The sequence below is a fragment of the Vampirovibrio sp. genome (assembly GCF_041737375.1).
GTDB lineage: Bacteria > Cyanobacteriota > Vampirovibrionia > Vampirovibrionales > Vampirovibrionaceae > Vampirovibrio.
Genome location: NZ_JBGSRV010000004.1, coordinates 1 through 57,671, shown reverse-complemented (window position 1 = coordinate 57,671; position 57,671 = coordinate 1). Strand labels below are relative to the sequence as shown.

Annotated in this window: 49 protein-coding genes (1 of these 49 running past the window's edge); 35 read left to right on the top strand and 14 right to left on the bottom strand. The window is 50.9% G+C overall.

From position 1 onward, the window contains the following. The 4 genes from ppdK to ACEW81_RS01980 all read left to right on the top strand — a co-directional run. Nucleotides 1-1,466, top strand: the 3' portion of a protein-coding gene (ppdK, locus tag ACEW81_RS01995; RefSeq protein ID WP_373531290.1) for a pyruvate, phosphate dikinase. Its footprint begins 1,249 nt before the window's first position; 1,466 of the gene's 2,715 nt are visible here — the last part of the coding sequence; its start codon lies beyond the left edge, outside the window; the stop codon is at nucleotides 1,464-1,466. A 235-nt stretch (nucleotides 1,467-1,701) separates the two neighbouring features. Next, the gene (locus ACEW81_RS01990; protein ID WP_373531289.1) at nucleotides 1,702-1,845 is read left to right on the top strand and encodes a lmo0937 family membrane protein; all 144 of its coding nucleotides are present in this window, start codon (nucleotides 1,702-1,704) and stop codon (nucleotides 1,843-1,845) included. Between the two features lie 255 nt (nucleotides 1,846-2,100). After that, nucleotides 2,101-2,508, top strand: a complete 408-nt coding sequence (locus ACEW81_RS01985) for a PaaI family thioesterase (protein ID WP_373531288.1) — start codon at nucleotides 2,101-2,103, stop codon at nucleotides 2,506-2,508. A 114-nt stretch (nucleotides 2,509-2,622) separates the two neighbouring features. Continuing rightward, the gene (locus ACEW81_RS01980) at nucleotides 2,623-3,822 is read left to right on the top strand and encodes a hypothetical protein (protein ID WP_373531287.1); all 1,200 of its coding nucleotides are present in this window, start codon (nucleotides 2,623-2,625) and stop codon (nucleotides 3,820-3,822) included. Nucleotides 3,823-3,924: 102 nt separating this feature from the next. Here ACEW81_RS01980 and ACEW81_RS01975 read toward each other — a convergent pair whose 3' ends face one another. Both ACEW81_RS01975 and ACEW81_RS01970 read right to left on the bottom strand, forming a co-directional pair. Continuing rightward, nucleotides 3,925-5,517: a right-handed parallel beta-helix repeat-containing protein gene (locus ACEW81_RS01975; protein ID WP_373531286.1), complete on the bottom strand. Its 1,593-nt coding sequence runs from the start codon at nucleotides 5,515-5,517 to the stop codon at nucleotides 3,925-3,927. Nucleotides 5,518-5,908: 391 nt separating this feature from the next. After that, nucleotides 5,909-6,247 carry a hypothetical protein gene (locus tag ACEW81_RS01970; RefSeq protein ID WP_373531285.1) on the bottom strand — a complete coding sequence of 113 codons (339 nt, stop codon included), beginning with the start codon at nucleotides 6,245-6,247 and terminating at the stop codon, nucleotides 5,909-5,911. A gap of 718 nt (nucleotides 6,248-6,965) precedes the next feature. On the opposite strand from ACEW81_RS01970, the gene ACEW81_RS01965 reads away from it, so the two are divergent. Then, on the top strand, nucleotides 6,966-7,802 hold the full coding sequence (locus ACEW81_RS01965; protein ID WP_373531284.1) for a DUF2145 domain-containing protein: 837 nt from the start codon (nucleotides 6,966-6,968) through the stop codon (nucleotides 7,800-7,802). 51 nt (nucleotides 7,803-7,853) lie between these two features. Here the strand turns inward: ACEW81_RS01965 and ACEW81_RS01960 are convergent, their stop codons facing one another. The 3 genes from ACEW81_RS01960 to ACEW81_RS01950 all read right to left on the bottom strand — a co-directional run bounded on the left by ACEW81_RS01960 (nucleotide 7,854) and on the right by ACEW81_RS01950 (nucleotide 9,319). Further along, nucleotides 7,854-8,159, bottom strand: coding sequence for a hypothetical protein (locus tag ACEW81_RS01960; RefSeq protein WP_373531283.1), 306 nt, complete (start codon nucleotides 8,157-8,159; stop codon nucleotides 7,854-7,856). Nucleotides 8,160-8,286: 127 nt separating this feature from the next. Then, nucleotides 8,287-8,451: a hypothetical protein gene (locus tag ACEW81_RS01955; RefSeq protein WP_373531282.1), complete on the bottom strand. Its 165-nt coding sequence runs from the start codon at nucleotides 8,449-8,451 to the stop codon at nucleotides 8,287-8,289. Between the two features lie 7 nt (nucleotides 8,452-8,458). Next, nucleotides 8,459-9,319 (bottom strand): hypothetical protein, encoded by an 861-nt coding sequence (locus tag ACEW81_RS01950; RefSeq protein WP_373531281.1) that lies wholly within the window; start codon nucleotides 9,317-9,319, stop codon nucleotides 8,459-8,461. Nucleotides 9,320-9,693: 374 nt separating this feature from the next. On the opposite strand from ACEW81_RS01950, the gene ACEW81_RS01945 reads away from it, so the two are divergent. The 7 genes from ACEW81_RS01945 (at nucleotide 9,694) to ACEW81_RS01915 (ending at nucleotide 20,054) form a co-directional block, all read left to right on the top strand. Continuing rightward, complete coding sequence (locus ACEW81_RS01945; RefSeq protein ID WP_373531280.1) at nucleotides 9,694-11,124, top strand: efflux transporter outer membrane subunit; 1,431 nt, start codon at nucleotides 9,694-9,696, stop codon at nucleotides 11,122-11,124. A 78-nt stretch (nucleotides 11,125-11,202) separates the two neighbouring features. Further along, a complete protein-coding gene (locus tag ACEW81_RS01940) occupies nucleotides 11,203-12,495 on the top strand; it encodes an HlyD family secretion protein (RefSeq protein ID WP_373531279.1) in 1,293 nt (430 codons plus the stop codon). Continuing rightward, the gene (locus ACEW81_RS01935; RefSeq protein ID WP_373531278.1) at nucleotides 12,495-13,133 is read left to right on the top strand and encodes a TetR/AcrR family transcriptional regulator; all 639 of its coding nucleotides are present in this window, start codon (nucleotides 12,495-12,497) and stop codon (nucleotides 13,131-13,133) included. Before ACEW81_RS01940 ends, ACEW81_RS01935 begins: the two co-directional genes overlap by 1 nt. Before the next feature lie 11 nt (nucleotides 13,134-13,144). Further along, a complete protein-coding gene (locus tag ACEW81_RS01930) occupies nucleotides 13,145-14,737 on the top strand; it encodes a DHA2 family efflux MFS transporter permease subunit (RefSeq protein ID WP_373531277.1) in 1,593 nt (530 codons plus the stop codon). A 221-nt stretch (nucleotides 14,738-14,958) separates the two neighbouring features. Next, nucleotides 14,959-15,570: a TetR/AcrR family transcriptional regulator gene (locus ACEW81_RS01925; RefSeq protein WP_373531276.1), complete on the top strand. Its 612-nt coding sequence runs from the start codon at nucleotides 14,959-14,961 to the stop codon at nucleotides 15,568-15,570. Continuing rightward, entirely contained in the window at nucleotides 15,567-16,949 is a 1,383-nt protein-coding gene (locus tag ACEW81_RS01920; RefSeq protein WP_373531275.1) for an efflux RND transporter periplasmic adaptor subunit, read from the top strand. Before ACEW81_RS01925 ends, ACEW81_RS01920 begins: the two co-directional genes overlap by 4 nt. Before the next feature lie 6 nt (nucleotides 16,950-16,955). After that, complete coding sequence (locus ACEW81_RS01915) at nucleotides 16,956-20,054, top strand: efflux RND transporter permease subunit (RefSeq protein WP_373531274.1); 3,099 nt, start codon at nucleotides 16,956-16,958, stop codon at nucleotides 20,052-20,054. Nucleotides 20,055-20,390: 336 nt separating this feature from the next. Here the strand turns inward: ACEW81_RS01915 and ACEW81_RS01910 are convergent, their stop codons facing one another. Continuing rightward, the gene (locus ACEW81_RS01910) at nucleotides 20,391-21,305 is read right to left on the bottom strand and encodes a 4Fe-4S binding protein (RefSeq protein WP_373531273.1); all 915 of its coding nucleotides are present in this window, start codon (nucleotides 21,303-21,305) and stop codon (nucleotides 20,391-20,393) included. 362 nt (nucleotides 21,306-21,667) lie between these two features. On the opposite strand from ACEW81_RS01910, the gene ACEW81_RS01905 reads away from it, so the two are divergent. The 3 genes from ACEW81_RS01905 (at nucleotide 21,668) to ACEW81_RS01895 (ending at nucleotide 26,026) form a co-directional block, all read left to right on the top strand. After that, nucleotides 21,668-22,984, top strand: a complete 1,317-nt coding sequence (locus tag ACEW81_RS01905; protein ID WP_373531272.1) for a glycosyltransferase family 4 protein — start codon at nucleotides 21,668-21,670, stop codon at nucleotides 22,982-22,984. Between the two features lie 96 nt (nucleotides 22,985-23,080). Beyond that, on the top strand, nucleotides 23,081-25,273 hold the full coding sequence (locus tag ACEW81_RS01900; RefSeq protein ID WP_373531271.1) for an amylo-alpha-1,6-glucosidase: 2,193 nt from the start codon (nucleotides 23,081-23,083) through the stop codon (nucleotides 25,271-25,273). Nucleotides 25,274-25,747: 474 nt separating this feature from the next. Further along, nucleotides 25,748-26,026, top strand: coding sequence for a CsbD family protein (locus tag ACEW81_RS01895; RefSeq protein WP_373531270.1), 279 nt, complete (start codon nucleotides 25,748-25,750; stop codon nucleotides 26,024-26,026). An 84-nt stretch (nucleotides 26,027-26,110) separates the two neighbouring features. On the opposite strand, the gene ACEW81_RS01890 is transcribed toward ACEW81_RS01895, so the two are convergent. Then, complete coding sequence (locus tag ACEW81_RS01890; protein WP_373531269.1) at nucleotides 26,111-27,025, bottom strand: cation diffusion facilitator family transporter; 915 nt, start codon at nucleotides 27,023-27,025, stop codon at nucleotides 26,111-26,113. 213 nt (nucleotides 27,026-27,238) lie between these two features. On the opposite strand from ACEW81_RS01890, the gene mgtE reads away from it, so the two are divergent. The 4 genes from mgtE (at nucleotide 27,239) to ACEW81_RS01870 (ending at nucleotide 30,446) form a co-directional block, all read left to right on the top strand. Next, a complete protein-coding gene (mgtE, locus tag ACEW81_RS01885; protein WP_373531268.1) occupies nucleotides 27,239-28,618 on the top strand; it encodes a magnesium transporter in 1,380 nt (459 codons plus the stop codon). Nucleotides 28,619-28,676: 58 nt separating this feature from the next. Then, entirely contained in the window at nucleotides 28,677-29,018 is a 342-nt protein-coding gene (locus ACEW81_RS01880) for a rhodanese-like domain-containing protein (protein WP_373531267.1), read from the top strand. 87 nt (nucleotides 29,019-29,105) lie between these two features. After that, nucleotides 29,106-30,218 (top strand): Mrp/NBP35 family ATP-binding protein, encoded by a 1,113-nt coding sequence (locus tag ACEW81_RS01875; RefSeq protein WP_373531266.1) that lies wholly within the window; start codon nucleotides 29,106-29,108, stop codon nucleotides 30,216-30,218. A 48-nt stretch (nucleotides 30,219-30,266) separates the two neighbouring features. After that, nucleotides 30,267-30,446 (top strand): ferredoxin, encoded by a 180-nt coding sequence (locus tag ACEW81_RS01870; RefSeq protein ID WP_373531265.1) that lies wholly within the window; start codon nucleotides 30,267-30,269, stop codon nucleotides 30,444-30,446. Between the two features lie 171 nt (nucleotides 30,447-30,617). Here the strand turns inward: ACEW81_RS01870 and ACEW81_RS01865 are convergent, their stop codons facing one another. After that, nucleotides 30,618-31,370: a hypothetical protein gene (locus ACEW81_RS01865; protein WP_373531264.1), complete on the bottom strand. Its 753-nt coding sequence runs from the start codon at nucleotides 31,368-31,370 to the stop codon at nucleotides 30,618-30,620. Nucleotides 31,371-31,587: 217 nt separating this feature from the next. Continuing rightward, nucleotides 31,588-33,225 carry a sensor histidine kinase gene (locus tag ACEW81_RS01860; RefSeq protein WP_373531263.1) on the bottom strand — a complete coding sequence of 546 codons (1,638 nt, stop codon included), beginning with the start codon at nucleotides 33,223-33,225 and terminating at the stop codon, nucleotides 31,588-31,590. A gap of 112 nt (nucleotides 33,226-33,337) precedes the next feature. On the opposite strand from ACEW81_RS01860, the gene gmk reads away from it, so the two are divergent. Next, on the top strand, nucleotides 33,338-33,967 hold the full coding sequence (gene gmk, locus ACEW81_RS01855) for a guanylate kinase (RefSeq protein ID WP_373531262.1): 630 nt from the start codon (nucleotides 33,338-33,340) through the stop codon (nucleotides 33,965-33,967). 322 nt (nucleotides 33,968-34,289) lie between these two features. Further along, the gene (locus ACEW81_RS01850; RefSeq protein ID WP_373531261.1) at nucleotides 34,290-35,630 is read left to right on the top strand and encodes a radical SAM/SPASM domain-containing protein; all 1,341 of its coding nucleotides are present in this window, start codon (nucleotides 34,290-34,292) and stop codon (nucleotides 35,628-35,630) included. 61 nt (nucleotides 35,631-35,691) lie between these two features. On the opposite strand, the gene ACEW81_RS01845 is transcribed toward ACEW81_RS01850, so the two are convergent. Both ACEW81_RS01845 and smpB read right to left on the bottom strand, forming a co-directional pair. Beyond that, nucleotides 35,692-36,831, bottom strand: a complete 1,140-nt coding sequence (locus ACEW81_RS01845) for a hypothetical protein (protein WP_373531260.1) — start codon at nucleotides 36,829-36,831, stop codon at nucleotides 35,692-35,694. Nucleotides 36,832-37,061: 230 nt separating this feature from the next. Beyond that, nucleotides 37,062-37,544, bottom strand: a complete 483-nt coding sequence (smpB, locus tag ACEW81_RS01840; protein WP_373531259.1) for an SsrA-binding protein SmpB — start codon at nucleotides 37,542-37,544, stop codon at nucleotides 37,062-37,064. A 91-nt stretch (nucleotides 37,545-37,635) separates the two neighbouring features. Between smpB and ACEW81_RS01835 the strand changes: the two genes are divergently transcribed. The 5 genes from ACEW81_RS01835 to ACEW81_RS01815 all read left to right on the top strand — a co-directional run bounded on the left by ACEW81_RS01835 (nucleotide 37,636) and on the right by ACEW81_RS01815 (nucleotide 41,825). Next, on the top strand, nucleotides 37,636-38,679 hold the full coding sequence (locus tag ACEW81_RS01835) for a GNAT family N-acetyltransferase (protein WP_373531258.1): 1,044 nt from the start codon (nucleotides 37,636-37,638) through the stop codon (nucleotides 38,677-38,679). A gap of 330 nt (nucleotides 38,680-39,009) precedes the next feature. Beyond that, nucleotides 39,010-40,194 (top strand): MGDG synthase family glycosyltransferase, encoded by a 1,185-nt coding sequence (locus tag ACEW81_RS01830; RefSeq protein WP_373531257.1) that lies wholly within the window; start codon nucleotides 39,010-39,012, stop codon nucleotides 40,192-40,194. A 76-nt stretch (nucleotides 40,195-40,270) separates the two neighbouring features. After that, nucleotides 40,271-41,020: an SDR family NAD(P)-dependent oxidoreductase gene (locus ACEW81_RS01825; RefSeq protein ID WP_373531256.1), complete on the top strand. Its 750-nt coding sequence runs from the start codon at nucleotides 40,271-40,273 to the stop codon at nucleotides 41,018-41,020. Nucleotides 41,021-41,108: 88 nt separating this feature from the next. Further along, nucleotides 41,109-41,468, top strand: coding sequence for a HesB/IscA family protein (locus tag ACEW81_RS01820; protein ID WP_373531255.1), 360 nt, complete (start codon nucleotides 41,109-41,111; stop codon nucleotides 41,466-41,468). A 132-nt stretch (nucleotides 41,469-41,600) separates the two neighbouring features. Beyond that, nucleotides 41,601-41,825 (top strand): NifU family protein, encoded by a 225-nt coding sequence (locus ACEW81_RS01815; protein WP_373531362.1) that lies wholly within the window; start codon nucleotides 41,601-41,603, stop codon nucleotides 41,823-41,825. 133 nt (nucleotides 41,826-41,958) lie between these two features. On the opposite strand, the gene ACEW81_RS01810 is transcribed toward ACEW81_RS01815, so the two are convergent. Further along, nucleotides 41,959-42,525: a type II secretion system protein gene (locus ACEW81_RS01810; RefSeq protein ID WP_373531254.1), complete on the bottom strand. Its 567-nt coding sequence runs from the start codon at nucleotides 42,523-42,525 to the stop codon at nucleotides 41,959-41,961. Nucleotides 42,526-42,672: 147 nt separating this feature from the next. Here ACEW81_RS01810 and bioF point away from each other — a divergent pair, with 147 nt between their 5' ends. Beyond that, a complete protein-coding gene (gene bioF, locus ACEW81_RS01805) occupies nucleotides 42,673-43,854 on the top strand; it encodes an 8-amino-7-oxononanoate synthase (protein ID WP_373531253.1) in 1,182 nt (393 codons plus the stop codon). Nucleotides 43,855-43,875: 21 nt separating this feature from the next. Here the strand turns inward: bioF and ACEW81_RS01800 are convergent, their stop codons facing one another. Beyond that, complete coding sequence (locus ACEW81_RS01800; protein WP_373531252.1) at nucleotides 43,876-45,570, bottom strand: hypothetical protein; 1,695 nt, start codon at nucleotides 45,568-45,570, stop codon at nucleotides 43,876-43,878. Nucleotides 45,571-45,876: 306 nt separating this feature from the next. Next, nucleotides 45,877-46,917, bottom strand: a complete 1,041-nt coding sequence (locus tag ACEW81_RS01795) for a hypothetical protein (protein ID WP_373531251.1) — start codon at nucleotides 46,915-46,917, stop codon at nucleotides 45,877-45,879. A gap of 511 nt (nucleotides 46,918-47,428) precedes the next feature. On the opposite strand from ACEW81_RS01795, the gene ACEW81_RS01790 reads away from it, so the two are divergent. The 8 genes from ACEW81_RS01790 (at nucleotide 47,429) to ACEW81_RS01755 (ending at nucleotide 57,584) form a co-directional block, all read left to right on the top strand. Then, nucleotides 47,429-48,286 (top strand): flagellin N-terminal helical domain-containing protein, encoded by an 858-nt coding sequence (locus tag ACEW81_RS01790; protein WP_373531250.1) that lies wholly within the window; start codon nucleotides 47,429-47,431, stop codon nucleotides 48,284-48,286. Nucleotides 48,287-48,704: 418 nt separating this feature from the next. Then, on the top strand, nucleotides 48,705-50,195 hold the full coding sequence (locus ACEW81_RS01785; RefSeq protein ID WP_373531249.1) for a hypothetical protein: 1,491 nt from the start codon (nucleotides 48,705-48,707) through the stop codon (nucleotides 50,193-50,195). A 562-nt stretch (nucleotides 50,196-50,757) separates the two neighbouring features. Beyond that, nucleotides 50,758-51,585 carry a flagellin N-terminal helical domain-containing protein gene (locus ACEW81_RS01780; protein WP_373531248.1) on the top strand — a complete coding sequence of 276 codons (828 nt, stop codon included), beginning with the start codon at nucleotides 50,758-50,760 and terminating at the stop codon, nucleotides 51,583-51,585. A 155-nt stretch (nucleotides 51,586-51,740) separates the two neighbouring features. Continuing rightward, the gene (locus ACEW81_RS01775) at nucleotides 51,741-52,577 is read left to right on the top strand and encodes a flagellin N-terminal helical domain-containing protein (RefSeq protein WP_373531247.1); all 837 of its coding nucleotides are present in this window, start codon (nucleotides 51,741-51,743) and stop codon (nucleotides 52,575-52,577) included. Between the two features lie 156 nt (nucleotides 52,578-52,733). Beyond that, the gene (locus ACEW81_RS01770) at nucleotides 52,734-53,570 is read left to right on the top strand and encodes a flagellin N-terminal helical domain-containing protein (protein WP_373531246.1); all 837 of its coding nucleotides are present in this window, start codon (nucleotides 52,734-52,736) and stop codon (nucleotides 53,568-53,570) included. A gap of 491 nt (nucleotides 53,571-54,061) precedes the next feature. Then, nucleotides 54,062-54,901 (top strand): flagellin N-terminal helical domain-containing protein, encoded by an 840-nt coding sequence (locus ACEW81_RS01765; protein ID WP_373531245.1) that lies wholly within the window; start codon nucleotides 54,062-54,064, stop codon nucleotides 54,899-54,901. A 512-nt stretch (nucleotides 54,902-55,413) separates the two neighbouring features. Then, nucleotides 55,414-56,253, top strand: coding sequence for a flagellin N-terminal helical domain-containing protein (locus tag ACEW81_RS01760; protein ID WP_373531244.1), 840 nt, complete (start codon nucleotides 55,414-55,416; stop codon nucleotides 56,251-56,253). A 503-nt stretch (nucleotides 56,254-56,756) separates the two neighbouring features. Continuing rightward, nucleotides 56,757-57,584 carry a flagellin N-terminal helical domain-containing protein gene (locus ACEW81_RS01755; RefSeq protein ID WP_373531243.1) on the top strand — a complete coding sequence of 276 codons (828 nt, stop codon included), beginning with the start codon at nucleotides 56,757-56,759 and terminating at the stop codon, nucleotides 57,582-57,584. Nucleotides 57,585-57,671 lie beyond the last annotated feature (87 nt).

Genomic DNA, 57,671 nt, shown 5'->3' with positions numbered 1-57,671 from the left:
ATCCCGGTGAGGCCAAAACTTTGGCGGAAGCGGGTGAAAAAATTATTTTAACCCGTTTGGAAACCTGCCCGGATGATGTGCATGGCATGCTGGCCGCTCAAGGTGTTTTAACGGCTCGGGGCGGCAATACCAGCCATGCGGCGGTGGTGGCCCGAGGGATTGGGAAGCCTTGTGTGGCGGGTTGCGAAGCGTGCAAGGTGGATTTAAAGCGTGAAACACTGACAGTGCGTGGCAAAGTGCTGACCAAAGGCAGTATTGTTTCAATTGATGGGGGCACCGGAGAGGTATTTGAAGGGACCATCGCCACCCAGCCTCCTCAAATTACGGAGGAGCTGGAGCATTTGCTGAACTGGGCCGATGAAACCCGCAGGCTCGGCGTTCGGGCCAATGCCGACACCCCTGCCGATGCCCGAAAAGCGGTAGAAATGGGAGCCAAGGGCATTGGGCTTTGTCGGACGGAGCATATGTTTATGGCCGAGGAACGCTTGCCGGTGGTACGAGAGATGATTCTGGCCAATACGTCAGAGGAGCGTCGCAAGGCACTGGCGCAGCTATTGCCTATGCAACATGCCGACTTTAAAGGGATTTTTCAGGCCATGAACGGCTACCCGGTGACTATTCGTTTACTGGATCCACCGCTGCATGAGTTTTTGCCCAACCGGGATGAAGCTTATGCCGAGTTACTTCGTCTGGAAAAGGCAGACCCTTATCAGGATGCGGTGAAATTCAAACACGCCGTATTGGCTAAAATTGATGAGTTGCGAGAAGTGAATCCCATGATGGGGTTTCGGGGGTGCCGCTTAGGGCTGGTTTATCCAGAAATTTATGAAGTTCAGGTGCGGGCCATTTTTGAGGCCGCTTGCGATATTCTGGAGGAAGGGGGTGCTGTTCAGCCGGAAATTATGATCCCGTTAGTGGGTTATGCCAAAGAGCTGGAAACCATCAAAGTGCAACTGGACGCCGTGGCTCATGAGGTCATGAGCCGTCGGGGACGATGGCCCACTTATTTGTTTGGCACCATGATTGAGGTGCCTCGGGCCGCTTTGGTGGCGGATCAGATTGCCAAACATTCCCAGTTTTTTAGTTTTGGCACCAATGATTTAACCCAACTGGCCCTTGGTTTCAGTCGGGATGACTCAGAGGGTCGTTTTCTGGCCCGTTATCTGGAGAAAAATATAATCCCCGAAAACCCGTTTGAGACACTGGATCAGGGAGGGGTTGGCCTGTTAATGGAAATGGCTCGAGACAAGGGGCGGCAAACCCAGCCGGATCTCAAGCTGGGGCTATGCGGCGAGCATGGGGGAGAGGCTAAAAGCGTTCAATTCTGCCATCGCATTGGACTTAATTATGTGAGCTGTTCCCCGTTTCGGATTCCGGTGGCTCGTTTGGCTGCGGCACAGGCGGTGATTTTTTCTCGTCAAGCGCTACTGCCAGAACTGGGACAGCCTTTTTCACAGGTTCTTTAAACCCATTTTTAAAATCATGATGGTTCAGATGACCGGGAGCTTGGCCCGGTCATCTGGTTTTATTCGGGTTTTATTAGGAAAATAGAGGCCAAGGGTGTTACATTACTCAATACAAATAGCCCGGTAGTGCTAGACGCCCGGTTAATTGTAGCGCTTGATCCTCTCTTGCTATACTCATTTCAATCACACCTGTAAAAAATAATGAAATTTAAAGAAAGGTAATAAGGCGCTTTTTATGTACACCATTGCTGTTATACTTGTGATTGCTTGGTTGCTGGGATTCTTGGGCGGCTATCAATTGAATGGACTGATTCACCTGTTGTTGGTGTTGGCGGTCATCTCGGTTTTAATCCGCGTTATTCAAGGGCGCTCTCTGTAATTGCTTCAATGAATTGTTCCCTCCGGTTTTCAGCGCATCGTCGCTCGCCTCTCTAACCCGAGATAAATAACCGGATATAAATACCCGCGAATAAATAATGACCTGTCTCAAATAACCTGTTAAGGTTTATGAGGCAGGTTTTTTATGGTTTGTGTCACGTTTACCGCCCATTGGGGCATTGTTTTTCTGAATTTTTAAAAAGCTTTTGTTTTGGCTATCTTGAAAGGGTGCAATGACTTTAGGAAAGGGATTTTCATGCTTGAAGGGGATTTAGAACAGCGCATTCTGGACCGGGTGCGGAAAATTCCGGCCTTCGACAAGTTTGGCTTGCAGGTTTTAGAACTGTCTCCGGGGCTGTGCGAAGCGAAAATGCCCCGTGATAAAGATTTTGACGGTATTTTCGAGTCGTTCCACGGTGGCTTGCTAATGGCTGTGGCGGATACCATCGCCTGCTTCGCCATTATGACCCACACCGGCCCGGATGAGCGTATGGCCACTACCGATATGAGCATCCGTTTTTTGGCCCCCTGTATGACGGACGTGCGGGCGGTGGCCAGGGTTATCAAGCTGGGTCGCAGCCTGTGTCCGGTGCACGTGGATTTATATGACCTGAATAACCGCTTGGTAGCCGTGGCCGAGGTTTGCTATATGCGTGTTTCTTAAAACTCGGGTAGTAAAGGCTCCAATGGCTGTGTTGTAATAATTCTTTACCAAGCCGGTATTAAATTAGGTTTACCGGTTTTACTGAACCAAGAAACCAGTATGAGTCCTTGACGCATGTTAAATGCCCCTAATAGTAGTGGTGGAAACAACCGAATCGTATATCAATCGCCTTCTGGTGTTCCTTTTGCGCGTCAGGGTCAGCTCAATTACCTGCCTCAAGGTGGGGCGGCAGGTGGGTTCAACTTGCCTTTCACGCCTCGTTTTCCGGGAGGCCCTCAGGATGCTGTTGCGGCGATCCGTCCCATGCCATACGGCTGGGGGTGGCCTGAACCTTTAAAAAACGCTTCAGAAAGTAACGTTGCGGATACCTTCAAGACTGATCGAGCCGCTCAGAAAGGGAAAAATGCGTATTCCCCGGCTCCTTCCCCAGAGGCATCCAGTCCAGATACATCTAGCAAGGACACTTTGTCTCGACCTCAGTCCAAAGTGGCGCAGAAATCCGGGCCAGATAAAAACCCTCCTCTGAAAACACCCGCTTCGGATACGCATAACCATAAAGCCAAAACGGACGCCAGGATGTCGCCCGCTCAAGCGGAGCCTGCCAAAGGAAATTCCTGGTTCAATGCCTCTACCTTGATTGGGGCTTTTAAAGTCACGTCCGCCCTGATTATCACCGGAGGCATCAACGCCTTCTTCTTTGGGGTGCCTATCTATATCGCTTCCGGATTGTCGGCTGTGGTGGCTGGCTCCCAGTCTTTGGCGGCCCTTAAAATTCATAAGGAAGACAGCGAATTTACTCGAAAAGTGGTAAGGTTCAGTCGCAAACTGATGGGGCGCCAGAATGATCCTACCCCTGCGGGCAAAGAATGGTCGATGGTGCCTGTTTGGGCCGCAATATGCGGTTCATTCGGTTTGTCTGAGGCCATGGGAAACCATATTTATAAGCGCTTTACCGGCCATACCGAAAAAAACTTTGACGCCCGTATGGAGGATCTGAAAAAAACGCTAGGAAGTGATAATGGTTGGCTGAATGTTTTGAAACCGATTCAAGAAGTACAGCAAAAGGGCATGCAGTTTGTGAAAAGTACCAAAAAGCGAGCCACTACCTTGTTTGAAAAATGGGCCACTCAAGGTGGCGTTCGAAAAATGCCCCAGCAGGCTTTGCAATATGTCATGAAGTCCAGTGGGGGGCGCAACATGCCGTTGGCTTATCTCTGGTCGTTTGGTATGGCTAGTTTTGGGGGGGCCATGCAAACGGTATTGGCGGCGCTGATGCAGCAAAAAGTGGATAAAGCGCACGGCATTCAGAAATAACCGTTTGGGGGTTAATTGCTTGAGCGAAAAAAGGCCCGATGAACGAATCCATCGGGCGGTTTTAATCTCAAATCAGTGTTGGAAAATATTCAAAACTAAAAACTACTTGAAGTTAATTTTTGCCACGTTGCTCATGGGAGAGGCGGTGCTATTTTTGATGGCCCGCACCTGATAATAATAACTGGGCTGGGACGGCACCTGTTTTAAACGATGGGTAAACACCTTGGTATCCGGGTAAACCTGGGCAATTTTATCGAATTTTTTACTATCGAAACTGCCCCAGACTTCCAGCCCGGTTTCATCGGCGGCGTTGTCATTCCAGTTTAAGCGCACGGTTAGCTTCCCATCGTATTTGGCGGTTAACTGACTGGGCGCCTTCAGGCCATTACTACTGGTAGCAGGGCTGCTGGCTGAGGGTTTCGCCGGTGAAGGTGATGGGGAAGGAGAAGGCGAAGGAGAGGAGGCAACTGAGCCACCGCCTATACTTTGAGTCTCTAGCGCTTTTCCTTCCCCGGTGTTGTTTATCTGGGTAATGGGGCTACTGCCTTTGGAAATCCCGATAAACTTCTTGTTCTTAACCGAGGACAATTTGTTGTCTGTAATTTTAATCCCGTTTACCACCCCATTACTGACGGCAATGGCCGGTACATGAGGATCACTTTCCGTGATTTGAGTGAGTGTATTGTTGATAATTTGCAGGTTTTTAGGCACCGGTTTATACCCATCGGCTGAAGGGTCCGGGCTAAAGCGGATGCCCCGGCGCACGTTGTGCATTTTATTGTCAGCAATCGTAAAATTGTTCCCCCAGTTAAAGCCTTTGCGAACCCTGGGGTTGGTGTAGATATTGATGGCAATACCTTTAATATTTTGCAGGGTATTGCCCCGAATTTCCATGTTGTCGAAGTTGTCAATTTCCAGTCCGTAATGCTCACTGCCATTAATGCTGTTATCCACGATATAAACGTCTTTGGCCCCAGGGGTTCGGGAGGCGAATTTTACAGAGCCTCTCAGGTTGACAATGGTGTTATTTTTTAACCAGTAACGGGCTGTGGCCCCATGAATTTCGTCATTTGAGGTGGTGGAAATCTGGTAGATATTGTTAAAGGTGTTCCCGGTAACGGTGGTATCAAAGCTGTTCACCCCTTGAACCGGATCGGACTCGCTGGTGGTAACCCGCAGGGCGGCATTGCCAAAATTGTAAAACTGGTTGCGCTCAATGTTCACATTGCGACAAGAGCCAAAAAATAATCCCTGATCCGGCCACACCGGATTGTTGTTATCTTTAAAGGAAGTGCGCCCGTAAAACTGAAATCCCCGTACCCCGATTTTTTCGCTCATTCTCAGATAAATTAAATACTCACTTTGTGAAAAATTATCGGCTTTAATCAATATGGCCGGGTTATCGGGGTTGGATGAAAATTGAACGTTTTTCAAGCCCACCCCATATAAAGGCTTGCTTAAATAGTATTTTCCCGGATTGAACTGAAAGGTCCAACGGGTGTCTTTATCGGGACGCTGCAATAAATAAGCCAGTGCTTTCTGGGCGTCTGTACTGTAGTCTCCGGTGGGAGAAACGGCAATAATACGTTTGTTCTTGTCAATTTGATAGGCCCACACCGGCACACACGGCAAAAATATCAATAACCCTGTGCTGATCAGCCCGGAAGCCCAGGCTTTTTTAAACCTTAAATTCATACTCTTTTCTCTCCAGCTTTAACAAAGGGGGTTGAAACGAAATGGAATGACTTTGTAACGACTCAAATGACCTGAAGATGAAGGACTCAGAAAAACTGAATGCTTTTTTAAATATAAGCCTTGATTGAACCGATGCCAACGGTTTTTTTATGACCAACGCCGCAGGTGTTTCCCTGGTTATGAATTTGCTTTTGTCCTTCCCCGCAGGGTACTCCAGTGGTTGGAGTCGAATTATACTAGCAGTCAATAACGCCTCGTACAATCTCAACCTTGAAAAATTAGACTTCTGGTTAATAAGGTATTAATGCTATTGGCGTATTAAAAATTCACAAAAAACACCTGAATCCATGTTAAAATTCAGGCGTTTTTTTATTGAGGCTGGATTTACTTTTTAAAAATGTTCGTGCAGTTTCAACGTGTTTTGAATGGCAATTTTGTCTTCTAAAGCGGCGTTGGTTTCTTCGCGCGATCCATAGTGATCCGCGGTACTGTCATCGCCACGGTGTTTTTGGCCAATGGCAGGTCCGCCCCCTCCCCCGGCGATATCTCCGCCGGTAGGGCCGCCCATGCGTTTGCCGCCCAGGTTAATATCGTATCCTTTTTGGGAGGCTCTTTCATCAATTTCAAGGGTGCTGTGTTTTTCTGGCTCTGTTTGTTTCTGCTTGGGCTGTAAACTGCTTTTGGGTTTAGAAGCCGCAACAGATTTTGGTTTGTTTGGCTGATCCGCCATGATGGAATCTCCCCTTATCGGACTAATACAGGATGTTGAAGGTGATTCAGTAAGCCCTGAATGGCTACCTCTGGATTTGGCCTGAACGGCATTATGGAGTTTGAATGGGGGTAAAAGCAGGGCCACCACTCTACAGCCAGTCAATAAAGCAATATTCAAAGTTGAAAAGCACTTTGAATGTCTTCACTATTTTGCCATCGAATCCGGTATATCGGCTATTCCCGAATCGACTAATTTCTCACTCCCTCTATAGAGCCACAGGCTACACATAGCTCAAGCGGCAGGCATCCTTGGCACAGGGCTATGGATTGGATCGTGTAAAAGTATCCCCGGATTCTGTGAGTGGTAAAAAAGTGCGAAATCCAGACAGAACTGAGCGCCAGAACCGGTTTTGTTCCCCACCATTGGTATTGGCCCAGCCCCCTGAGAAAAGCCCTGAAAAGGAAATCATGAGTTTCAATTCCTGATAAATAAGCATCGGTTAAGGATTTCTACTATATCTTGAAATGGTTTGCCGGGAAACACCCGTTTGCTTGCTTACGGCTCTCTCTAACCCAATTATGATACAGTGGTTTTGATTTTGGCAGCGTATGTTGACTGCCATTTGGCTTGTTTTTGGTTCCAAAATTTTGAGAGCGCTATGTTTAACTTGAAAACACGATGGCTAGTTTGCTTGTTGCTGCTTTGCTTTGGGTGGGCTGGCAACAACAGCTGGGCAATGGATCCTGGTATCAGCGCTCATCAGACCCATGGCGACTCATTCGCCTCCTTGCCGGTCAAGCCCTTTCAATGGGGAAATCCCAAAAAATTGGCCTTGGCCGAGGCCATGTCCAGCTGGACCATTCAAACCTTACGGGCTAATCATGCCCAAGTTGGTGTGGTGGCCCGACAAGGCGCTTATGTGACCCGCTTGTTTGATCGCACCGGCATGACCCATTCCGGCTTTGTTTTTCAGGATCCCACCAGCGGAGAGTGGATGACGTACAGTTTATATTCCAACCCGGAAACTGGCCGGAAAACCGCCCGCTTGTGGCGGCAAAGCCTGAAGGATTTTTTCTACGGCCAGCGCAGTAACTACCCGGAAGCGTTGCTATTAATTCCCACCCCTGCTTTGCAAGCCCGCATGTTGCAGCGTTTTTACGCCGAACCCTTTGAATCCCTGCTGCCTCCCCATCACCGTTATAATCTGGTGGCGCCCATCCAAAGCCCCATTAGCTTTAATTGCACCAAATGGGTGGTTCTCCAGCTGTATGCCGCCCAAAACAACAGCAGCGATGTTCCCACCCTGATTCAGGCCATGCGGGGGCACTACGGGGTGAAGACCGTGCGTCCCAAATTTTTAACCCGGCTGGTCCTGAAGCGAAAGGCTGATGTGGACTGGGAGGAACTCAACCCGCCCGGTACGGTTCAAACCGTCACGGTTGACAGTTTGTATCAGGCGAATTTGTTTGAGCGATTTTTTCTGTACAGTGGCAAACCGAAGCTCAAGGGCATTTGGGCTGAGGACTTTAACCCGGTGGGGGAGGGTGGTGCAGCCGCTCTCATTAAAAAATAGATGACTTTTGCCCTCGTCTCATATTGAGTCGTCTTATGTTTAGGATGCTGGCTATTTTTTGCTCATAAATAGCGCTTTTAAATCCGTTTTTAAAATGGAGAAAAATTGCTGGAACCATTCCTTGATTTGGCCTCGCATTTTTTGCCAAAAAGGAAGGGGTGTTTGTTTTGCGGAAGCGCTGGGCTGATGAACTGGCTCGCTTTTAGAGATTTTTGTTTCGTGGTTGGCAGGGGCGGATACGGGCTGTTTTTTCTTGCCGCCGCAGCAAGATCCGGCAAAATGGGCCTCATTCTGCCGGGTTTGAGCGTTGGGGTTTGTCTTAAAAGGGGGCTGGAAACCCAAATTGACTGTAAGCACCGGGATGATGGACTCCGTTATTGGGGTGAAGCGTATCGGGGCCGCAATTGAGGCGACCCCGATACCCAACGTAGGAACTCGCTGAATATGGTTGGTTTTTCAGCGGGTTGCATAACCGTAAAAAGGATTAACCGCAGCAGCTTGCGCCAAACTGGGGGGCTTTCTTTTGGAAAGTATCCGCTTTGGGCTGATCCATGAGTTTCACGGTTTGGCCAGCCTGTTTTTGCTGGGCCGCCTTTTTTTGTTGCAATGCCAACATGGGGTTGGTTGCGCCTTTAAATTGGACGTTCATTGTTTAATCACCTCCTTTGGGTTGGGATTGGGTGGGGCGAATTGTTGGTGGCGTGCGTTTGGCCTTGAAACCAGTGCCACATGCCTCCCACTATTTCGCCAATCTCGCTCAGGCAAATAATACTTGGTGAGCAGCCTCGAGGGCAAGTTCGCAACATCATGCTGGGGCCTAGTATTTCAGTCAGATTTTTTTTCAGCGCTTCCGCCCGCTTTTGCAGGGATGGATATTGCTTGAGGGGCAGCTTTTCCACGGGCAAATTGCGAATTTGTCGATGAAACAGAAGGGACCCCAGAATGCCTAGCCCTCCTACGGTTAAAGAGATCATCAGACGGGATAGGGGTTCCGGCACCTTCAATTGTTGCTTTAAGTCTTTCACAAAGGCCTGATTGGCCCATTGGCTGGTTTGCACAATGCCTGCCACCAGCGGTGCCACCAGCAACACGGTCAGCCCGGAGGCTTTGGAGAAACGCAAAGCCATGGGGGTAATCACCGCCGCCGATTCTATCCCGGTTAGCCAGGCGGGTGGTTTCCAGTTCATGCCCTGATTCAGCTGGCCCACGGTGGCAACGCCCAGCCCTACTCTCGCCCAGCTTTTCCAGTCGGGCGGTAAAAAAAACTTGAAGGTTTCCGGCTTAAGGGCTTTTCCCGGAAGATGATGGGTGGCCAGCCCCAAGGTGAAAAGCAGCCCCGCTGTGGCCAAATGTCCAGCTTCAATGGGAGGGCGGTTTGGGGGCGTCAGGTTCTGGGCCAAAGCTGGATTTTGGACTGAAAATTGGGCCGAAAAAGCAGGCAGGGTTTTGACCACAGGAGGCATCCCCCTGCTGGGTAGCAGGCCGGGGAGAGGATAGTTCTGCAGCGAGGTGGTCATTGATTAAAACTTTTTTAAAGGGACCCGTTTACATTATCTGAAACAGACCTGCTCCATAAGCCAACCCCCCGGAGGGGATGCGACTTTGAAACCGCAAGTTTGATGGCAGAAGGGATGAACTTGTTTAGGAGGGGGGTGAACTGATGAATGGGCAGGGTGACAGGCTTGCCCTGACTGCTTTTTTTCTTTTTTATTCTGCATGGAGGCTTGACTCCCCTCTCTTGTCACTCAAAAATAGCCAAGTTCTACCTTGCAGAGTCGTTCTAAGCACGGTGCGCCCCACTGTTTTTCAAATAAATGCAAGTACACGCTTGCATGGGTTTAAAGCCGCATTTATAGTGATTTCAAATCATTACTGTTTGAAATGAGGGGTTATGAAACCCAATCTGAAAATCATCGTGGCCCTCACATTCTTGGCTTGTTACAGCAACGCAACATCGCTTACGGCTTTAGCGGACGTGAAACAGGCCGCGATTCAGGTTTCCAAAAGCTGGAACGAGGTTTCCCAACCAGATGCCGCTGAACCGGGAACCGTTTTGATTGGGGGCTTCCCGGATCGCCAGTGGTGGCAAAAATTTCAGGATCCGCATTTGGACACCTACATTCATGCGGCCTTGCAGAACAACCCCACCTTGAACGCTTCCCTGCAAACCGTGGCCCAATCCCGAGCCTTGACGGCCCAAGCTTTTTCAAAAGAACTACCCAGCGTTACCCTGAGCCCCTCGGCCTACCGCATTGCCTTGCCCGATAACGTTAAAGGCGCTTTGCCGTTAGAAACCCCCTTACGGCTTTACAATCTGCCCTTGCAAGCCGCTTACGAGCTGGATTTATGGGGCAAGAACCTGGACATCATTCGTTCCAGCAGGCGACAGGCAGAATCCGCCGAGTTGCAGAGCCATGCCGTTCTGAACACGGTGGTGGGGGACGTGGCTTCCGCTTATTTTAACCTGTTGAGAATGGATGCCCTGATCGAGTCTCAGCAAAAGAACCTGGGCTTGTTGCAACGGGTGGCGACATTGAAAGCTTCTCAGCATCAGGCCGGTTTGCTGAGTTTGGATGCCGTGTTGCTGGCCCAGCGAGACGCTGCCGAATCGGAGATGAATTTGGCCAGCTTCAGGCAGCAGCAAGCGGTTTTCGCGCACCAACTTTCTATTTTAACCGGCTCCCCACCTGCCAGCGCCGCTCAACTGCCTCGTGCCACGCTGGAAGCGTTGAGTTTGCCGCTGGAAACCGAAGTGGGTTCTCCGGGGGAGCTGTTAACCCGTCGCCCGGATGTGCTGGCTCAGGAAAAAATGCTGGAAAGCAGCCGTATTGATGTGCGAGTGGCTCGCAAAGCGTTTCTGCCCAGCGTGAATCTGGGGGCCATGGTGGGTGCCGGGGCGCTGGGTTTTAGAAACCTCTGGGATTGGGGCAATGTGTTTAATATGCAGTCTTTGGCCCTGAGTCAGCCCATTTTTCAGGGCGGCAAGCTGAAAGCCGAGCTGAATTATCGCAAGGCCAAGCAGAAAGAAGCGCTGGAAACTTACCGACAAGTAATTTTGATGGCCATGAAAGATGTGGAGGATAGTCTGTCTACCTTGAAGACGGGCTATGATGGCTTGAACAGCAGCAATCAACAACTGGTTTTGACTGAAAACAGTTTGCGATTGACGGATAGCCGATTCCAGCAGGGGCTGGTTCCCAAGCTGGATGTGTTGCAGGCCGAAAGCGAGCAAATGCGTTACCGGCAAAGTGCCATTCGCAGTAAAGCCGATACGGCCATTGCCACCATTAGCCTTTACAAAGCACTGGGGGGCGGATACTAACCCCTTCACCGTTCCCTGATTTTACCTCTTTATTATGTTTTATTCTTTTTTAGGCACGATTAAAGGATCCCCAAGCTGATGTCAGAGATTACCGAACCCCTCCCCAAGCCGCCCAACGCCTTTTCGGGTCAAGCCTTAGCCACCAATAAGTCATTTTTGATACTGGTGGGCGTGGTGATTGCGGTGGCCTTGGGTGCTTTGCTTTGGTTGTGGCAGGCCAGCCAGTTTGAAAAAACCGATAACGCCACTCTGGTGGGGCATGTGCATCCGGTGGCCCCTCGGGTAGCGGGTACCATTGCCCAGGTTCTGGTGGAGGATGATCAGGCCGTTCAAAAGGGCGATGTGATTGCGGTGATTGACAATCAGGACTACGCCTTGATGCTCAGTCAGGCCCAGAGCCATTTGCTGAACGCTAAGGCTCAGGCCAAAACCGCTTTTAGCAACATTGCTTACACCCAGCGGCAGGCGGCCTCTCAGGTAACTCAGGCTCAGGGCGTGGTGGGGGCTTCCCAGTCCACCATTGCCCAATCTAGGCAAGCGGTGGCCGAGGCCCGTGCTGCGGTGTCTCAGGCTAGGCACTTGCTGGAGCAGCAAGCCGTCCAGTACCAAAAGGCCCAATCGGATTACGCCCGCTATAAAGGGGCAGACCCGGAGGCTATTTCCGCTCAGCAACTGGAAACAGCTTTCACTGCTTTGAAAGGCGCTGATGCCGCTCAAAATTCCGCTCAGGCCAATTTGCGGCAGGCAGAAGCCCGCTTGGCTCAAACTCAATCCAGCGTTAGTGGTAATGTGTCTAAATTGACTCAATCCCAGGGGGTTGCCCAGTCGGCGCAGGCCCAAACCCTTCAACTGGCAGTGGTCAAGGCTCAGTATGATGCGGCGCTGGCTTCGGTTCAAATGGCCGAGGATGAGGTGCGTCAAGCGCAGTTAAATGTGGGTTATACCCGAATTCTGGCCCCGGTTTCCGGCAAAATTGGCAAAAAATCGGTGGAAGTGGGCCAGCGGGTGCAACCGGGTGAATTATTAATGGCGGTGGTCAGCCCGGAAGTTTGGGTGGTGGCCAATTATAAGGAAACCCAGCTCAGTCGGATGCGGCCCGGTCAATCGGTTGAAATTGAGGTGGACGCCTTTCCCAGCCATCATTTTGAGGGGGTGGTCAATAGTTTTTCACCGGCATCCGGGGCGCAATTTGCCTTGCTCCCTGCCGAAAACGCCACCGGCAACTTCACCAAAATTGTGCAGCGCATTCCGGTAAAAATCTTGCTGAAACCCGACAGCGTGAAGGGTTACGAGAATTTACTGGTTCCCGGCATGTCTACCGTGGTTTCGGTTAAAGTCAGCCAGCCGTCTCAAAGGAAACCCGCCTCCTGATGTCTGCCGATGCTTTGATTGAGGGTGCTTCTCCTCCTGAAAAATTGACCACCCGTGAGCGGATTTTGAAAGCGGCTTCCACCGTGTTTGCCGAGCAGGGGGTGAAAGGGGCTACCACCCGTGAAATTGCTCGGGTGGCAGAAGTGAACGAGACCACCCTATTTCGCCATTTTCAAAATAAGGAACTGTTGCTAAAAGCCGTGGTGGAGCAATCGGCCAATACCATTGATGAGGCCCTGACCGGCCCGGGGATGTCCAACGGGGATTTGCGAAAGGATTTGACCTATTACGCACGGGTTTCTAATGCGGTTTTGTTTGAAAAAGAACCGATTATCCGCATGTTTATTGGGGAATGCACCCGCCAGCCGGATGGGGCCAGACAAATCGCCTGCACCGCCTGGCAGCCCGTTCGGTTGAAATTGATTGATTACTTAAAACGGGCTCAGGACAACGGGCAGGTTTTGCCCCATCTGGACCCGGAGCAGACCGTGGAAGTATTGGTCAGTTCGCTAATGGGGGGCATGTTGCGTCGCAAAATGGTGGAAACCGGTTTTTCACCGGAAGCCTATCTGGATACGGTTCTGGATGTGTTTATTCGGGGCATTAGTCCCGCCCAACAGCCCGAAAATCAAGAATAGGAACTGCATGGATGTCTACAGTCGCCACTACTTTTGCTGAAGTGCCTCAGTCTCAGGAACGTCCCGGCTGGTGGAAGTGGGCCATTGCCATTACCGCCTCACTTGGGGCGGTGCTGGAGGTGATTGATACCAGCATTGTGAACGTGGCCTTGCCCGATATGCAGGGCAATCTGGGGGCGACCCTGTCTGAAATTGGCTGGGTGGTCACGGGTTATGCGGTGGCCAACGTGGTGATGATTCCGCTGAGTGCCTGGTTGGGCGATTATTTTGGGAAGAAGAACTATTTTATTTTTTGTCTGGTGGGATTTACGTTGGCTTCTGTTTTATGCGGCATGGCCACCACCTTGCCCATGCTTATTTTGGCCAGAGTGTTGCAGGGCTTGGCAGGGGGCGGCTTGCTGGCCAAAGGGCAATCCATTATTTTTGAAACCTTTCCACCGCATCAACAAAATATAGCGCAGGCTGTTTTTGGCATGGGGGTTATGGTGGGGCCTGCGCTGGGGCCGACTTTGGGCGGTTTTATTACGGATGCCATTGGCTGGCGGTGGATCTTTTTTATTAACATTCCCTTCGGGATTTTGGCGGTCATTGCGGCCCTGATTTTTTTCTACCCCGATAAAATTGACCCGGAGGTTCGCAAGCGCAAAGTGGATTGGTGGGGCATTGGGCTTTTGGCCCTGGCTCTGTCCAGTTTTCAAACCATGTTGGAAGAAGGGCATCAGGAGGACTGGTTTGCCTCTGCCTTTATTGCCCTAATGGCGGTGCTGAGCGTGGTGGGCATCATTTTGTTTGTGTGGCGAGAGTTGACCGTGGAGCATCCGGCCGTGGATTTGCGGGTGTTGCGCTATCGCTCGTTGGCCGCGGGCAGCGTGTTTTCCGCTTTATTGGGAATGGGGTTGTATGGGGCCTTGTTTGCCCTGCCCATTTTCGCCCAAACCCTGCTGCATTATAACGCCGAAAAAACCGGCTTTCTGTTGTTGCCGGGTGCCATTGCGTCCGCTGTGTTTATGATGGTGGGCGCTCAGCTGAGCCGTAAACTGGACAACCGGATTTTAATTGCCGTAGGCTCCATTATTTTGGCGCTCACCATGTTTTATTTAGCGGGCATTAACCCCAACACCAACGAGGATAGCCTTTACTGGCCCCTGATTTGGCGAGGGGCGGGTACGGTGCTGATGTTTATGCCCCTAACCCTGGCCACTCTCAGCCCCATTCCCAAGCAGGATATCGCCGCAGCCAGCGGGTTTTTTAACCTGACCCGGCAAATTGGCGGCAGTATTGGCATTGCGGTTTTAACCACCTTGCTGGCCGAACGCCAGAACTTTCACCGCTCCGTGCTGAGCGAGCATATTAGCCTCTACAATCCGGCGGTTCGGGCTCAAATTGAAGGCATGGCTCACCACTTGCAGCAACAGGGCACTTCCATCGGCATGGCCAAACAACAGGCGCTGGCCATTATGGATGGCATGTTAAGTCAGCAAGCGGCGGTGCTTTCTTATGCGGATATTTTCTGGTTTATGGGCATGGTGTTTGTCTTGTCTCTGGGCCTTTTATTTTTCCTGGGCAAGGGCAGTAAGGCGGAATTGCCCATAGACAGTCATTAAAGGGGTCTCGAAAATTTATTGACAGCGGTTTGAAACTTTTTGGCTTGTGCCGGGTATCTGAATGAACAATCTCTTAAATTCTCTCCCAAACCTATCCATTTTTTTAACCAACGACCCGCCGGATTTCGCTGAAAGTAACCCTTTCACGAGTCCGGTTTTTCTTGACCAATAGATGGAATTGGTCAAAAATATAACCAGAAGTAATTGTGGAAAACCTTGCCATGGGACGAAAAAAAATTCAGGAAAATCGTTCCGGCCTTATTTTAGAGGCCGCCTCGGCGTTGTTTGACCAGTTTGGCTACGAGAAAACCACGCTGGATGATATCGCCCTACGGGCCGGAATTGGCAAAGGCAGCGTTTATCTGGAATTTGCCAACAAAGAGGCCATTTTATTCGCCCTGATTCTGGAAAATAAGCGGAATCAGGTGGCCCACATGCTTAAAATTGCCGAACGCACCGATAAACCGGCTCTGGAATTGCTCAAAATCATGCTGGTGCAAAATGTGGGCATGGTGTTTGATTCGGTGCAAAAAAATCGCCGCAGTCCCGAGGAAATGGCCGCCACCCGAGAGCAGGTCAGAACCTTGCTGGCGCCATTTTTTGAAGCCCGCCTTGCTTTGGTGCGGGCGCTTTTGGAACGGGCCAGGCAGCAAGGTGAAATCACGCTTCAACCTGATTTATACCATACCGCCCAACTGATTTTACTAGCACTGCGCAGTGTTTTGCCTCCTTACGAGCGTGCTGATAAACGTGTGAAATTGCAAAATCAGGCCGCGGAATTGCTGGCCCTTATTTTTACAGGATTAAAACCCAACGACAGGACGTGCTTATGAGCCAGCCTCCATTGAAAAAAAAGTCTTCCAACACCCGCCGGATTGGGTTTTTAGCAGGATTGGTCATTTTACTGGCCGTGTTTTTTTTCTGGAATCGCAGTATGCAAGACGCCAAACCCGGCCAGGCCGGGGCGGTGGATCCCAAAACCGTTCCAGTGCCGGTGGAATTGGCCACGGTTATCTCTCGCACCATGCCGGTGCAAATTCGAACCATTGGCAATGTGGAAACCGTTTCTACCGTTACCTTAAAGCCCCAGATTGAAGGCCGCATTAACGGCATTTATTTTGAGGAAGGCGCTTTTGTGCAGCAAGGACAACTGCTTTTTGCCATTGATACCCAATCTATTGAGGCCAGTCTGGCTCAGGCGCAAGCCATTGTGAGCAAGGATCAATCACTGGTGGCTCAGGCCCGTGCCAATTTGGTGAAAAATCAAACCGCAGTGCGGCAGGCTCAGGCCAATCTGGATAAAGATTTGGCGCAGTTGGAATACGCTCGAACTCAGGAGAAGCGATTTGCCTCGTTGTTAAAAGATGAATTTATCAGCGTGGATCAGTACGATCAGGCGGTTACGGCACGCAAGGTTGCAGAGGCCACCGTGGATTCGGATCGCGCAGCCATTCAAAACGCCAAGGCCATTGTGGCAGCCGATGCCTCGACCATTGCCAGCGCTCAGGCCAATGTCAGAGCGGATCAGGCTTTGGTAGAAAGCGCCCGGATTCAACTGAGATATGGCAAAATTCACGCGCCGTTTTCCGGTCGGACTGGGCGTTTGCAAATTCATGTGGGAGATACCGTAAAAATTGGAGATACCCCCCTGATTCGACTGGATCGGCTCAATCCCATTGATGTGGGGTTTTCAATCCCGGAGCAAAGTCTTAAATCGGTTCGCACGGCGGGCCGCACCCGTCAGTTTCCGGCTTTGGTGGAAACCCGTGAAACGCCCCCCTCTCAACTGTCTGGGGTGGTGGATTTTCTGGATAGCACCGTGGATACCAACACCGGCACCATTCGCATGAAGGCCCGCTTTGAAAACGCCGAGCGCAAGCTTTGGCCGGGTCAGTTTGTGGATGTGGTGCTGAATTTAGCCCAGCAGCCCAATGCGGTGGTCATTCCTACCCAGGCGTTGCAAAGCGGACAGCAGGGCGATTATGTGTATGTGGCCGTTAATGGCAAAGCCGAAATGCGCCCGGTGGTGATGGATCGCACCGTGAAAAATTTAACGGTGATTCGTTCCGGTTTGGCCGCTGGTGAGCAGGTGGTCACCGATGGTCAGTTCCAGTTATCCAACGGATCTTTGTTAAAAGTGAAAAGTGGGCTGAACGTGAAAAGTGAATCCAGTAAGCCCGCCGCCGCTCCATCCGCACCAGAAGGAAATTGATCGATCGTGAATAATTTTACCAGGCTGTTTATCGACAAACCCATTATGACCACGCTGGTGATGGCCGGTATCCTGTTGTTCGGGATTATGGCCTATCGGCAATTGCCGGTGAGCGATTTACCCAACGTGGACTTTCCCACCATTCAGGTCAGCGCCAGTTTACCGGGAGCCAACCCGGACACCATGGCCGCATCAGTAGCCACCCCGCTGGAGCAGGAGTTTTCCACCATTGCCGGTCTGGATTCCATGAACTCTTCCAGCGCTTTGGGTTCTTCTTCCATTACCTTGCAATTTAATCTCAGTCGGGATATTGATGCGGCGGCTCAGGATGTGCAGGCCGCTATTTCCACCGCTTTGCGAAAACTGCCGGATGATATGCCCAGCCCGCCTTCTCTGCGGAAGGTTAACCCGGCGGATTCCCCCATTATTTATTTGGCGCTTACCGCCAAAACCTTGCCGTTGTCCGATGTGGATGAGTACGCTCAAAAAATTATCGCCCAGCGTATTTCCATGATCAATGGGGTGGCTCAGGTGTCGGTGTACGGTTCGCAAAAGTACGCCGTGCGGGTGCAAGCGGACCCCAAGGCGCTGGCCAGCCGAAATATTGGCATTGACGAGGTGGCCACCGCCATTCAAAAAGGAAACGTCAATTTGCCCACCGGGGTTTTGTATGGGGAGTACCGCAACTATACGGTTAAAGCCACCGGTCAACTGATGAAGGCCGCCGATTATCGCCCCCTGATTGTGGCCTATCGCAATGGTTCTCCGGTCTATTTAAACGAGCTGGCCAAAGTGACTGACAGTGTGGAAAACAACAAAGTGGCCAGCTGGTTTAACGGCACTCGAGGGATTGTGCTGGCCGTGCAACGTCAGCCCGGCACCAACACCATTGGGGTCATTGATAACGTAAAAGCGTTGTTCCCGGAGTTTCGAGCGGCTATTCCCCCCTCAGTCAATTTGGAAGTGGTGTTTGATCGCTCGCACACCATTCGGGAATCGTTGGATGATGTGCAATTTACCCTGGTGATTACCATTGTGCTGGTCATTGCCGTTATTTTCCTGTTTTTACGCAATGTGTTTGCGACCCTGATTGCCAGTTTGGCCCTGCCCATGTCTATTGTGGGTACTTTTGCGGCCATGTCGCTGTTAAATTTCAACCTGGATAACCTGTCTCTGATGGCCCTGACCTTGGCGGTGGGCTTCGTGGTGGATGACGCCATTGTGGTGCTGGAAAATATTATTCGGCATATGGAAATGGGCAAGGGGCCTTTTGAGGCCTCTGTGATCGGATCTCGGGAAATTGCTTTTACGGTTTTGTCCATGACCATTTCCCTGGTGGCCGTGTTTATTCCGGTGCTGTTTATGGGCGGGGTGGTGGGCCGGTTGTTTAATGAATTCGCCATGACCATGACCGTGTCCATCCTGATTTCAGGCTTTATTTCCCTGTCCCTAACCCCCATGTTGTGCAGTCGCTTACTGCGTTCTAAAAATATTCACGCGGCCGGTTCAAAAAACGGGTTGCTTAATGCGTTTGAGCGGGGCTTCAACTGGATTTACGAGGCCTATCACTGGACCCTCAAACTGGCCCTGCGTTTTCGCAAAACCGTCATGCTGATTTTCGCCGCTTTGCTGGTGGCCACGGCCTTGATGTTCGGGCTGGTTTCCAAGGGGTTTATTCCCACCGAGGACACCAATCAAATTTTCACCTCCACAGAAGGCCCGCAAGGCATTTCCTTTGATCAAATGGTGGCCCATCAAAAGCAGCTGGCCGATATCATTCGGAAAAATCCCGGCGTTAAAAGCGTGATGTCCAGTGTGGATAACGGGAATACCGGTCGAATCTTCGCCACTTTAAAACCCAGAGATGAGCGTGATTTGGGCGTGGAGGAAATCATTCAGGAACTGCGTCCCCAGTTGGCTCAGGTAAGTGGCATTCGGGCCTTTATGCAGGCCCCGCCCACCATTCGCTTAGGTGGGCAATTGAGTAAAAGTCTCTATCAGTTCACGCTGCAAAGTACCAATTTGGATGATTTGTATGTGGCCACCAACGCCATGTTTGAAAAAATGAAGCAGATGGATGGGTTACAGGATGTGACCACCGATTTGCAGTTGGCCAGCCCCCAGTTAAACGTCAAAATTGATCGGGATAAGGCATCCAGCCTGGGCATTACCGCGGAACAAATTGAACTGGCGCTGGGCAACGCTTATGGCACCCGTCAGGTTTCCACCATTTATTCGGCCAATAACGATTATCAGGTCATTCTGGAGCTGTTGCCCCAGTATCAGCAAGGGTTGGATGATTTATCCGCCCTGTATGTGCGTTCGGCCAACGGTAGCCTCATACCGCTGGATGCGCTGGCCAAGCTGGAACGAACGGTTGGACCGCTGACCATTAGCCATTTGGGCCAGTTTCCCTCGGCCACGGTTTCATTTAACTTGCGTCCAGGCGTTTCTTTGGGACAACGGGTTTCCCAAATTGAGGCCATGGCCCGAGATACCTTACCTTCCACGGTTCGTAGCAGTTTTCAGGGCAGCGCTCAGGCGTTTCAATCCTCGTTAAGCGGTATGGGCTTTTTGCTGATTATCGCGGTGCTGGTGATTTATCTGGTGTTGGGTATTTTGTATGAAAGTTTCATTCACCCCATTACCATTTTGTCGGGCTTGCCACCCGCTGGGCTGGGGGCTTTGCTCACCCTGTACCTGTTTCATCGGGATTTGGATATCTACGGCTTTTTGGGGCTGATTTTGCTGATTGGTATCGTTAAAAAGAACGCCATTATGATGATTGATTTTGCCCTGGATGCCCAGCGCAAAGATAACAAAAGCGCTGAGGCGGCTATTTATGAAGCGTGTCTGGTGCGTTTCAGGCCCATTATGATGACCACCCTTGCGGCCCTGATGGGGGCGTTGCCCTTGGCCATTGGCATGGGGGCTGGGGCGGAATCCCGACGAACGCTGGGCCTGGCGGTTTTTGGCGGCTTGCTGGTTTCCCAGTTGCTCACCCTCTACATTACCCCGGTGCTTTATATTTATTTAGACGCCTTTAAAGATCGCTTTTCCCGGAAAACACCCGCCGAGCAGTCCGTTACTCCTTCCCTTGGCTGATATTTTCAGGATATAAAAAAGGGGTCTGCTGGCTGTGATAATATCAAAGAGAACTTTGGTATTTGATGAAAGAAGATGTGGGTCTTCTTATGTAACCGTTCACGGGTTCACGGCTTTGAACAAGCGGTGTGGCTGTTTGACTGGTTTTGTCCTCACTCGTCATAAATAACAAATAAAAAATAAGCCCCTTTCATTGAAATGGGCCTGTTCATTGCGATTGCAGGGGCCTGTTTTCACTGGGCGGGCATGAGCCGATGCGCTTTAAGTCGCTTTTTAACCCCGTTTTTTAAAACATTATGGCAATAAATCACTGGATCGCAGGTCTATCTGTCAGCACTAGTTTGCTGTTGGGGGCTGGGAAACCGGGGGCGTGGGCTTGGGTTTGAATCCGGGGTTTTTAAAGAAAAGAAAGCCGGGTTTGGCTCTAAAACTGTGGATATATTTGCAGGCGTCAATGCATTCTCCGCAATTAAAGCAGCCATCAAACTGGCCCACTTTTAAAAAGCCGGTATCCCGAGGATCAATATCCACCGGGCAGGCGGTTTGGCAAGCGGTGCACGTTTTGCAATCTGTTTCGCGATCCGCCTCAAATTGAATTTCCAGCGGTCGCCATGGGCTATCTTGCTGATAGGCGGAAACCGATTGGGCCAAGCCGTAAGGGCAGCAGGTGCGGCAAAAATCCGTACCGGCATACAGCAGAAACAGGCCAATCAGTACAAATAACCCGTTTCCAAAAACCAGCGCAATGTGTGGATGCCCACTGGCGTACTGGCTTAAAACCCAGCTTGGCGGCATCACATAAAAACTCAGCAATAGGCTGAGGGCGGTGGTCAGCAGAATGCCCAGCAGGGGAGAAAGCCCCCAGAAAATTTGCTTGAAGGCCGGGCGATCACGGAGGATCAGTTTCATCCAGCGGGGTTTTTCAGCCAGTCCTACCATGGCCCGCAAGGGCTGGGTCCATTCGGTTAAAGTGTTGTGGGGGCAGGCCCAGCCACAAAACAGGCGCCCCCAGATAAAGGAGATAATGCCAATGACAATGACCGCCCCGTAAAAGCCAACGGGCAACCAAAACAGGGTATTGAACTCAAAGGGCAGAGTGCGCCCTGCCCAAATCAGTTTCTGGTGCAGCATATCCACCCGGAAAAGATTGAGGGCTGGCCCCAGAAAACAAAGCGCCCAAAACATGGGTTGCACCCATTTGCCACGAAATACATGGTAACGATACTTAAAAGGGTTGTTGGATCGTTTCATAAGGGCGGGGACAATCTGGTTTTAAAGGAAGGGCGATGCGTTTGCTGGTCAAAGGAACGATATTACCCTACTATCCTACTTCGGAAACGCCGAATGACCAAGGCCGGAAATACAGGTGGTGTTTTTAAACAGGGTGGTTGAATCAGAGTAAAAAGGGGGCGTCTTTTTCAGGGTGGAGGGCGCTGCGCTTTAGCCATCTGTCGAATACCCATTCAGGAAAATGCGCTTTATGATGATACGATCAGGCGCTTGTTTCGCCTGGCGTTGCCAGCGGTTCGGGAGGACGTTCCGGGAAGACGTTCAAGGTTTTCAGGACAAAATCCGGTCGTTTCTCGGCGGGAGAATGGAGGAAATACGGTATTATGCGAATTGCCCAGATTGCCCCCTTATGGGAGCTGGTGCCTCCCAAAGCCTATGGCGGCACGGAACTGGTGGCTCATTTGCTCACCGAAGGTTTGGTGGCCCGTGGGCATGAGGTGACCCTGTTTGCCGCCGCAGGCTCTCAAACCTCCGCCCGGTTTCATCCTTATGCCTCTAAGCCCTTGCGGGAGCTGGAGGAAGCTGTTCAGAAGGATAAAACGCATTGTACGGTGATGTCCACCGAGCTGAAAATGCTGGAAGATATTTTTCAGCAGGCCGAACAGTTTGACGTGATTCATAACCATATGGGTTTTCAGGCCCTTGCTTTCGCCGATTTTGTGGAAACCCCGATGGTGACCACCTTGCATAATGCACTCATTCCGCAGCCCGTTCACGATTTGTTTATGCGAAATGCCCATCTTCCCTATATTTCTATTAGTAACTACCAGCAGAAACTTTGGCCGGGGCTGAATTATGTGGATACCATTTATCACGGCATTGATTTAACCGGATTTGATCCCTGCTTCACCCACTCCGAGCCAGAATATTTGGCTTTTTTAGGGCGCCTTTCTCCGGAGAAAGGCCCACAACATGCCATTCGGGTGGCCAAGGCTTTGGGCAAAAAGTTAATTCTGGCTGGAAAAATTGATCGGGTGGATCGCCTGTTTTACGAACAAGAGCTGGCTCATCACATTGATGGTGATCAAATTTCCTACATTGGGGAGCTGGATCATCAGGCCAAGGTGGCCTTTTTGAGAAAGGCGGTGGCCTGTCTGTTTCCGGTGGAGTGGCCAGAGCCTTTCGGGTTGGTGATGATTGAGGCCATGGCTTGTGGTACGCCTGTGTTTGCTTTGCGAGACGGTTCGGTGCCAGAGGTGATTGATCATGGCTTGAGCGGTTACGTGGCCGATTCTCTGGATGAACTGATTCAGGGGGTGGGAAATTATCTGGATTTTGATCGGCGTTTGGTACGTAAAATCGCGGAAGACCGATTTTCCGTGGCCCGCATGATTGACGATCATGAGCGGGTTTATGAACGACTGGCAGGCGGCGGCGGGCGGTCCTTGTCGCTTACGGTGTCCCGCAAGCGCATTGGGGCCTCCTCAGGCAAACAACCGCCGTTGCCCTTAACCCCTTATCGGGGCGGGGAGGCAAAGCCGTTGCCTGTTACTACCGACAGAACCAGTCGATCGGACGATTCCATTTGGCTGGCCGCTGGCCCTCCTACTATCAATGGATTTTCCGCTGATTCGATTCTGGAGGGCAGCAAATCACCTGCCATCCAGCATCGGCAGAGACAGGATCGTTTGGGTTCCTGATGTATCCTTAAAGAGAGGATTCTAACCATCGTCACGGCCGGGTGTTTTGTTTGAGGCGTCAACCCGCAGGCCCTGTGATTCCTGAAAGAGGCCACCATGCAAATTAAACAGCCAGAAGATTTTTTATCCAGAAATCGAACCATTAAGCACAACCATTTGTATCTGGTGGATGATGTGCTGGGAAACATCCCTCAGGGCGATATGTCCGGGTTGGGCCTTTACCATTTGGACACCCGGTTTTTAAGCTGCTTTGAAATTAAACTGCACGGCACCGATCCCATCCCGTTGTTGTCTTCTTCAGAAATGGGATATATGTCCACCATTGTTTTTACCAATGGCCCCATTCAGACCGTCACCGAAGATGGAAAGCCGGTAACCTTGCCGCCTGAAATTATTCAACTCAAGCGGGAAACCGTTTTGTATGGCCATCAGTTTGAGCGGTACTGGCTGGTCAGTTATTTTTCTCAACCGGTTTACCTGGAGTTGAGCTTTACCTTTGACGCTGATTTTAGGGATATGTTTGATATTCGGGGCATTATTGCCGTGGATTTGCCAGAGCGGCGTCCGCCTATCCTCGATACCAGCGGGCAAAATCCGGTGTTAATTTTCAGCCACAAAGATCGCTCTGAGCGTAACCTGCAAACGGGTATCCGGTTTGTCGATTTGGCGCCTGAAGAGGTACCGGATCAAAAACTGCCCACCGTGGTGTATCGCACCTTGCTACAACCCCGGCAACCCTTTAACTTTAACTACGAAATTCAAACCATTATCAACGATCGCCTCATGAACGCCGGAAGCATTGAGGCCAGTGTAAAAACCATGGATGAAGCGCTGACCCATTTAAACTTTCGAACCCGTAAAAACGTGCAGGATACGGCGGTTTTCATTTCAGACAACGAGGACTTCAACGAGATGATGTCCCGGAACCAGAAAGACATGCAAATGTTAATGACCCATACCGAGGAAGGCAGTTATGTGGCTGCCGGAATTCCATGGTATGTGGCGCTTTTTGGCAGGGATTCCCTGATTACCTCTCGGTTTGCCATGATGTATAACCCGGCTATCGCCAAGGAATCCCTGAAAATTCTGGCCAAGTATCAAGGCAAGGAGAACAACCCGGATCGGGACGAGGAACCGGGGAAAATTCTGCACGAAATGCGGGTGGGCGAACTGGCCCGATTGGGGGAAATTCCCCATACGCCTTACTACGGCAGCGTGGATGCTACCCCCTTGTTTATTATTACCCTGTATGAGTATTTCCAATGGACCCATGATCTGGAAATCCTTTGTGAGCTTTGGCCCCATGCCCTGAAAGCAATGGATTGGATTGATCATAACCTGCAACAAAATGCTCAGGGCTATAGCACTTACCGCAGCATGTGCGATCGCGGTATTTTGCAGCAGGGCTGGAAAGATTCACACGACAGCGTGATGGATGAATTGGGGGTGATTGGTCAACCGCCCATTGCCTTGTCCGAGGTGCAGGGGTATGTATATATGGCCAAAACCATGATGGGCCGTTTGGCTGACTTTATGGAAGAAAAAACGCTGCGCCATCGTTTAAAGCAAGAATGCGTGGAGTTCCGCAAGCGCTTTAACAATGACTTCTGGATGGAAGATCTGGAGTTCTGCGCATTGGCTCTGAACGAGCAGGGTCAGCCGTTTCGGGTCATCGCTTCCAACCCTGGGCATTGCCTGGAAACCGGCTTGTTTTACGATACCTACGCTGATCAAATGATGAATCGTTTGATGTCGGCGGATATGTTCAACGGGTGGGGTATTCGAACCCTGAGTTCTAATACGGTGGCGTACAATCCCATGAGTTACCACAACGGCTCTATCTGGCCCCACGATAACGCCATGATCGCCCGTGGGTTTGCCCGCCAAGACCGCCCCGATCTGGTGGAGCGTATTTTTACGGGCTTGTTTGAGGCGGCCCGGCATATGCACTATCGTCGTTTGCCCGAACTGTTTTGCGGCTTTCGCAAAGAGGATGGTAAAGAGGGCGATCCGCCGGTTCGCTATCCGGTTTCCTGTATTCCCCAAGCCTGGGCGGCGGCGGCCATGTATTCCATTCTGCAATCCATGCTTAATATTCGGCCCAACGCCCCTCAAAAAAGCTTGTCCATCCACTCCCCTAATTTGCCTCACTATATGTCATTTTTACAAATCAATAACTTGCGGGTGGGCAAGGCCATTGTGGATCTGGAGTTTCGACGGAATCACAAAAGCGTGACCGTGGATGTACGAAACCGGCAAGGGCAGCTGGATATTATTGTTCAAATTTAAGGGCCAAGCCAAGGTTTCTGTTTAGTCCCTAAGAAGTAATCCGGCCAGGGTGATTTCCTGACCGGATTGTTTTCGTTTCCCGGAGCTTCCAAACCTTGCTTTTGGGCAAGGCCTCCAGCTCCGAGGAAGCTTGATGACTGACTGATTTACAGTTTACTCAAAGGAACGAATGGTTTTTAAAATAGATTATTTTGACTGACAAGAATACTTATCGGCTGAAAGTTGAAGAACTTTAGGACGGCTTTTAAAAATCCGAAGTAATTCTGGGCCTTGTTTTGGATTTTACAAAATGCTGGATTTTATAAAATTTCAACAAGGGCTTACCCGGCAAGTTGGGCATTGCCTGATGGCCAACGGAATACAGGCCAATGGGTGATTCGGATTTAGACAAGCGGGTAATTTCGCTGAAAAAACCGGGCGTTATAATACCTGAACTCTTTCCAATCGATCCAGTTTGAAAGTGAGAATGAAGAGATGGGGCTTGAATTTCAGGAAAGAGCCTGCTTAGAAATTGCGTCCCACCCTTTTACAAAAGGAGATTGTGCTATGCCTAATAAACTTGAAATTAAAGGTCACTGGAATCAGGTTAAAGGGAAGTTAAAAGAAAAATTTGGTGAGTTGACCGACAACGACTTGATGTATGTTGAAGGCAAAGAAGAAGAGCTGCTGGGGCGTATTCAGCAACGGACCGGCAAAACCCGCCGGGAAGTCGAAAAAGAAATCGAGAACTTTCTGCCAGTTCGCAAATATTAAGCCTTAAACACCTACAAAAACGATCGTGATGGAAGTATTCTGTCACGATCGTTTTTGTAGAATTAGCACGTGGGTGGAAATTTTTTAAATGGTCGGATTCGGCTCCGGCGTTTCATATTCCTCAATGTGTACCAACACTTCATTCACCCTGCCATCAAAGGCGTTTTCCAGTGCTTCCTCAACCTGATAGGAAATACGGTGGGCGGCTTTCACGGTTAAGGCCGGGTCCACCTGAATGTGTAAGTCAATAAACACGTGATCCCGCATGCCTCGGCTTCGGATTTTATGGCAGTCCATCACTCCCGGTACGCTTTTTACAATGGCGTTGATTTCCGCGGGATCCAAAGCGGCTTCATCGGTTAACGCGCTGAAATGGGTCATAATTAAATCAAAGCCCACTTTTAAAATAATTAGAGCCACCACCAGGGCCAGCACGGTATCTGCCCAGTACCAGCCCAGTTGAACCGCAATCATGGATAAAATAACCGAAACAGAAACCAGACAATCCGAAAACGTGTGCTTGGCGTCCGCCAGCAACAAATCGTTTTTGAGTTCTTTGCCTTTTCGATTTTCGTACCAGCTAACCCATAAATTAATCAGCAAGGTGCCCCCGATAATCATGTAGCTGATGGGGGATATTTGGGGATGGGTGTGGGTGGGGGAGAAAAACCGGGAAAAGCCTTCCCCGGCGATTTCAAAACAGGTTAAAAAGATAAAAAAGGAAATCAGCATGGAGGCAATGGCCTCAAATTTCCGGTGCCCGTAGGGGTGATTATGATCGGCAGGCTTTGCGGAAATGCTTAAGCCCACAATGCCCACCACGTTGGCCACCGCGTCCAGCAGGGAATGAAAGCCATCGGCGGTGATGCTGAGCGTGTGGGTATGGTAGCCCCAGGCCAGTTTGCTAAAGGATACCAGCAGGTTCAACCACAGGGTGATCATAAAAACCCGCTGGGCGGCTTTCATGGGGTTGGTTTTTGAAGCAGAGGCGGTGGTCATCCACAAAATCCATGGGTTGAGCAAGACGGTTCAATCATACCAGCATTGGGGGTGGCTCGGTTTAATTGAAACTGAATGTCAAGCCCAATGTTGGCAAGCCTGTGCATGCCAAGGGGTGACATGCCGCATTGGCCATTTTTTGGCAAGGCTTGCAAGCCGCTTTGAGTTGGTACAATAGTAAAGGTTCCCGAAACATTAGGCCTTCACTTTTTCATGAACTCGGTTTTAGCCAACAGTCTGGCGGAAAAAATCCGTCGTTATCTCACTCAAAAAAACACGTCGGCTTTGCGGCGTCTGTTGGCTCGGCAAAATTTCGCCGACGTGGCCGAAGTGATGGAAAGCCTGCTGAGTCGTGAAGAGGCGGTGTGCTGTTTTCAGTATTTAAATGTGGGGCAGGCCGCTCAGGTGTTAACCAGCGTCAATGATGAGCTACAACACGCTTGCGTCTCTTCCTTGCCCACGGTGCTAAGCAGCCAGATTTTACGCATGATGCCCACCGATGATGCGGTGGATATTCTACAGGAAATGGATACGCTGGAAAGTCAGCGTATTCTGGAAGAAATGCCCTTTGATACCGACACCCGCATGCTGCATCATTTAATGATGGAGCTGCCCGATTCGGCGGCGGGCATTATGTCCACCGATTTTATTACGGTATCAGTGGAAGCCACGGTGGGCGAGGCCATGGCCATGGTTCGCAAGGCGGAAGAGAAAGATTTTATCTATTACTGCTATCTGGTGGACGCAGAAGATCGCCTGTTGGGCGTGGTGAGCCTGAAGCAACTGATTTTGCACGATGAGTCGGTCCCTCTGAGCCGTATTGCCCAGTTTGATGTGAAATCCCTGCTGGTTAGTTTTGATCAGGAGCTGGTGGCCAGTATTTTCCGAAAGTATTACAACTTGCTGGCCATGCCGGTAACCGATGCCGATAACACCCTGCGTGGGGTGATTACGCTGGATGACATTATTGATGTCATTGATGAGGAAACCTCAGAGGATATTTACCGGGCTTCCGGGATCAATCTGGAAGAGGTGGATGAGCGTGGCTTGCTGATTGGGCCTGTTTTTGGCGCTTTCAAGGCCCGTTTTCCTTGGTTATCCATTACCATGGGGGGGCAGTTTCTGGCCGCCACCATTATTGCCCACTTTAGCGAGACGGTTTCCGCCGCTGTGGTGGCCATTTCCTTTATGCCTTTGCTGACCGGGCTTTCAGGGAATATGGGCACCCAAACGGATACCATTACGGTGCGAGGCCTCAGTCAGGGGCTGATTACGGATGATAACATCTGGGAAAAGCTGCGCCGGGAAATTAAAGTAGCCCTGATCACCGGGCTGTTCTTCGCGGTTACGGTTGGCGTGTTGTCTCTGCTCATTTATCATCGCTGGCAGCTCAGTTTGCTGCTGTTTTTCTGGATTGCCATTTCCCTGTGTATTTCGGCCACCCTGGGCATGGTGGTTCCCTATAGCTTTAAGCGCTTTTTCAATGTGGATCCTGCCGGGATGGGTGGCCCCTTTATCACCACCCTCAGTGATATTTTGACCTTTTTATTCTATCTGTCGGTCGTCACCATGTTGCTGAAGGAAATGATTTAACCTCCGTTTCTTTGTGCTACAGTGATGGCATTATGCCTTGTTTAGAAAAGACCCTTCAATGACTGTGACCCCTCTCACCAACGAACAGCTTGTGCAACTGATGGCCCAAGAGCCGGATTTACTGCTGCTGGATGTGCGAACTCCTCAGGAATACTGGGGACTGGGGCATATTCCCGGCGCCAGATTGCTACCCATGCACGAAATTCCTGAACAAATGCTTACTTTAAGCCCAGAGCAGAAAACCGTGGTCATTTGCGAGCATGGGGTACGTAGCGCCAATGCCAGCCATTACTTGGCGCACAATGGCTTTAGCGCCCTTTGGAATTTAACGGCGGGTATGGCTGAATGGAACGGCCCTCGTGTCTTTACGTCGGAAGAAGCGGATTCCGCCCCGCAGTAAACAGATTTACCACCGGGCACTGAAACATTCAGGTGCCTTCCCGTGGAACACTCATTTTGTACATCACAAGCAGAGGTATGGAACGCCATGACTGAACTGACCCAGGAAACCGTAATGCAGGCCTTAACCCGTGTGGTTGATCCTGAAAAAAAACAGAACATTATTGAACTGGGCATGGTGGACTTTGCCTCGGTTTGCGATAACAACGTGAAAGTGGATTTAATCCTTCCTTCCACCACGTACCCGGAGCGGGATGCCCTGATCGACGCTACCCGTCAGGTACTGCAAGGCTTGCCCGATGTCAAACTGGTGACTGTGGGTATTTCCTTAAAAACCCCTGCCGCCACCAAGCCGTTTCAGCGCCCTGCTGATAAGCCCTTGGCCCCAGTGGCCCCCAAGCAGTTGCTGCCCAATATTAAAAACGTCATTGCCATTTCCAGTGGCAAAGGCGGGGTGGGCAAAACCTCGGTTTCCGTCAATTTGGCCTGCGCCCTCAGCCAGATGGGTTACCGGGTGGGCATTGTGGATGCCGATATTTACGGCCCCAACGTCCCTTTGATGATGGGTTTGCGGCATGCCAAAATTACCGAGCAAGCCCCCAATGGCAAGCCAATGCCACCTAGCATCCACGATGTGAAGGTGATTAGCGTGGCTTTCATGATTTCGGAAGAGCAACCGGTGGTGTGGCGTGGCCCCATGCTGGATCGCATTATTCGCCAGTTCCTCAGCGATTTTGAATGGGGCGAGCTGGACTTTTTGCTGGTGGACTTGCCCCCCGGAACCGGCGATGCCCAGTTGACCATTATGCAGGCGGCGTCCTTGTCTGGCGCCATTATTGTTACCACCCCGCAGGAAGTGGCCTTGCATGACAGCCGCAAAGGGCTGGCCATGTTTGTGGGCCAGAATATTCCCTGCCTGGGCATTGTGGAAAACATGAGCTACTTTGAGGGCGATGACGGCAAGCGCTATGAGATTTTCGGCCATGGCGGCGGGCGCAATGCGGCCAGTCAGCTAAAAGTACCATTTCTGGGTGAAGTGCCCATTGTGATTGAGCAGCGGGCTCAGGCCGATGCGGGGCAGCCGGTGGTGATTTATGAGCCGGATGGCAAGCAAGCCGCAATTTTCCGCCAGATTGCCGACAATATGATTGACAATCTGCGCCGGGTGCATCAGCAGGAAAAAGCGGTGGCTCACGTTTAAAGCGGCGATGGAAACACGGCCCGCATCCCCAGCAAGAGGATTCCCGATATGCAAGTGAAAATTGTGGCAGGTTGTATTGCCTGTGGCGCTTGTGAATCCATTTGCCCTACCGTGTTTACGGTGTACGACAGCGCTGAGGCCGACAATTCGCAAGTCCCCGGCTATGAGTCTGATTGTCGGGAGGCGGCCAAAGTTTGCCCGGTTAGCGTGATTAAAATAGAAGAGTAAAAACGCAGGCCGTTGCAATGGGAACGCGCCAGTTTGTATTTTCTGAAAATGACCTTTATTTTGTAAAAAGCGGTCAGGCGTTTGAGGCCTGGCCGCTTTTTTACTGCATAAAATAGCTTTGGATCGGTAATCGCATCGATCGAGCGCTATTTTTTTAATGGAAGATGGTGATTAAGCCTCCTGCACCAGACCTCCTACCGAACCAGGCCCAATCCCACTAAAGATAGCCTGGAATCGATTCCGTGTGTCTGCGGCATCCGCGTTATTAAATCTGCCATCTCTTTCTTTTCGAACTTTATTACCAGCGATGCTGAACAGAACATCGGTGGCCTTCTTATGCTCACCGCCGGATTCGGCTTTGAGAATATCCTGGGCCGGTTTACTCAGTTCAACACTGTCCAGCCTGACATAAGCATCACGCCATTCGCTGACGTCCTTGGCTTTATCCTCACCGAATTTTTCCTTGATCTTTTCCTGGCTCATGTCTTTTAATTCATTAATGTCATTAATGCCAATCACGTCATCATTACCGTTCACCGCATCCAGTCCGGCACCGTTGATGGTTTCCAGATCTTTCAGCACTTGGGCATCGGCTGCCTCACCCGGCTTGGTTAAATCGCCAGCGGATACGTTGGTGCCTTTCAGGGCCACATCTTCCTCAAAGGTGGGGTTCTCGTTGAAAAACCTTGCCAGTTCAAATTGACCAATAAACTGGTCGCCACTGGCGTCTGCTTTTTTATTCAAACTGTCGCCAGTGAGCAGCGAGCGCAGTTGTTTGATTTCCTGCTGGCTTAAATCAACGGGCGTGGCGATGGCGGACTTAATTTCATCTTTGGTTAAGGTGGTGTTATTGCCATCCAGATTATGCCGAGTGCTAATTTTGTTGATAAACGACAATGTATCGCTATTGTTAAAACTGACCATCTTTATCTCTCTCCTTCATTCACTGTATGCCGCGTTCGCACAGGCCATGCAGTTTAATGCGTTCTGATTGACACGGATTGAAATGGGAATGATGGGCGAGGACGCCAAAAAATCCCAAACTTCCGTTTACCTCTCTCGACTCTTTAATTTTCTCTTATTAATTTAAAAACAAAGTAAAGAGAAGAATTGCTATCGTTTGGGGATCGATGAGATGTCCTTAATGAGGCAATGTGACCAATTTTCCTTGTGTGGCGGCTATTGGCGGCAAAATCACATAAAAGCGACTGCCTGCCCCTTCTTCACTTTCCACCCCAATTTGCCCGTGGTGGGCTTCCACAATTTGCCGACTGAGATACAACCCCAGCCCGGAGCCAGAGGATCGCTGCTTACTGGTTCCCTGAGAAAATCGCTGGAATAACCGGGGAATATCGGTGGCAGGAATCCCCCGACCGTTATCCACCACGTCAATTTGCAGCTGTCCCGCCTCATTGATTTGTATTTGTACTTGAATAACCCCTTGCTTGGGTGTGAAGTGGATGGCGTTGCCAATAAGGTTTACAAAAACCCGCTTCAATTCCTGCTTATCGCCCCACACTTTGCACCCATCCGCCGATAAGTCGCCAAGCAGGCTCAGGCTAAGGGCATGCTCCCGGTGGCTGGCCAAGGCGTCTAGCTCCTGGGTAATCTGGCCTAGCAAATCCTTGAGGGATACCGTGTCCAGAATGAGCTTCTGCCGCCCCGATTCGTATTTATAAACTTCCAGCAGCACGTTTACCAGTCCCAGCAACTCCCGGTTGCTTTGGGTCAGCATTTGAATCAGTTCTAACTGCTTGGGTGAAAGCGTTCCCAGGGTGCCATCCGCAAAAAATCCCAGGGTTTGGATGGCGGCCAGCAAGGGGGTTCGCAAATCGTGGGTGAGGGTGGACATAAAGTCGTCCCGCAGGCGCTCAATCTCTTTGCGTTGGGCGATATCTCTTAATACCACTACAAAGCCCTTGGCCTCTTGTGGGTCAGGCCCATTTAACGGGGAAATGCTGGCTTCTAGCGGGATATTGCCAATAAACACCTCTTCCGCCTGTCGCAGGGTTTCCGAATGAAAGAGGGTTTGCAGGGTGCGTGGGGTTCCGTTGCAGGGCTGCAGGGTTAACAGTTGGTCCAGCGGCAAGCTCAGCAAATCTACGGTGGCCAATGGTTGCTGCGCCCTCAGCCAGCTTTCCGCGGCGGGGTTAACCGAGGTGAGCCGCAAGTGGGCATCCAGAGTCAAAATGCCATCGGTGGTGTTTTGTACAATGGCGTGTAGTTTATGATAGGTGTCTCGCAAATCCCGAGTGCGCTCTTCTACCAAGGCTTCCAGGTTCAGGTTACTTTGCTGGAGTTCCGCTCTGGCCTCTGTCAGATCTTGCACCGATTGCTTCAGATCTCCCACCAGATAGCTGCGCTCTAGCCCGTTGGCAATGCTGATTTTGAGGTCTTCGTTATCCCAGGGCTTTTCAATGTAGCGGTAAATACCCACCGTATTAATGGCCTCAATGGCGTTTTCTTTATCCGCATAACCGGTTAGCAGAATCAGGGTGGCTTCCGGCAGCAAGCGCTTCACTTCCCGCAAAAAGTGAATGCCGTCCATACCGGGCATTGAAAAATCGGAGATGACCACATCGGGTAGCAGGGTCAGTACTTTTTCCAGCGCTTCCAGCGGGTTGTTGTAGCAATGAATACGATGGCCGGTTTCCAGGGTAAGCATGGTCTGTAGGCTTGCGGTCACCATCATTTCATCATCCACAATAAAAAGGGTACCCGTTCTACGAGCGGGAGAGGGGAGTGCTTCGGTGAAGGCGGATTGTGCTTTGGGGTTCATGGGTTCCTGATCGGGTGGGGCTTACGTTATTATTATAAGCCTCGATGGGCTTTACGCACCATCGTCAAGCGGGATCGTTTGCGAACGGTCTGGCTGAGTTGATGTTTCCCATATGGACGACCCCACTGCGATGAACCCAACTATTCCAGGTAGAATTTATATTATTACCGGACCTTCCGGGGTTGGCAAAGGTTCTTTGTGCCAGTTATTACTGGAGGCTGAACCCCGTTTAAGGCTTTCTGTATCCGCCACCAGCAGGATTATGCGGGCCGGAGAAACCGATGGGGTTAGCTATCACTTTAAAACCCGCCCCGAGTTTGAGGCCATGATTGCTCATGACCAGGCCCAGCCCGATCCCATCCTGCATGAGTTGCTGGAGTGGGCGGAGTACAACGGCAATTACTACGGCACACCCCGCCAAGCGGTCGAAGAAACCCTCAGTAATGGGGGAGATATGCTTTTGGAAATTGAAACGCAGGGGGCGTTGCAGGTTAAGCGTAAATTTGAGGCGGCTTGCCTTTTATTTATTGCCCCTCCCAGTTTTGAAGAGCTGGAACGTCGCTTGCGGGTCCGGGGAACGGAAGCGGAGCCTGATATTGAGAACCGCTTGAGGCTTTCTCGCCACGAAATGACCCTGCAGGATCAGTTTGATTATGTGTTGGTTAACGAAAATTTGAAAACCTGTCTTCAGGCTATTCAGGCCATTATTCACCAAAAACAGGGGGCCGGTGTGGGGGGCTGAGGGTTGATTTTCTTTTTCCCTCTGCGTTAAAACCTTTATCCGGCTCAGGAGTTGGAGTAAACTATAAAAAGTACAACCTGAACCTTGGAAATTGTCAGAACCTTTTTCCCTTGTTTTTTATAAAGGAATTAACGTTCTGGTTTGTTTCCAGCAACCTCTCAGTCATAGGGTATCATTGCGGTTTTTCAGGTACCCGGCTTGGGTGTTACGGTTGATAACACTGGATTGATAACCCGGTCTTTACCTCTCAAACAATATTGAATCAAAGGGCTTACAGCGAAGGTACCATGCCAAAGACCTTACAAAGGGATTCTGAGTCATAATGGCAACCCTACTCTCTGACAAAAAGCGGACATTTCAGTTCACGCCCGACGAGGAAAACGCCAAGCGTTTGGCCTTGCTTGGCGTCAATCTGAGTCAATACCCTTCGGTTTTCCATCGCGATCATTTTGATCCGATTCCATCCCGAACCGATCGGACCTTGTTTTTGCCCATTATGCGTGGTTTTGCGGCCCAAATGCTCAATCAGGCTCCTGATCCGCTGATGCTGACCCATATTGTGACCACCCGTTGCAATTATAGCTGCGGGTTTTGTTCGTTTGCCGATACGCTTAACGCCAAAACCAACGAGTTGGGTTTGCCAGAAATTGAGAAAACCTACGCCTCCATTGGCAAAAATTTGAATGTCATTGTGTATTCTGGCGGTGAAACCACCCTGAACCGCAATCTTCCCGAAATTATTGAGGCCGCTTACCGGCTGACCCCGGTGCAATCGGTTTACATTATTTCCAACGCCTGGAAGCCTGAGCTGCTGTTGCAGATTACCCACCGCATTATGCAAACATGCCCCGGCCTGCATTTAACCTGGAGCCTTAGCGTTGAAGGGCCTAAAGATGCCAATAACGCCATTCGCTACACCAAGGCAAGCACTTGGGATGCCTGGCAGAACACCATTGACTCTATGGAAGCCTTAAAGGCCATTCGGCAGCGTTATGAATACAATCAGCTGGATATTCAGCTTTGCACGGTGTGCTCTCCGGCCAATGTAGAGGTGATGGACGATTGGTATCTGATGGTGCGGGATGTCCTGAAGCCGGATAAGTGGAATCTGAACCTGATGCGTAAAAGTGTGCAGATGAGCGAGCACCAGATGCCGTCTTTTGTGGAGCGTCGCGCCCAGCGTAATTTAGAGCCATTTGAGGCCAAATACCTGCAAATTACCCAACAGGTCAAAGAAGACGTGTTATCGGGTCGCCTTAAGTTTCTGTACCACACCAGCACCCCGGAGGATGGGGCCTTAAAATCGGCGGCGGATTTGATTAGCCAGGCGGAAAACCGTCGTACCGTGCTGGAAGAGAAAGCCCAGTTCTGTTGCAAAGCGGGCAGCGTAGGGGCTTACATCAGCAGCGAGGGTGATGTAAGCGGCTGTGAGGAATTTGCCCACAGTCAGCGAGACAACAAGTCTTTTGGTAATTTAAATGATGTGGACTTTAATTTTCAAACCCTCTGGCAAGGGGAAAAAGCCCGCCATCACCGGGAACAGGTGGGTAAGGCCCTTGAATGTCGAGGCTGCACGCTGGAAAGTCAGCGTAACTACCCTTCTATTCTGGTTTCTTTCAACACCTTGATAAAAGCCAAACAAATGGCCCGCCAGATTCATTAAAAAAGCAGGCTGAGCCACGGTTTTTTAATGAATCTGGATATTTTCAAGGTTGGCCGGGTCGTTACTCTTGCTGACAGAAAGTTAACAGTTGTTGGGTCAGGGTTTCAAACAAATGGCTTTCGGCAGGCAGGTTTAATTCTTTGGCGTAGCCGTTCAGCCCTGCCATAATGGCCACGTCTCCCCAGCCCAGCGCCGAAGGGGCCGGTTTACTAGCCCCGCTGTGCGCTGCTTTGCTGGTAGCGCCTTTAGACTGACTTTTGGGGCTGATTTTAGGTTGCTCTGGCTTTTCAAATTCACCCAAAGCAGCGCGTTTTACCCCAATGGTCCATATTCCGGCTTGAATTTGGGGGGCCAGGGCTTGGGCCTCGGTTTCGCTTAGCAACTGCTGCTGTACCAGATTGGGTAAAATCACGTGAGAAACCCGCCAGAGGGCGTTTTGAAATTCTAGCCGTTCCGGGGTGTTTTGCCCCTGACTTTCCACGCTAACCGTTAATCCATGGGCCGCCAATACGGTTTGAATGGTGCTTTGTGTCCACAAATCGCCGCCCGCAATGCGAAGGGCCTGAGGGAAAGGGGATAGTGACAGGACGCTTCCCGCCGTGGTATCAGATATTCCGGCCTGATGACTCTCATCGCTCACAAAGCCTCTCACCAAACGTCCTAAAATACGCAGACAGGTTTCTTCATCAATAGAGGGGTGCTCGTGTCGCAAGCCCCGAAGGCTAGCCATTAATCCGGTTATAAACCGGCTAAACAGTAGTCCCCCACCGGTTAAAGCAATACAGGGAATCAGTTCCGCCACGGCATCCCGCTGGATGAGCTGCTTGCGAGGCATAAAAAAGCCAAGCTTGGCCAGTTTTTCAATATACTCGGTAATATCCGCCAAAAAGTCGGGCAGCAGGTCAGCAGAAGGGGCGGCCAATAAAACTTCCGGTAGATGGCCCCGGTACAGGGCATCGCTCAAGCCATTGAAAAACCGTCCGGCTAGCGGAATGGTTATTTTATTTTGCCCCTGGCTCACTTGTAACGAGGTTCGATTTTTAAAGGCCAGCGTTTCCTCGCTGTCTCTAAATCCAATCAGGCAGTCGGCGTGTCCCTGATGAAGGCAGGATACGGTAAAGGCGTTCAGCGGCAGGCAACCGAAGCTGTCTTTTCGCACAATGGGTTTGGGAACTTCCCCGGGTCTGGATCTGGGAGGCATAAAAAACTGTCTCCTTGCTCATACGCTGAATAGGGCGGCTGGTCCTGAAATGTAATCCAAAGCGGCTGAGTGGCCATTGGTATTAACATTCACGCTCACGCTTTACGATGGCTCAGTTGTTACAACTGGCCCCAACCTGTCTATCAATTTTACCGGTTCACAGCGCAAAGCACCTCACCCATAAGCTTTAGCAAAGGGAGGAGATTGACCCGAATGCTAGCAGGTTTTGGCTAGCGGTTGCCGTGTTTCATAGCCCGATCAATTTCCCGCTTGCTGTCTCTTTCGGAAATGGCGTCTCGTTTATCGTGGGTTTTCTTGCCCTTGCAAAGGCCCAGATCCACTTTAACCCAACAGCGCTCAAAAAATAATTTCAGGGGAATCAGGGTCAGGCCGGATTCTTTGGTTTTGCCAATCAGCTTTTTGATTTCCTGGCGGGTCAGTAGCAGTTTTCGGACCCGATCCGGCTGATGGTTGTTGTATGTACCCTGATCATAAGCGCTGATTTGCAGACCATACAAAAAAACCTCGCCATTTTGAATGCGGGCGTGACTGTCATTCATGGAGACTTTGCCTGAGCGGAGCGATTTAATTTCGGTTCCGGTCAGTACAATGCCGGTTTTAAAGGTTTCCAGCACATGGTACTCGTGATAGGCCTTCTTGTTGTTCACAATCAGACTGTTTTGTTTTTTGCTTGCTTTGTCTTTGGTAGCCATCGGATTATTTCGTTCCAGTTAAAAAAGCGTCCGCCAGGATGGCAAAGGGCTATTATAATGGGGGAGAGTATTACTTGAGAATCATAGCACAATGATTAAAATCAGGGCTTTAAGACCCGGCGAGCTACGGCAGGTGCTGACCCTCCTGAATCGCTACAGCGATCGGGAGTCTGAGTACTCGTTGCTGCAAAAAATGCAGCAGCTCTATATTCCACTGCATCGGCTCAGCCAGTTGTTGCCACTGACCCTGCAGTTTATGCCCGCTATTTTTGTAGCGGTGGCCGATAACAAGGTACTGGGCATGATTTGGCTTAGCCGGGACGGGCGACACTCTCGCCGCTGGAAAATTGATCATCTGATTCTGGACCCGGATTCTTCGTCTTATGATGTGGGTACCCAGCTGATTCACTATGTGACCAATCGTTACGGTGGGGATGGGGTACAAACGTTTCTGGCTTATGTGGACCAGCATTACAGCACCGGCTTGGGGCTTTTAAAATCTTGCGGCTTTCGTCGTTGCGCCCGACAGCATTATTTTGTGCATCGCAATCCCGCCAACCTGAAGTTGTCGCCCATGTCTCTGGAAGGCTTGCGAGAAGGCACCAATGCCGATTGCGGCAAGTTGGCCGCCCTGTATAACGATATGTTGCCGGTGGAAGCCCGGGTTTGCCTGGAAAAAAAATGGCAGGATTTTTATCGTCCCTTGCCCTTTCGCTTGCTGGAAAAAATGCGGGGCGTTTTCAGCAAACGCTGGGTGGTGCAGGATATGGCCCGAGACTGCCTGATTGCATCGGTGGAAGTACTGACTCACGATTACAAGGCGTTCACCATTAGTGTCATCGCCAGTCCCGGTTGGGAAAGCGCGTATCAGGATATGGTCACTTACGCCGCTCAGCAAGTGTTACTAACCACCAGTGGGGCCACTATTTACGTGGACTGCTATGAGTTTTCCAAAAAAGGGCTGGAATCGCTGGAGCGTTTTGGCTTTCAGCGTTTAGGCATTGCCGAAGTACTGGTTAAGGACTACTGGATTCCTATTGAAGAAAAGGGAAGCCCGTTACAGTCTCCCATTTTGCTGTTTTCGGGTCGAACCACCCCTGCCACCAATTGCGATGCCGGGTTGGAACTTATTTGATTTGAAATTTTAAAAACATTTTTCAGGCTGTGGTTTTACTTTTATTAAGTATAAAAATGGTACCCTTGGTAATATAGGAAGAGATTGCTTTTTCTTACTTTAGTAAAGGAAAAAACTTGGAAAAATTTGAATTCAGGCCCTGTTTTTTTTCAGCCTCCACTTCATTTCAAAGCGCGGCAAACATGGTTACAAATTCTTTGGATCGGCTGATCTGGCTTGGCGTTTTCCTTGACTCTGGGCGAGGAACAGACGACAATGCTGCTGTCTCCCACTTTGGTTCTGGCTTGCGGAACTGAACCTTTACCGAACCATGAGTAACCCTTTAAAGGTATGGCTGCCCAAAATGTTCTGATACTGACATCCAATACCGGTGGTGGACACCGTAGCGCCGCTAGTGCGCTGGAAAACAGTTTGGTTCGGGTTTCATCAGGTCATGTTTTCGTTAAAACCACCCAGGTGCTTGAAGAGGCCCATTATTTAAGCCGAAAAGCCGCCGATTTTTATAATTTTTTGCTGCGGGATCATCAGGATCTGATGCAGTATTATTTTCACGCCGTCAATCAGTTCCGTCCCAACGAATCCCGCTTAATGTTTAAAAGCGCCATGGGCTATGCGGAGCGGGTTTTTGAGAAAATCAGGCCGGACATTCTGGTTTCGGTCCACCCCATGACCCAGCACTTTTTTGCTTACGCCTTGCGCCGCATGGGGTTGCAGGATCAAATCCCCCTGCTCACGGTGGTGACCGATCCCTATCATGGGTTTTGGAACGGTTGGGCTTGCGATGATGTGAGGCGTTATTATGTGGCCAGTGAGTTCTCCCGCCAGCAGCTGATTGACTTTGACGTGCCTGCTCAAAAAATTCAGGTGGTGGGCATGCCGGTACATTCCAAGTTTCAGCCGGTCACCGATCTCGAAAAGCGATTAATTCGCAGCCAGTTAGGGTTGGAGGCCGATCGGTTCACCTTGTTTTTGAACGCTGGCTGGATTGGTGGGGGCAATGTGTTTCGTATTTACGAGGCGCTGGTATCGGGTTGCGCCACGGAGTCTTTGCCTATTCAGGTTCTGTTTCTGGCGGGTCAAAATAAGCAATTGCAGCAATCGGCTCAGCAAATTGCTGAATCGGCCAGTTTTCCGGTTAAAGTGGTGGGCTATACCACTGAAATTGAAAGCCTGATGAACGCCTCTGATATTATGGTTTCCAAAATGGGCGGGCTTACTACCTTTGAAGCCCTCAGTTGTCGTTTGCCCATTATTGCCGATGCGGTCACTCAGCCCATGCCTCAGGAGCTTCAAACGGCTTCTTTTCTGGCCAGTACCGGGGCCGCGCTGATGCTAAGCGATCCGGGGCAGATTGTGTCTGTGATAAAATCACTGCTAGAAACACCAGGCCGGTATCAAGCGCTTCGAGAGGCTGCCGGGTTGCACGGTAAACCGGGGGCTTCGGATCAAATTGCCAGAGATGTGCTGCGCTACATTCAGGAACCCTTGTTTATGGAACAGCCGGTTTTGGCCTAGCGTTTCTTTTAGATATACTCTCCACTCAGTCTCTCTCTCTATATTTGGATTTGGCAGAAAGGTTTGCGGTACATAAATGAGCGCATTGCTAGAAGGCAAAAAAGCCTTTGTTTCCGGTGGTTCCCGTGGTTTGGGCAAAGCCCTGTGCGAGGTTTTCGCTCGCGAAGGCGCTGATGTGGCCTTTAATTATCACTCTAACGATGAAGAAGCACAGGACACTTTGCGCCGCATTGAACAACATGGCCGCAAGGGCATGGCTTTCAAGGTGTCTGTGGTGGACAAGGTTGCCATTAAGCAAATGGTCACCGATATTATGGCTGAATTTGGCCGGGTGGACATTCTGGTAAACAACGCCGCCATTAATAAAGCGGATAGTTTTGTAACCACCACTGAAGCAGCCTGGATGAACGTGGTAAACACCAACGTGAACGGGCTTTACTACATTACCAAGCCTTTCTTTAAGCAAATGTTGCGCCAGCGCAGCGGAAATATTCTGAACTTAACCTCCATTGGGGCCATTCGGGCTTTACCTACCTCGGTTCACTATGCCACCACCAAGGCTGCCGTTATTGGCTTTACCAAGTGTCTGGCCAAAGAGGCCGGTACCTTTAACGTGACCGTTAACGGGATTGCCGCTGGTATTTTTGACACCGATTTGGGTCATTCTTTACCCGACAAGTTTAAGGACGTGTATGAGATGTGGTGCACCAAGGGGCGCATGGGCAGGCCACAAGAGTTGGCCGAATTCGCCGCCTTCATGGTGTCTGATCGCAACACCTACATGACTGGCGAAATTATTACCATTGATGGCGGCAGTGTGGTTTAAACGGTTGGTTCATGGTGATTCCCGTTGAAAAACCCTGACGTTTACGTTATCCTTTAATCAGGATCCCCAATTTGGCAAGGAGAATTCCATGGCTGAAATCGCTGAGCAACCCACCGTGCCGACTGGCGCTATTATTGACGTGACCGAGGCCGCTGCGGCCAAGGCCCGTGAAGTTTTAAAGGACTCCCCCAATACCGGCATCCGCATTGCGGTGGTGGGTGGCGGTTGCGCTGGCCTTCAATACGACATTCAGCCCGCTGAAAAAGCCGTTGAAGGCGATATGGTGCTGGAATTTCACGGTATTTCCTTTTTTGTGAACCCCATGGTGGTGCCTTACATTAAAGGCATGCAAATTGATTTCTCCAATGCGCTGATGGATGGCGGGTTTAAGTTTATTAATCCCAACGCCACCAGTTCCTGCGGTTGCGGAACGTCTTTTGGGGTTTAAGCATCTGGGTTTAAATATCCGGTTTTTCCAAACAATTTCTGTTTTTTATCTCAACTGATGACAAGGAGCACACTCATGGAAGAGACTTTACAAAATCCGTCCACCGATGCGGTTGCCGTTGAGCCAATCCTGATTGATAAGGAAAAGGTGCAGGAAGTACTGAACATGCTGCGTCCTTACCTGCAAGCCGATGGCGGCGATGTGGAACTGATTGATGTAACCAGTGAAGGTGTGGTTCAGGTTCGCTTGCAAGGCGCTTGCGGTACTTGCCCCAGTTCTACCTACACCCTGAAAATGGGTATTGAAGAGCAACTCAAGCAGTACATTCCCGGCGTCACGGAAGTGATTTCCGTTTAAGCGCCCTCTTCCTCTGGTTTAAAATCTCAAACGCCCTGATCGCCGATTGGGGCGTTTGTCGCATGGATGGGCCATTGGCGGCATTCGGCGGCGCGTTTGTATTCTATTCGATGGCATTGGTTACAAAGCCTGATTATTCAAAGATAGATTGGTACAGGGTTTCGTAGACGCTACCTGGCGTTACATAAATTTGCCCAGGGGTTGAGGGGTTGGGGCAAAGCTCGCCGCCCCGAAAGCAAACCTGAATCGCAAGGATGTCTTCTCCTGCGATGTTGGGCGGCTCCAACCCATTCCAGTCAATTTGCAGCGATTCATTAGGAAACGGTGCAGCGTTAAAGCTGATAATGGCGGCCCCGTTGTGCAAAACAAAGCCATAGATATTATTCGCCAATGGGGGCGCCCAGCATCCTTGATCATTGAGATTGGTATCGCATATTTTGGCGTAGTTCAGGTTATTTAGCACATAACTCCATTCGGTGGTGGCGTTGGTCACCGAACCTTCTCTGGCCGCCTCATAGGTTAGGTTGGACAGGGCTGCCAGTGTTTCCTTGAAAACTGCCTTCTTGCGGCTATCCTGTTGGGCATTCAGGATTTTTGGAACGGTAAATGTGGCGATGACCCCTAAAATCGCCAGGGCAATCAGGAGTTCGGCCAGCGTAAAGCCGGGGAACCGTTTCCAGGGTTTGGGGAGAGGGGGCATTCAACCGTTCCTTGAGTCAAGTCTTCTTTTCTCTATTATCGTTCGGCTTGCTTTAATCTTTAATTTCCGGGGGCGAACTTTGAGCAACCGAACTGTGCTTTATTTGTTTTTGCTATTCTCGATAGCATGGAGTATTCGCAATCCTCATTGCTTTTATCAAGTTACGCCGCCGAATTGAAACAAAAGGCCCAACAGGGGCAGCTGCGGCGCTGTAAAACCGTGGAGACTATTCCCATCGATGTGGGTGGCCCCCAAGTGCGGGTGGATGGACGTCTGGCCGTTAACTTTAGCAGTAACGATTACCTTGGCCTATCCCACCATCCCCGTCTTCAGGCGGCGGCCATAGCGGCGGTTCAGCAGTACGGGACGGGCAGCGCTGCTTCCCGGTTGATTTGCGGCACCAACCCTTTGGTGGTTGAACTGGAAACCGAATTGGCCCGCTTTAAAAAAGCGGAGGCGGCACTGGTGTTCAATTCTGGCTATCAGGCCAATGTGGCTATTTTGCAAGCCATTTTAGGGCCGCAAGACTGGGTATTTTGCGATCGTCTCAACCACGCCAGCCTGATGGATGGTTGTTTGCTTTCCAAGGCCCGCTGGAGCCGGTATCGGCATCTGGATTTGGGGCATCTGGAAGAGAAGCTGGCCAAGGCCCCGCCTCAGGCTCGCAAATGGATAGTGACCGACAGTGTTTTTTCCATGGATGGCGATTTCCCGGATTTGAAGGGGCTGGTGGCTTTGGCTGAGCGTTATCAGGCCTTGGTTATGGTGGATGAAGCCCATGCCACCGGTTTGTATGGGGCCACTGGCAGTGGGCTTTGCCAACAGTTTGGGGTGAGTGAGCGGGTGGCCCTGCAAATGGGCACCTTCAGCAAGGCACTGGGTGGCTCGGGGGCCTATGTAGCAGGCTCCAGGGTGTTGATTGACTGGTTGATCAATCACGCCAGAGGCTTTATTTATTCCACCGCCCAGTCGCCGCCGGTCATAGGCGCCGCCCTAGCTGCGGTAAAGCTGGTTCAGTCCGATTTTACGCAGCGGGAGCGTTTGTGGCAGAACATGGCCACCTTGCAGCGGGCGGTGGTTGCCGCAGGGTTGACCCATCGGATTTCAGTACCGCTTCAAAGCCCCATTGTACCAGTGTTAATTGGTGAAAGTGTGGACACTTTGCGGGTGAGTGACGCCTTGCTGGCGGCGGGATACTTTGTGCAAGCGATACGCCCCCCCACTGTGCCGCCAAAAACGGGACGCCTGAGGATTGCCCTGTCAGCGTCTCATACGGAAGCGCAAATTTTGGGGTTGGTGAAAGCCTTGGCACCGCTGCTGGTGGGCTAGCGTTCAGCGCTGTTGGGTCGCTCAGCGTCCAAAAATGCCCGGATTGAGCGGCATGGGCTGAGGCAACCCCATGGGGTTGATGGGATTGGCTCCGTTCAGTGGCACCCCCAGAAACACACTGCCCACCCCACGGCTTACCCCTGCCCCCTGATTTTGTTTCAGCAACTGGCTGACGGCCTGCATGCGGTAGGTCTTTTCCAGATTCTGCAGCCGCTGTTGTTCGGGCATCCCTACATACATTTGACCCAGCAGGGTGTTTTCCAGTCGACCTAAGCGAATGGGAACAGGTTCCACGGTGTTCACTTGTTTGAATACCTGAATTTCCAGCTGGTTCAGGCTTTGTACAAAAGCGGGGTTGCCAACATAGGCCGCATTGGGCAACCCGTTGGGGTTATTGGGGTTGGATGGGCTGGCCCCATAACTGTAGATGGCCTGATTGCCATTGGGCTGAATGACCGTGGTGGTGGTTTGGCTTTGGGTCTGGATGCCCGGATTTCCGTAATAGTTATAATGCTGAATGGGCGCATTGCCATAAGGCTGAAAACCGGGTGTACCCATGGTTTGTCGCTCAATGACCACCGAGCCTGAAGAAGAGACTGATCCTGACGATCCCATTTGGGTTCCTGCGCCACTGGTCCCCATTTGGTTTCGAACCTGGGGGGGGAGCATGGACATCATTTCCGGGCTGAAGGTATGAGTGCTGTTACTGCTAAACCCACCCCCGGTTTGAATATTCTGGGGGCGGGCCGATGGGCCGTTGCTGGAGGCAGAGGGCATCATAACCGGCCCCGCTCCCATGGCCGGTTGCAGAAGGGGCGGGCGGTTCTGAATGTCCGGTCGGTTATTGTTGCCCAAGGGGTTGGCGCGATTGCTGGGGGTTGTATGCTGGGCCATCAGCCGATTGATGCGAGTGTCCACCGATTCGCCCAAAAAGTTTTTTCCATACACGGTTTGCTCCACCCGATCCAGCCGTTCGGTGAGCAGTGCGTTGGGGGTGCTGCGTCCGTTAAAATAACGACGCTCCAAGGCGTCCATTTTGCTGTAAATGTCCCGGTTGCCGCCCGCAAACTGGCTGGCGTCATCTGGTAGGTTTTGCAGGGCTGGGCTGACGTTGACCACTTGCGGGGCTACATTCTGCTCGGGTGTGACATTGGGGTAGCGAGCCAATAAGCGATCCACCCGGTCGGCCATGGCGCTTTGGGAATCGGCTTGGCCAAACACCTTTTTCTCCAGTCGATCCAGCCGGGTGCGCACATCATCCCGAATGAAATCCCTGCCAAATACCTGGCGTTCCAAGGCCACCACGGTGGGGTAATTGGTGGCATCAGGGGGTTCTGTGGAAGGGGCTGCGGCTGCATTTGCGTTTTGAAATGAAGGAGGATTGCTATCCCCTGCGGCCTGTGGATCCGTTAGTACTGGCTGGTTGGCCAGGGGGCGTTTCACGGCGTTGGATAACACCGTGTTCAATCTGGCTTTTCGGCTGGCTTCAGAGCCGCTCTGGGCTTCTCCGAAAACGCTTTTTTCAAGGCGTTCCAGCCGCTGGGCTTGGCTTTCACTGGGGTAGCTGTGAGAAAAAAGGGTTTCCTCCAGCGGGGTTAATGGGTCTTCTGCGGGGGCCAAGTGGTTGAGGCCGAAAGATAAGGCCAAAATCAGCCCGATTTTGAGAACAGACCCGGTTCGGATCATAGAATGATGGGAGACATCAAGGTGCTTCATCGTTATTGCTTGCTTCACGGTTATGTATTTACACTATAAATTGTTTAAGCCTACTTTCCTAGTTGAACAGGCTTCATTCTTATAAAAACGGAACTCAATAAAAATGGCGCCTGAGAGAAAGGCGCCTTGTTGAAATTTATAGGGGAGAGACATTTGATGAATTGCTTTGATAATATTGATTTCGATCGCTCCCGGCATTTCTGAAGGGCCAAAGTGGAAAATTGAAATATATATTTACATTGAGTGCATCCCAAAGGGTTACCCGGTTGTTTAATGCGTTGATCCCGTTTACTCGCGCAGATGCCCTTAAATGCCGACCCAGGTTTTTTTGGATCGATCGCATTTGAGAATATCCTTATAAAGAAGGGTGAATATGAATGTTCCCAACGGCAGGAGCAACAGGGTAATGAAGGTGGATAGACAGAGATCGCTGAGGGTATGAACCAGCATTTGAGTGATGGAGGGATCGGAAAGCATCGATCCCCCCGGCCATGGCATTTCCCGCCACAGGGAGGGATTGCCTGAAAGCAGGGTTTGAATCAGTTGTTGATGTATCCAGTCCAGCGGGGTTATTGCGTGGGTGAAACGGGCCAGCCAAATTAAAGGTTGGGGAATCAGGCAATTGGTCATCAGGAACACCAGCATTTGCAGGCTCAAAACCGACCAAAAGCGCTTGAGGGTTAACTTTAAACTCAGCCTGAAAATGGGAAGGGGGTTGATTGGAATCCCCTTTTCAAAAGCGGCGATTTGAAAGACAAAACTAAGCGGAACGAGGCTGAACAACCACACTGCCATTAAAAGCAGGCTTTGCAAAAAGCCTGCTAAAAAAAGCACCTCCAAAGCGCTGGGCCCCACCATGGAGCCTAGCAAGGAAAAAAGGAGAACCGGCATAAATGTCAGCAGGGGCAAACTGAAATAGGTGCCGCTCAGCGTTAAATAACCGGCTTTTTTCTCCCGCACGATATTTTGATAGGCGTTTTTAAAATCCAGGGGAAGGCCCTGATCCGCCTCCCAGGCGTTGCGGCATAGGCTGGCCCAATACACCGCGTATTGCCAGGCGCCTCTGAACATTAAAAAAAGACCAAAGCCCACCATCAACAACAACCCGCCCAGAATGAGCCACCAATAGTCATGCAGAATAGGTTCGCTGATCGTTATTACCAGTAGGCTAAGGGTTTGGCTGATATAAACGCCCAGCCCGATTTGAAGCACTGGCCAAAGCAATACGCGGGTGAATGCTTGCCAGTGAGCGCTATACAGCGAAATGGCCCGCCCCAAAATGGCCCAGCAATCAAGCCGGTGAGGCAACGGGTGTGCCGGTGACCCCTTGGGGGCTGGCTCGCTCATATTGAACTGCTCATGACTGACCCTGACTCAAACTGCCCACAGCTTCTATTATAGTATGTATTGCGCGTGAGAGGGGCCTTTGGCTTGTTATAGGAGGCAGGGTGGCAACCGTGAAAGATCGGAAATGGCGGTGGTTCTCCCTTGTTTGATGTAGAAAACGGGTGAGAATCGAAAAGCGAGGATTGGGCCTGAAAGGCTGTCGGGGCTTGGATTTTTTAATTTTTAAGCGAGAAAGGGCGGTCCCGCAAAAGGCGGAGTTTTGCGGGGAAACTATCAAGTTTGATTCGGCCTGACCCGATACCTCGTATGTAAGCCAACTGAGAGTGTTGGCAAGCGCTTATAGAAACGGCGACGGTTCCATAAGCAAATTGTTGGAAAAACTACCGTACGTAACCAGTCCTCACCTGACCCCCATACCCTGAACCGTATTGAGGGAGTCAGCTTGTGATGCTCGGAAGGGATTCCCGGCTCACGATACGCCTGAGGATTTACAGGAAAAAGGAGATTTCAAATGCCTTTAGTGATTAACACCAACGTATCCTCCCTGAACGCACAGCGTAGCTTGGGTATGAACACCAATATGCTGAGCAAGACCATGGAGAAACTGTCTTCCGGCTACCGGATTAACCGGGCTGGAGATGACGCCGCCGGTCTGCAATTGTCCGAAAAATTACGGGCTCAGATCCGGGGCTCCCAGAAAGCTTATGATAATACCCAGGATGGTATCAACGTTTTAAACATCGCCGATGGTTCTTTGCAAACCATTACCGATAGCTTGCAACGGATTCGTGAACTCGCCGTTCAAGCGTCGAACGATACCTACAACAGCGCTCAACGTTCGGCTATGGGTATTGAGATTGTCCAGCTGCTCACCGATATTGACCGTTTGTCCTTTGCCAGCCAGTTTAACGGGGTATATCTGTTATCCAGCGCCAGCCCCAGTGAGTTCATTTTGCAAGTAGGCGCCAACAACGAAACCACCGATCAGATTGATATCGCCAGCGCTTTGGGAGATTCTAAAGCCGAAACGCTGGGTGTAACCGGGTGGAACGGTAGCGCTCTGGCTTCCAGTATTACCAGCGGCGATGCGGCTCGAAACTTGTTGAGCCAGATTGATGACGCCATTGACTCGGTAAACGCCAAGCGGGGCGTACTGGGTGCGGTGGTGAACCGACTGGAAGGCGCCGCCAATAATATTTCTATCGGTATCGAGAACCTGAACGCCTCTGAATCCAGAATCCGTAACGTGGATGTGGCGATGGAAAGCTCGAACCTGTCTCGAAATCAGATACTCCAGCAGGCCTCGCAAGCAATGCTTTCGCAGGCCAACCAAACGCCTCAGCTGGCGTTGCGACTACTGCAACAGTAAGCCAGGGCGGTTGGCGAAACGCTTGGAGACAAGTTTCGTTTTTCCAACAAACGATATACGGGGCTCGGATCAACCGAGCCCCTTTCCTTTTGTAACGGTTTTGCACACGCAGGGTTGACAGAATGGCTTGATGGGGTAATCTGAATGGAACTTTAAAAGCCCCTGTGGCCCCAAAGTTTTAAACAATATTGAAGACAGGTTTTTTAAAACGAGCTGATGGAATTCTTCACCATTTTCGCCATTGTGATGATTATGTGTCCCATTATCCTTCGGGAGAGTGGGCCGATACGCTGTGAAGAAACCTAAAGACCAGTTTTAACCCGATACAGCGAAACCGCCGACCTCCCATACAAAGGGTCAGCGGTTTTTTTGTTGGTTCCGGTTTTATAAAAGCATTCGACTTTGAGGGTTTTCCGTTATGTCCCAGCCAATGCCGCATCCACAACCCAAACCATTGAGCCAACCCAAGTTTGGAGGGGCTATGTCTGTGGTTTCTGGCATGATTACGCCGGAAGCGTTGCGGCAGTTTGCCCAGGATACCGTTGGGGTTTGGTTGCCCAAGGCCCCGGTCAGCCTATTGCGAAATGCCCAGGGCGACAAGGAGAACACCAGCGCCCAGAAAGTTAATAAAATTCAGTTTTTTGAGGACACCTTTCTTGAATTTGTAGAAGACGGGGCCTTTTACTTCACCATCCCGGTGGTGGGTACGGCTATGGGTGCCTTAATCGCAAAGCTTCAAGGGCTGGATTATAAGGAAATTGGGCGCAGCTGGAAGGATTTAGGCGTCAAGAACGTCTCTTCGGATTTAGTGAAAACCCGCTTGCTGGGTGCCAAATCCGGGGCTGTGGTAGGTGCCTTGGGCAGTGCGTTCGCCTTTGAATACATGGTTCAGCACTGGAAAAATGTGATTACCGCCAAAAAATTTCACACCACCAATTTCACGGGTGTGGCGGGCCTGGAAAGCTCCAGAACGCAGATTGCCCCTGGCGAAGATGATCCGGTGGCCAAGGCCAGTAAACGGGGAAAACAGGTTGGGGCTTTTTGGCTGGCCAGCATCGGGGCTGGTTTGGCTATGCCTAAACTGGTGACCACGTTGCTGAAGAATAAAACCCAGTACACCATTCCAAAGGCATTGCGTTACCTGAATTTTGACAGCTCTGGAAACTCTTTGTTTGATACCCATAAAGGGTTTCAGGGTTTGTTGGTGATGGTGGGCCTGGCTAGTTATTTAGATGCGGCCCGTGACAAATTAGAGTTTAAAGAGCAGGCCACTCGGCTGTCTGTGGTAATTCCATACTTGCTGTTTGGGCAAGCGGTGGCCGGTAACTTGTTGGCCAAGGGGTTGGCCCGAGTTCCTTTTTATAAGGATACCCAGGGAAAACGGGTCAGCATGAATAAACTGAACCTGGATATGCTGGATTTGGGTGGCGAAAAATCCATGTTGAAAGCCATGTGGAAAAAAGGGACCACCCCGGAAAGTGTTTTAAAGCTGGATTTATCAAAAGGCAAAAACGCGTTTGCCCAAGGCGTTGAAAAGTTGCAACTGGAAAAAATAATTTCGGCAAAAACTGCCAAAAAAATGATCAAGTTGCATGGGCCGGGCATGTATGTTGGTTCCCTTGCCCTGGGGGCAGCGGTGTGTGGAGTGGGTATCAACCTGATTGCCTATCAACAAACCAAATCTCGGTTCAACAAGGGAGAGGCCGAAAAACAGAAATTGCGGCAAATCCAGCCTTCTCAGCCTCAGCAAGGGCAAACTGTGTTTCAGTCTTATGGTGGGTTTGCGGCGCAAGGCAAGCCGCTGGAGGATCCGGCCACGGCTGCCGCCATCGCGCCCCGGGTGCAGGCTCCCTTTCAAGGGGCGCGAGTGTCTGTAAATCCTTATGGTTACGGACAATGGCGGATATAGCAATGAGCCTGAGATTTGTGGGAATGAGTGTTTCGGGCCAGCGTGTTTTTATAGGGTTTCATTCGGGTGAGTGGTTTTTCAACAATGATGCCAGGCGATTTTGGCCATGGCTTGATGAAACTTAGGGTTCGGGAATAAGTAGAGGGATATTCCAACGAAAAGCAGCCTTTCCCTAATTGTGGGGATGGGCTTTTTTTTGAGTTGAGTGATATCCTCATGATTTTATAAATATATGTAAACTGCCTTAAATTCAATGCTATTAAGGCTTAACAGATTTTTGCCCTGAGGCTTAAAAAGTTTTTCAAGACAAACCTTAAAGTTTTTAACCTCCATCACCGATAGGAGGTTCAAGCATATCTCTCCATTGATTGGTGGAGATTTCTCAGAGTACTGGATCACATTTCAAGCACGCAAAGTTCATGAATCACACCCATTAGGACACCCTTTCTCCCGGCATGTATACACTTTTCGGGTATTCCGGCGGGCAACGGCAATGGAATGGCCCACGCTAACCGGCGCACGGAACGGATGATCCTGGACCAACGGAATAGGAGAAAAATTAATGCCATTAGTTGTCAATACCAACGTCGCCTCCATGAACGCCCAGCGATATTTAACCAACAACACCAACGGCTTGGGCAAAACCATGGAAAAACTGGCCTCCGGGTTTCGTATTAACCGGGCCGGGGATGATGCGGCTGGCTTGCAGGTATCGGAAAAATTACGGGCCCAAATCCGGGGTTCACAAAAAGCGCTGGATAACGTTCAGGATGGCATTAACCTGCTGAACATCGCTGATGGGGCCATGCAATCCATTACCGATGCCGTGCAGCGGATGCGGGAACTGGCGGTGCAAGCGGCCAACGATACCTACAGTACCGCTCAGCGTTCAGCCATGCAAACCGAATATGATTCGTTGGCTTCCGGGATTACTCAAATTGCCCAAGCGGCACAATTTAACGGTATTCACCTGCTGGATGGCTCAGCCCCCAGCGAAGTGAATTTGCAAATTACCGCCAATCAGGGGGGTAATGCGGATGATCTGGATATTAAAGACGGTCTGCTGGATATTACCAGCGTGGATACGGCGGGTTCGTTGTTATCTCACGGCAGCGCTCAAACAGCCATTTCCACACTGGATGACGCCCTGGATGATATCAACGAGGCTCGAGGCAAGTTAGGCGCCTTTACCAACCGGCTGGAATACACCGCCCAGAACCTGGCCACCAACATTGAGAACACCTCGGCATCCGAATCAAGGGTGCGAAACGTAGACGTGGCCATGGAGAGTTCCAACCTGGCCCGAAACCAGATTCTGCAACAGGCGGCCTCTTCGATGCTGGCCCAGGCCAACCAAAGTCCCCAAATCGCATTGAGTCTGCTTCGATAAGGCAGCTTGATTTAAACCGAGTTACGCACACGGAATAAACGCTTCCCGATTCAGGAGTTTCGGCGGGTAATCCGGCAGGGCCACGGCAATGGAGTTGTTTTGGCTTTACCGGTAAGCAGGGTTTATTCAAAACATACGGAATAGGAGAAAAATTAATGCCATTAATTGTAAACACCAACGTAGCGGCCATGAATGCCCAGCGATATTTAACCAACAACACCACCGGTTTGAGCAAAACCATGGAAAAACTGGCCTCCGGTTACCGGATTAACCGGGCCGGGGATGATGCGGCTGGCTTGCAGGTATCGGAAAAATTACGGGCGCAAATCCGGGGTTCACAAAAGGCGCTGGATAACGTTCAGGATGGTATTAACATGCTGAACATCGCCGATGGGGCCATGCAAACCATTACGGACGCGGTGCAGCGGATGCGGGAGCTGGCGGTACAAGCAGCCAACGACACTTACAGTACCGCTCAGCGTTCGGCGTTACAAACCGAGTTTAACTCTCTGGCTTCCGGTATTACCCAAATGGCTCAGGCGGCTCAATTTAACGGCATTAACCTGTTAAGTGGCGGTGCTGACATTACCTTGCAAATTACGGCCAACCAGGGTGGTGATGCGGATGATTTGGATATCAGCAGTGCTTTGACGGATATGACCGCTGACTCGGGATTGAGCATTGGCTCCACTGTGGCGTTGGATACGCATAGCGCAGCGCAATCGGCCATTGAAACCCTGGATGACGCCCTGGATACCATTAACGCCGCCCGAGGCAAGTTAGGGGCATTTACCAACCGATTGGAATACACCGCCCAGAACCTGGCCACCAATATCGAGAACACCTCGGCTTCGGAATCGAGGGTGCGAAACGTAGACGTGGCCATGGAGAGTTCTAACCTGGCCCGAAACCAGATTCTGCAACAGGCGGCCTCTTCGATGCTGGCCCAGGCCAACCAAAGTCCCCAAATCGCGTTAAGTCTGCTTCGATAAGGCTGGCTTGATTTGAATACCTTCATGTACTGAATCAGTAAACGCTTCTCGCCTCTGAAGCTATGAGCGGGTAATCCGATGAGGCCCGGCAATGGACTTGTTCGGGCTTCATCGGGAAAAAGGGTTTATTTAAAATCTACGGAATAGGAGAATATCATGCCATTAATTGTAAACACCAACGTAGCGGCCATGAACGCCCAGCGATATTTAACCAACAACACCACCGGTTTGAGCAAAACCATGGAAAAACTGGCCTCCGGTTTTCGTATTAACCGGGCCGGGGATGATGCGGCTGGCTTGCAGGTATCCGAAAAATTACGGGCCCAAATCCGGGGCTCTCAAAAGGCGCTGGATAACGTTCAGGATGGCATGAACATGCTGAACATCGCCGACGGGGCCATGCAAACCATTACGGACGCCGTGCAACGGATGCGAGAGCTAGCAGTGCAAGCAGCCAACGACACTTACAGTTCTGCCCAGCGATCGGCGTTGCAAACGGAATATAATTCGCTGGCCTCCGGGATTACCCAAATGGCGGAAGCGGCCCAGTTTAACGGCATTAATTTGTTAAATGGCGATGCGGCCAGTGGTATTAATTTGCAAATTACAGCCAACCAGGGCGGTGATGCGGACAGCTTGGACATTGCCAGTGGTTTGCTGGATGTGAACGATATTACCAGTGTTATTTCTGGCGCTGATTTAAGTGGTCACGCCGAAGCCCAGTCCGCCATCGCCTCACTGGATACCGCGCTGGATGATATTAACGCCGCCAGAGGTCGTTTAGGCGCCTTTACCAACCGACTGGAATACACTGCCCAGAACCTGGCCACCAACATTGAGAACACCTCGGCATCCGAATCGAGGGTGCGAAACGTAGACGTGGCCATGGAGAGTTCCAACCTGGCCCGAAACCAGATTCTGCAACAGGCGGCCTCTTCGATGCTGGCCCAAGCCAATCAAAGTCCCCAAATCGCATTGAGTCTACTTCGATAAAAAAAGGTAAACGGTAGACACCGTCGTGGTTTCATCTGGAATAAAAGGCTTCAGGCTTCGGTCTGGAGCCTTTTAGGGTTAAGGGCCCCCGTCTCTGATTGATTTGGTCTACTGCGTGTGGTGGAGGGAATGGGATTGAGGGCCATAGGGAGAGGGGACCTGGGTTGATTTTGCCCCTATTCTGAAAGCCAATGCCCATAACGCTTTTAGCGATGTTCTCCCCGGTTTGGAGGAGGACAGGCCTCCTCTGGCTGGAGGAATCTGGGTGGGTTTCTTCAAGTTTTCGATGTAGAGCACCGATACCACTTTTGTAAGCGAAACTACAGTGTTTGAGTGAGACACTCGGGTTCGCTAAGCCCTTTAGTGAGTGATACGAAATAGAGTTAGTAATTTAGCGCCAGGGTAACGGATTTACCCGAGACGCAGCGTAACACGGAGATATTCCGGGTTCACGTCAATTGCTGCTCCCTATTTAAAGAGGAGTTTTTACGATGCCGTTAGTGATTAATACCAACACCCCTTCCCTGAACGCTCAGCGTTATTTAAGCAATAACACCGGTATGTTGAGCAAGACCATGGAAAAGCTGGCCTCCGGTTACCGGATTAACCGGGCAGGCGATGACGCCGCTGGTTTGCAAGTATCCGAAAAATTACGAGCCCAAATCCGGGGTTCTCAAAAAGCATTAGACAACGTTCAGGATGGCATGAACATGCTGAACATCGCCGATGGCACCTATCAAGCCATTACCGATTCCGTGCAGCGGATGCGTGAACTGGCCGTTCAAGCGGCCAACGATACTTACAGTTCCGCTCAGCGCTCAGCATTACAGATAGAATATAACTCTTTGGCCTCAGGCATTATCCAAATGGCGGAAGCGGCCCAGTTTAACGGCATTCAGTTGTTGAACGGAACGGATGCGGCCAGTGGACTGAATTTGCAAATTACAGCCAACGAAGGCAGCGACGCCGATCAACTGGATATTAGTAGCGCACTTGCCGATATGACTGCCAGTGGTTTGGTGGTGGCTGGCGATTTAAGCGCTCACGATGATGCCCAAAGTGCTATCGCGGTTTTGGACGCGGCTTTGGATACCATTAACGCCGCTCGAGGCAAGTTAGGGGCATTTACCAACCGACTAGAATATACCGCCCAGAACCTGGCCACCAACGTGGAAAACACGGCGGCTTCCGAATCGAGGGTGCGAAACGTGGATGTGGCGATGGAGAGCGCCAACCTGGCCCGAAACCAGATCTTGCAACAAGCCTCTCAGGCCATGTTGTCTCAAGCCAACCAGGCCCCCCAGCTGGCCTTGCAGTTGCTCAGAGGATAACGTTTCACTCACGGAAAGCGTTGGCGTTGGAACGGCTTCCAGAAACCCTCGTTTTCCAGCTCCCTCCAAAAGCCCGGCCCAGGTCGGGCTTTTGGGTTTCAATGAATTGATGTAGATCACGGAACCGAGAGAAATAATATCGTCTCCTGCGGTTGCAGGAAATGATGACACCTGCTGTTTAAAGTCGCTTAAGGTCAATCTACAGCGAGTTTTCAGGGTGGCTTCGCTCATGAAATACGACCCACTTCTCCTCTACTTGAACGAGTTTTTGGCAAAGAATTCAAGTGTTTGGTCTAGTGTGTCGATAGGAATTTTACAGGTATTTGCCTCAGCTGATTAAAGGCCGCAGGAAGTGCCGGGTTACTTCATTCACACACACACGAAATTCAACTCAGCAAACACACGAAAAACAGCGTTGCCCTCAATGGATTTGAGAGTGGCGCAGACGTGTCGTGACCTTCACGGGTGATGAAACGTTTATTTAAATTCTTGATGAATCAAAGGAGTGTTTTATGCCTTTAGTAATCAATACCAACGTCTCGTCCATGAACGCTCAGCGCTACTTGACGAGTAACACCAACGGTCTGGGTAAAACCATGGAAAAGCTGGCCTCCGGTTTTCGGATTAACCGGGCCGGGGATGACGCCGCTGGCTTGCAAGTATCGGAAAAATTACGGGCCCAAATCCGGGGTTCACAAAAGGCGCTGGATAACGTTCAGGATGGTATTAACATGCTGAACATCGCCGATGGGGCCTATCAATCCATTACCGATGCGGTGCAGCGGATGCGGGAACTAGCCGTACAAGCGGCCAACGATACCTACAGTTCCGCTCAGCGATCAGCCATGCAAATTGAATACAACTCGCTGGCCTCCGGGATTACCCAAATGGCGGAAGCGGCCCAGTTCAACGGCATTAACCTGTTGAATGGTAGCGACACCGCCAGTGGCATCAATCTGCAAATTACCGCCAATCAGGGCGGGGATGCGGATCAGCTGGATATTGGCAGCGCCCTGATTGATGTTACCAGTGTCTCAAGTACCATTGGCGGTGGCGATCTGAGTACTCACGCAGATGCGCAAAGCGCCATTGCACTGCTTGATACGGCCATTGATGATATTAACGCCGCCCGAGGTCAGTTGGGTGCTTATACCAACCGACTGGAATACACGGCTCAGAACCTGTCCACCAACATTGAAAACACGGCGGCATCCGAGTCTCGGGTGCGCAACGTGGACGTGGCTATGGAGAGCGCCAATCTGGCCAGAAACCAGATCTTGCAGCAGGCGTCTCAGGCCATGTTGTCTCAGGCCAATCAGTCTCCGCAGCTGGCCTTGCAGTTGCTCCGGTAATTAACCCAAATACGAATGGCGGAAACTGGATTCTCAATGCAGCTTTCCCCTTCTGGAAAAGGTCCGGCTTTGGTCGGGCCTTTTTCCGTTTTTGATGGGGCCTTCTTTTGTAAGGCTTTCCCCCATTTAAACGACATTGAATGATGGAGAGTGGGCATTGCGTACTCAAGATTCAACGGCTTTGTATCCATCGTCTTTGCCCCTCTCCCTTTGGGATTTCCGGGGCTTTGGCATTTAAGATGCCACGCAGGGTGTGTCCTCCGTTCAGTGTAGATTATGCCCTTTGCTTAAAGTATTTGATGTAGTTCGCCGATAGGAGAAACAAGCACCAATGTCCTCTCCCTGCAGGAGAGACCCAGTTCATTCCTTCCACGAATCACACATCGAATCACACCCCCAATCCATCATGTACTGGCCCGGCGATCAGGATGATCGCTGTAGCGTTACGCTCACTGCCCCCTGAGAACGGCAATGAACGTAAATAGTGAAGAGGAGTTTTTTCAATGCCTTTAGTCATCAATACCAACGTCTCGTCCATGAACGCTCAGCGTTACCTGACGAGTAACACCAACGGTCTGGGTAAAACCATGGAAAAGCTGGCTTCCGGTTTCCGTATTAACCGGGCGGGCGATGATGCCGCTGGTTTGCAAGTATCGGAAAAATTACGGGCGCAAATCCGGGGTTCACAAAAGGCGTTGGATAACGTTCAGGATGGCATTAACATGCTGAACATCGCCGATGGGGCCTATCAATCGATCACCGACGCCGTGCAGCGGATGCGGGAACTGGCCGTACAAGCGGCCAACGATACCTACAGTACCGCTCAGCGCTCGGCCATGCAAATTGAATATGACTCGTTGTCTTCCGGGATTTCACAAATGGCGCAGGCCGCTCAGTTTAACGGCATTCATTTGCTGGATTCCTCAACCCCGGGCAGCATTGAGCTACAAATTACCGCCAATCAAGGGGGCGCGGCGGATGATCTGGATATTAAAGACGCCTTGATTGATGTAACCAGTGAAGACCTGGTGGGCACACTGAGTAGTCATGCGGGCGCTCAATCCACCATTGGCACCCTGGATACCGTGATTGACAACCTGAACGCGGCCCGAGGCCAGTTGGGTGCTTATACCAACCGACTGGAATACACGGCCCAGAATCTGGCCACCAACGTGGAAAACACGGCGGCATCCGAATCGAGGGTTCGAAACGTGGATGTGGCTATGGAAAGCGCCAACCTGGCCCGAAACCAGATCTTGCAGCAGGCGTCTCAAGCCATGTTGTCTCAAGCCAATCAGGCTCCGCAGCTGGCCTTGCAGTTGCTCCGATAGTTACTCATTCACTAAAGGCAAGAGGACTGGACTGGAACGGCATCCGGTCTCACTCAATCCTCTTTTTGGAAAGACCCGGCTTCGGTC

Excerpts from the sequence above, each read along its gene's own strand:
- ACEW81_RS01845 (WP_373531260.1), bottom strand. The coding sequence starts at position 36,831 with ATGCCTCCCAGATCCAGACCCGGGGAAGTTCCCAAACCCATTGTGCGA.
- ACEW81_RS01830 (WP_373531257.1), top strand. The coding sequence starts at position 39,010 with ATGGCTGCCCAAAATGTTCTGATACTGACATCCAATACCGGTGGTGGA.
- ACEW81_RS01810 (WP_373531254.1), bottom strand. The coding sequence starts at position 42,525 with ATGCCCCCTCTCCCCAAACCCTGGAAACGGTTCCCCGGCTTTACGCTG.
- ACEW81_RS01780 (WP_373531248.1), top strand. The coding sequence starts at position 50,758 with ATGCCATTAGTTGTCAATACCAACGTCGCCTCCATGAACGCCCAGCGA.
- ACEW81_RS01875 (WP_373531266.1), top strand. The coding sequence starts at position 29,106 with ATGACTGAACTGACCCAGGAAACCGTAATGCAGGCCTTAACCCGTGTG.
- mgtE (WP_373531268.1), top strand. The coding sequence starts at position 27,239 with ATGAACTCGGTTTTAGCCAACAGTCTGGCGGAAAAAATCCGTCGTTAT.
- ACEW81_RS01985 (WP_373531288.1), top strand. The coding sequence starts at position 2,101 with ATGCTTGAAGGGGATTTAGAACAGCGCATTCTGGACCGGGTGCGGAAA.
- ACEW81_RS01990 (WP_373531289.1), top strand. The coding sequence starts at position 1,702 with ATGTACACCATTGCTGTTATACTTGTGATTGCTTGGTTGCTGGGATTC.
- ACEW81_RS01910 (WP_373531273.1), bottom strand. The coding sequence starts at position 21,305 with ATGAAACGATCCAACAACCCTTTTAAGTATCGTTACCATGTATTTCGT.
- ACEW81_RS01785 (WP_373531249.1), top strand. The coding sequence starts at position 48,705 with ATGTCCCAGCCAATGCCGCATCCACAACCCAAACCATTGAGCCAACCC.
- ACEW81_RS01775 (WP_373531247.1), top strand. The coding sequence starts at position 51,741 with ATGCCATTAATTGTAAACACCAACGTAGCGGCCATGAATGCCCAGCGA.
- gmk (WP_373531262.1), top strand. The coding sequence starts at position 33,338 with ATGGACGACCCCACTGCGATGAACCCAACTATTCCAGGTAGAATTTAT.
- ACEW81_RS01905 (WP_373531272.1), top strand. The coding sequence starts at position 21,668 with ATGCGAATTGCCCAGATTGCCCCCTTATGGGAGCTGGTGCCTCCCAAA.
- ACEW81_RS01825 (WP_373531256.1), top strand. The coding sequence starts at position 40,271 with ATGAGCGCATTGCTAGAAGGCAAAAAAGCCTTTGTTTCCGGTGGTTCC.
- ACEW81_RS01925 (WP_373531276.1), top strand. The coding sequence starts at position 14,959 with ATGGGACGAAAAAAAATTCAGGAAAATCGTTCCGGCCTTATTTTAGAG.
- ACEW81_RS01760 (WP_373531244.1), top strand. The coding sequence starts at position 55,414 with ATGCCTTTAGTAATCAATACCAACGTCTCGTCCATGAACGCTCAGCGC.
- ACEW81_RS01865 (WP_373531264.1), bottom strand. The coding sequence starts at position 31,370 with ATGGTCAGTTTTAACAATAGCGATACATTGTCGTTTATCAACAAAATT.
- ACEW81_RS01880 (WP_373531267.1), top strand. The coding sequence starts at position 28,677 with ATGACTGTGACCCCTCTCACCAACGAACAGCTTGTGCAACTGATGGCC.
- ACEW81_RS01790 (WP_373531250.1), top strand. The coding sequence starts at position 47,429 with ATGCCTTTAGTGATTAACACCAACGTATCCTCCCTGAACGCACAGCGT.
- ACEW81_RS01755 (WP_373531243.1), top strand. The coding sequence starts at position 56,757 with ATGCCTTTAGTCATCAATACCAACGTCTCGTCCATGAACGCTCAGCGT.
- ACEW81_RS01765 (WP_373531245.1), top strand. The coding sequence starts at position 54,062 with ATGCCGTTAGTGATTAATACCAACACCCCTTCCCTGAACGCTCAGCGT.
- ACEW81_RS01890 (WP_373531269.1), bottom strand. The coding sequence starts at position 27,025 with ATGACCACCGCCTCTGCTTCAAAAACCAACCCCATGAAAGCCGCCCAG.
- ACEW81_RS01895 (WP_373531270.1), top strand. The coding sequence starts at position 25,748 with ATGGGGCTTGAATTTCAGGAAAGAGCCTGCTTAGAAATTGCGTCCCAC.
- ACEW81_RS01930 (WP_373531277.1), top strand. The coding sequence starts at position 13,145 with ATGTCTACAGTCGCCACTACTTTTGCTGAAGTGCCTCAGTCTCAGGAA.
- ACEW81_RS01975 (WP_373531286.1), bottom strand. The coding sequence starts at position 5,517 with ATGAATTTAAGGTTTAAAAAAGCCTGGGCTTCCGGGCTGATCAGCACA.
- ACEW81_RS01920 (WP_373531275.1), top strand. The coding sequence starts at position 15,567 with ATGAGCCAGCCTCCATTGAAAAAAAAGTCTTCCAACACCCGCCGGATT.
- ACEW81_RS01900 (WP_373531271.1), top strand. The coding sequence starts at position 23,081 with ATGCAAATTAAACAGCCAGAAGATTTTTTATCCAGAAATCGAACCATT.
- ACEW81_RS01860 (WP_373531263.1), bottom strand. The coding sequence starts at position 33,225 with ATGAACCCCAAAGCACAATCCGCCTTCACCGAAGCACTCCCCTCTCCC.
- ACEW81_RS01850 (WP_373531261.1), top strand. The coding sequence starts at position 34,290 with ATGGCAACCCTACTCTCTGACAAAAAGCGGACATTTCAGTTCACGCCC.
- smpB (WP_373531259.1), bottom strand. The coding sequence starts at position 37,544 with ATGGCTACCAAAGACAAAGCAAGCAAAAAACAAAACAGTCTGATTGTG.
- ACEW81_RS01970 (WP_373531285.1), bottom strand. The coding sequence starts at position 6,247 with ATGGCGGATCAGCCAAACAAACCAAAATCTGTTGCGGCTTCTAAACCC.
- ACEW81_RS01935 (WP_373531278.1), top strand. The coding sequence starts at position 12,495 with ATGTCTGCCGATGCTTTGATTGAGGGTGCTTCTCCTCCTGAAAAATTG.
- ACEW81_RS01965 (WP_373531284.1), top strand. The coding sequence starts at position 6,966 with ATGGATCCTGGTATCAGCGCTCATCAGACCCATGGCGACTCATTCGCC.
- ACEW81_RS01800 (WP_373531252.1), bottom strand. The coding sequence starts at position 45,570 with ATGAAGCACCTTGATGTCTCCCATCATTCTATGATCCGAACCGGGTCT.
- ACEW81_RS01945 (WP_373531280.1), top strand. The coding sequence starts at position 9,694 with ATGAAACCCAATCTGAAAATCATCGTGGCCCTCACATTCTTGGCTTGT.
- ACEW81_RS01870 (WP_373531265.1), top strand. The coding sequence starts at position 30,267 with ATGCAAGTGAAAATTGTGGCAGGTTGTATTGCCTGTGGCGCTTGTGAA.
- ACEW81_RS01795 (WP_373531251.1), bottom strand. The coding sequence starts at position 46,917 with ATGAGCGAGCCAGCCCCCAAGGGGTCACCGGCACACCCGTTGCCTCAC.
- ACEW81_RS01955 (WP_373531282.1), bottom strand. The coding sequence starts at position 8,451 with ATGAACGTCCAATTTAAAGGCGCAACCAACCCCATGTTGGCATTGCAA.
- ACEW81_RS01940 (WP_373531279.1), top strand. The coding sequence starts at position 11,203 with ATGTCAGAGATTACCGAACCCCTCCCCAAGCCGCCCAACGCCTTTTCG.
- ACEW81_RS01835 (WP_373531258.1), top strand. The coding sequence starts at position 37,636 with ATGATTAAAATCAGGGCTTTAAGACCCGGCGAGCTACGGCAGGTGCTG.
- ACEW81_RS01980 (WP_373531287.1), top strand. The coding sequence starts at position 2,623 with ATGTTAAATGCCCCTAATAGTAGTGGTGGAAACAACCGAATCGTATAT.
- ACEW81_RS01770 (WP_373531246.1), top strand. The coding sequence starts at position 52,734 with ATGCCATTAATTGTAAACACCAACGTAGCGGCCATGAACGCCCAGCGA.
- ACEW81_RS01820 (WP_373531255.1), top strand. The coding sequence starts at position 41,109 with ATGGCTGAAATCGCTGAGCAACCCACCGTGCCGACTGGCGCTATTATT.
- ACEW81_RS01950 (WP_373531281.1), bottom strand. The coding sequence starts at position 9,319 with ATGACCACCTCGCTGCAGAACTATCCTCTCCCCGGCCTGCTACCCAGC.